This window comes from Bradyrhizobium sp. USDA 4451 (assembly GCF_054822585.1).
Genome location: NZ_JBTRCH010000001.1, coordinates 7,016,564 through 7,074,234 on the forward strand (window position 1 = coordinate 7,016,564; position 57,671 = coordinate 7,074,234).

Genomic DNA, 57,671 nt, shown 5'->3' on the forward strand with positions numbered 1-57,671 from the left:
GTCGGATCGGAGATGACCTTGTCGACCGCGCCCGGGCCCAGCGCCTCGGTCGGCTACGACAAGGTCGTCGCGCTCTCCGGCGGCGGCTTCGCGCTGGTGCGGGACTACACGAACTCGATCATCGCTGCCCTCAACCCCGTGATCGATGTGCAGGTGTTTGACGCGACGGGCACGGCGGTCGCGCCGGCCCTGCAGATCGACGGCGTCGGCACCGGCTATTTCATCAATTCAATCGACGCAGCCGCGGCGAGCGACGGCGGCGTGACGGTGACCTACAGCGCCAACGACGCGATCGTTGGGGTCACGGCGGTCAGCCGCTACCACATCGCAAGCAACGGATCGCTTGGTGACGCCAGCACGGTGACGACCGCCTCGAACAGCACGTCGGCAATCGGCGCGGCCGCGATCGCCATGTATGGCGACGGACGCGAGCAGATCGTCTGGGAGCAGCACCAGCCCGGCTTCGCCGACACCTTGCAGGAATCGATCTACGACGATCGCAACACCACGACGTTTTACGCGACCGCCACGCAGCCGACCGCGGTCGGCAGCATCTCGAACGACCTGATCTACGGTCACGCCGGCGCGGACACGCTGTATGGCTACAGTGGCAACGATGTTCTTGTCGGCCAGGGCGGTGACGACATCGGCTATGGCGGCGACGGCAATGATTATTTCTATGCCGGCGCCGGCAACGATACGCTGTTCGGCGATGCAGGGCTCGACGTGCTGCTCGGCGAAGACGGCAACGACGTGCTCTACGGCGGCACCGGCTTCAACTATCTCTATGGCGGCAACGGCAACGATATTCTGAACGGCTCGGGCGGCGCGGCTCCCAGCGACGTCAACGTGATGTACGGCGGCGATGGTGCCGATCTGCTGTATGGCGGCGCCGGCACCAACTATTTTTACGGCGGCGCCGGCGTCGACACCATGTACGGCGGATCCGGTCTCAACATCTTCATCTCGTCGGGCGAGAGCGTCGGCAATGTCATCTATGGCGGCACCGGCCAGAACTATGTCTATGGCTCGAACGGCGGCGACACCGTCACCGGCGGCACCGGCGTTGACGTTTTCCTGATGGGTTCCGGCAACGACAGCATCACGGGCGGCGGCGGCGTTGACTATGCCTGGGGCGGCGGCGGCAGCGATACCTTCACCCTCAACGATTCGACGTCCGAGGTGATGGTGATCCAGGACTTGAATGCCGGCGGCGTCAACGACCTGATCAATTTCGCTGGCACGTCGCTGCACTCCTTCGCCGATGTCCAGGCGGCGTCATTCTACGTGGCCGGTACCAACACCACCATCATCACCGACGCCGCAGGCAACGCGGTCTGGCTGACCGGCGTCGCTCCGGAACAACTGGACGGCAGCATGTTCAAGTTCAGCTGAATGCTTCGGGCCCAGACGGCATCTGCAACGCCCGGCTTGATCCGCGCCGGAGCCGCTAGTAAATGTTACCGCTCGTTGTTGAGCCTTGCGAGTGCCCCGCACTAGGCCCCCAACACCGGAACCGTCACGGCCGCGAACCTCTCGATCGTGAGCTAAAGATTTTTTAGGCGGGCTTTCCGCGCCGAACGCCCCCCCCCCCCGAAAATTCCGCGGGCCGAGCGAGTTTTTTCGCCTCGGATCAACTAAAAGTGGTATCAAGCGTCGATAAAGCGAAATTATTCAAATGCATCTTGCAACGGGCGGTTGGATCGGGCGGACGATTTTACTGAGGGGTAGGAAATGGCTTGGACTTATACTGTTCAGCTCAGCGGTAGCGCTGGAGCGGCGACGGATTCGGCCCTGGTTTACGACCTGCAACAGGCGCTAAGCGTCTGGCAGGACTATATCGGCGGCATCGGCAATCTTGTTGTCGACCTCAATATTACGACCACCGCCGTGGGGCGGGCAGATGGCGGGCCGACGTCGTCCTATTATGTCGGAACCAACGGCGGCTTCGACGTCTATGAGCCTTCGAGCCAGTACGAACTGACGACGGGACAACACCTCAGCGGCACGACGAGCGACATCACCATCGATGTCGACACCTCCTATCTGCAATATCTCGATCTGGACTACGGTCTGAGTCCGAGTAGTCAGGTCCCGTACAACAAGCTCAACCCGATCGACGTGTTCCTGCACGAGGTGATGCACGGGTTCGGGATGACGGGCTGGTACAGCCAGAGCGGTCAACTCCCCAGCAACTATGAATCGACCTTTGACACTTTTATCCAGAAGTCCGGATCGCTGGCCTATTTCATCGGTGCGCATGCGGAGGCCGCGTATGGCGGCCCGGTACCGCTGACGACGGACAGCAACGACGGGGAAAACTACTATCACTTCGGCAATCAGCAATCCGACTTCAACGCCTCGCCATCAACAGTCACGGACCCGCTCACGCTGGATCTGATGAATGGGATCGTGTTCTTCGACGACTACCAATACGTCGTTTCATCGCTCGATCTCGGAGTGCTGAAGGACCTCGGATACAGCGTCCGCGGCTACGCCGACGACACCATGTACGGCACGGCTGGTGCGGACTCGCTCTATGGAACGGCATCAAACGACCTGATCTCCAGCGGCGCAGGCAACGACATCATCGTTGCGGGCGCCGGCTTCGATACCATCGACGGCGGCGACGGTAACGACTACATCTACGCTGGCGCCGACGCTGACGTTTTGAGCGGCGGCAACGGCAACGACGTATTGCTCGGCGAAGACGGCGATGACGTGATCTATGGCGGCACCGGCTTCAACTATCTGTTCGGCGGCAGCGGCAATGACACACTGGTTGGCGCGGGCGGCACGTCGGCCAGCGACGTCAATGTGATGTATGGCGGCGACGGCGCCGATTATCTGTTCGGCGGCGCCGGCACCAACTACTTCTATGGCGGCGCGGGCGTCGACACGATGTATGGCGGCTCGGGTCTGAACATTTTCATCTCGTCGGGCGAAACCGACGGCAATCTGATCTACGGCGGCTCCGGCCAGAACTACGTTTACGGCTCGAACGGCGGGGACACCGTCACCGGCGGCACCGGCGTCGACGTCTTTCTGATGGGCTCGGGTGCGGACGATATCACCGGCGGTGGCGGCGTCGACTACGCCTGGGGCGGCGGCGGCAGCGACACCTTCAACCTCAACGACAAGGCGTCCGATACCGAAGTGATGGTCGTCGAGGACTTCAACGCCGGCGGCGTCAACGACTTCGTCGATTTCGCAGGTACCTCACTGCATTCGTTCGCAGACGTCCAGGCTGCCGAATTCTACGCGGCCGGCATCAACACCACCATCATTACCGACGCCGCAGGCAACGCGGTGTGGCTGATCGGCGAGGCACCCGCACAACTGAACGCGGGCATGTTCAAGTTCAGCTGAGAGTGTTGGCTTCACGCCGTGGGCGATAAACGCGCCCGCAGCAAAAAGCCCCGGACGATGCCGGGGCTTTTCACGTGATCGATCGCAATGACCGCAGCTCAATAGCGGTAGTGATCCGACTTGTAGGGACCTTCCTGCTTGACGCCGATATAATCGGCCTGGTCCTTGCGCAGCTCGGTCAGCTTGACGCCGATCTTGGCGAGGTGCAGGCGGGCGACCTTCTCGTCGAGCGTCTTCGGCAGCACGTAAACCTTCTTGGCGTACTTGCCGTCCTTGTTGTTGGCGAACAGCTCGATCTGCGCCAGCGTCTGGTTGGTGAACGATGCCGACATCACGAAGGACGGGTGGCCCATCGCATTGCCGAGGTTCACGAGGCGGCCCTCCGACAAGAGGATGATGCGGTGCTTGTCGGGGAATTCGATCTCGTCGACCTGCGGCTTGATGTTGGTCCACTTCAGATTGCGGAGCGAAGCGATCTGAATCTCGTTGTCGAAGTGGCCGATGTTGCAGACGATGGCGCGATCCTTCATCGCGCGCATGTGCTCGATGGTGATGATGTCCTTGTTGCCGGTGGCGGTGACGAAGATGTCGGCGCGCGGCGCGGCATCTTCCATGGTCACGACCTCATAGCCTTCCATCGCCGCCTGCAACGCGCAGATCGGATCGACTTCGGAGACCATGACGCGGCAGCCGGCCTGGCGCAGCGAGGCCGCCGAACCCTTGCCGACATCGCCGAAGCCCGCGACCATCGCGACCTTGCCCGACAGCATCACATCGGTACCGCGGCGGATGCCGTCGACCAGCGACTCGCGGCAACCATAGAGGTTGTCGAACTTCGACTTGGTGACGCTGTCGTTGACGTTGATCGCCGGGAACAGCAGCGTGCCCTTGTTGGCCATCTCGTACAGGCGATGCACGCCCGTGGTGGTCTCTTCCGACACGCCCTTGATGTTCTTGGCGATCTCGGCGAAGTAGCCCTTCGGCTTCTCCTTCAGCAGGCGCTTCACCAGCGCGTAGAAGATCTCCTCTTCTTCCGAGCCCGGCTTGTCGAGGAAGGCGGTATCGCCCTGCTCGGCGCGCACGCCGGCATGCACCAGCATGGTGGCGTCGCCGCCGTCATCGAGGATCATGTTCGGCGTGCCGCCGCCGTGCCAGTCGAACAGCTTGGCGGTGTAGTCCCAGTACTCGGTCAGCGTCTCGCCTTTGATCGCGAACACCGGAATGCCGGCAGCCGCAATCGCGGCGGCGGCATGATCCTGGGTCGAATAGATGTTGCAGGAAACCCAGCGGATATCGGCGCCGAGCGCGGCCAGCGTCTCGATCAGCACGGCGGTCTGGATCGTCATGTGCAGCGAGCCCGCGATGCGCGCGCCCTTCAGCGGCTGCTTGGGGCCGAATTCTTCGCGGGTGGCCATCAGGCCGGGCATCTCGGTCTCGGCCAGCGAGATCTCCTTGCGGCCGAAATCGGCGAGCGCAATGTCCTTGACGATGTAGTCGGTGAAGCCGGGCTTCGTGGGGGCGTTCATGTGAGCGTCCTGTTGTTGAATTGGTCATTCCGGGACCCCTCAAAGAGGCGAACCCGGAAGCTCGAGGTGACGGATAAGGATTCCGGGTTCGCTCGCTCCCGCGAGCGCCCCGGAATGACGCAAGTCAGAGCGCGCGCTTGAGCTGTTCGACGAGATCGGTCTTCTCCCAGGAGAAGCCGCCCTCATTGTCGGGCGTGCGGCCGAAATGACCATAGGCCGAGGTGCGCGCGTAGATCGGGCGGTTGAGGTCGAGATGGGTGCGGATGCCGCGCGGCGTCAGATCCATCGCCTTGGCTGCCGCCTTCTCGAGCTGATCCTCCGACACCTTACCGGTGCCGTGGGTGTCGATGTAGATCGACAGCGGGCGCGCCACGCCGATTGCGTAGGCGAGCTGCAGCGTGCAGCGGTCGGCGAGACCGGCCGCGACGATGTTCTTGGCGACGTAGCGCGCGGCATAGGCGGCCGAGCGGTCGACCTTGGTCGGATCCTTGCCGGAGAACGCGCCGCCGCCATGCGGAGCCGCGCCGCCATAGGTGTCGACGATGATCTTGCGACCGGTCAGCCCGGAATCGCCGTCGGGACCGCCGATGAAGAACTTGCCGGTCGGATTGATGTGCCAGATCGTCTTGTTGCTGATCCACTCCTGCGGCAGCGCCTCGCGCACATAGGGCTCGACGATGTCACGGATCTGCTTCGAGGTGAGGTCCTCGACCAGATGCTGGTGCGAGACCACGATCTCGCGGACGCCGACCGGCTTGCCGTTTTCATACTGCACGGTGACCTGGCTCTTGGAGTCCGGACCGAGCACCTTCTCCTTGCCGGAGTGGCGCGCTTCGGAGATCAGGCGCAGGATCTTGTGGGCATAGAAGATCGGCGCCGGCATCAGGTCCGGCGTCTCGTTGGTGGCATAACCGAACATGATGCCCTGGTCGCCAGCGCCCTCTTCCTTGACCTCGCCCGGCTGCAGCGCGTCGACGCCCTGCGCGATGTCGGCCGACTGCGGATGCAGCAGGATCTCGATGTCGCAGTTCTTCCAGTGGAAGCCGTCCTGCTCGTAGCCGATGTCCTTGATCGCGTTGCGAACGACGCTCTCGATCTGCTCATTGGTGACCGAGCTCGGGCCGCGCGTTTCGCCGGCGATCACCACCTTGTTGGTGGTCGCGAGCGTTTCGCAGGCAGCGCGGATCTGCCACGGGTCGATGCCCGCTTTCGGTCCCTCGCGGTAGAACAGGTCGACGATCTCATCGGAGATACGATCGCAGACCTTGTCCGGATGGCCTTCGGAGACCGACTCGCTGGTGAAGAGATAAGACGCGCGCATCAACTAAACCCCTTGTTTCGTCGAAGTCCGACGTTGGTTGGTGAATATGTCCCCGGAATGTCAGTCTCGTCGCCGTGAGATGACGTAGGATTCGTCGTAGAACCACAGCCCGTTGTGTTTGCGGAGAACCTCGCGTGTGGCCTCGAGAGCTCGTCCGTTTTCGGTCGTTTCGGTCAACCGCTCGTCTTCGATCTGCGCGACATACACCGCCGCATTCCACGCCGCAAAGGCCGTCGAGGTTCCGATCGAGCCGGTCACCTCATTGGGCAGCGCTTCCATATCATATCGAAAGATCGAACGGTTATCGGCGTAGGCGTTGAAGTTCAGCTCGCGGCCGGCGGAGCCCAACTCGTATTTCACGGCGCGCAGTATCTCATGGCGGCTGACGGCGAAAGGATTTTCTCCGGGCCACACCGCTTGAATCATTTCAAGCCCGGGATCGCCGCCGTGGGAGTGGATTCCTATCAACCGTCCGCCGCCGCGCAGCGCGCGGGCGAGCGGCGCGATGATCCGCTTGGCGCGGAAGTTCACCGAGGATTTGGCGCGGTAGGGCTGCGAGGCGATCACGAGATCGAAATTAGCCTCGGTGCGGCCGGCCCGCGGAATGATGGAATCGAGCAAAAAGCGGTGATCATCCCGATACAGCACCAGCGCCACCGGCCGCTCATAGATCGGCATCGCATTGCCGGGGCTCAGATTCGCTCGCCAGTTCTGCTCAAGGAATGGGCCGAGTTCGGCGATCTGGGCCTCGAATTCCCCAGAGGACGCACCCCGCAAGGCCACCTCATGCCAGATCATGCTGGCAGCGGCCGCGGAGTTCTTCGGCGTCAGCCAGGGCGCCTCGGCGTAATACATGTTGGTGAAGACGAAGACGCTGGCCGGATGCTCGAACAGGCGGTCGGGGACCTTGTCGAGGGTGAGACGGACGTCCTCGAGGCTCAGTTCCTTGCCGGCGACATAGAACGGCATATGTGGGAAGCGGCCATGCATGGCACGCAGGACCCGCGCCAGCACGGTGCCGTCGCCCATCCCGGCATCGAATACCCGCAGCGCCGGCGGCCGGGGGTGGATCGCGGCCAGCTCCAGCGCTACCCGATCGGCGATCACCCGCTTCTCGCTGCAGGTGTGCACGAACAGCAAATAGCGCTGGCGATTCTCGAAGAACCGGAAATTGCCCCGCGGATCGCGCTTTTCCGGTGGAACCACGAGGCCGCGCGGCGGCGCCACACCGCCCGGCGTGGACGTCGCGATGAAGCCGTTGATGCGGTCGAGCGTGTCGATGGTGATGCGCTTGCCCTCGCGCAACCGGTGCACCAGCTTGCCGTCGTTGACGGCACGGCGGCCGAACGTCGTCTCCGCCATGTCGGAACGGCGGCAGAAATCCGTGATCTGACTGAGGATTTCGTCGTTCTTCATGGGGCCAAGGGCGGACGGCGGAGTGGGCAGCGGTGAGTGGGACGAAAGTGGGCAGAGATCGTGTGTGACGGCGTGTTACCACCATTTTCCCACCAATTGAACCCCCTCCGCGGCTCCATCACCAAACAGTCATGGATTGCACCTGGACCGCCGTTTCAACCGCCTCGCCGTCGCCGATCACCATGACCGCTCACCCCCGGGATGACCGATGCGCCGCCTGCCCCTGATTCCCTGCCTGCTTGCCGCCCTGCTGTGGGCGGCGCCCAATTTCGCCCAGACGCGCGCCCAGCTCGGCCCTCTCTGCACGACCGAGACCACGCCCGCCGACCAGATGATCGACGCCTGCACCAAGATCATCGCGTTGAAGGTATTTTCCGGCGAGAAGCTCGCCACCATCCATTTCTGGCGCGCGGTCGGCTGGAACAAGAAGGGCAACTATGCGCAGGTGATCGCTGACGCCACCGAGGCGTTGCGCCTCAAGCCAAGCACCGCCGTCTACAATTTGCGCGGGTCGGCCTATTACGACAAGGGCGAGTACGACATCGCGATCGCCGACTTCAACGACGCGCTGCGCATGGGGCCGCCAAGCGGCATCATCTTTCACAACCGCGGCAACGCCTATCGCGGCAAGGGCGACTATGCCAAGGCGATCGCCGACTACGACGCCGCGATCAAGGCGGGCCCGAAGTCGGCGTTTTCCTACCAGAACCGCGGCTCATCGAAGCAGGCGCTCGGCGATCTCGACGGCGCGCTTGCCGACATCAACGAGGCCGTGCGGATCGACCCGTCGCTGCCGCAACCGCTCATCAGCCGCGCCGTCATCTGGCGGGCCAAAGGCGACATCGCACGCGCGATCGCGGACACCACGGAAGCGATTCGATTGGCGAAGGCGAAGGCGCCAGCCAACATCATGACGCCGCCAGGCAGCGTGCTGATCTCAGCCTATACCCAGCGCGGCCTCGCCTATGAGGCCAACGGCGACGCCGCGCATGCCAAGGAGGATTACGCCGCGGTTCTCGAGGGCGCCTCCTCCGATGCCGGCAGCAAGGCCAACCAGGCCACCGCCAAGGTTCGGCTCGCGCTGCTCAAGGAGGCCGACGCGGCGCCGCGCAAGACGGCATCGTCACCTGCCGCCGAGAGCAGCCCAGCTCCCGCACCGCCAGCGCCCACCGCTGCACCAGCCGCCCCCGCAGCGCGCATGCAGGCCGCCACAACCGGCCGGCGCGTCGCGCTGGTGATCGGCAACGGCGGCTATGCGCATGTGAAGGCGCTGCCCAATCCGCCGAACGACGCGCGCGCCATCGCCAGGAGCCTGCGTGAGATCGGCTTCACCGTCACCGAAGGGCTCGACCTCGATCGCAATGCGATGCAGACGACGATCCACGATTTCCTGCGCGAGGCGGCGCGGGCGCAAATCGCGGTGGTCTACTACGCAGGTCACGGCGTGCAGGTCGACGGCCGCAACTACCTCGTGCCGGTCGATATCGAGTTCAAGGCAGGAAGCCGCATGACGGACGCGATGGTCGACATGGACACCATCATGGCCGGCCTCGACGATCAGATCCGCACCAACATCCTGATCCTCGATGCCTGCCGCAACAATCCGATGGCGCCGCAGCTGGCCTCCGCAGGCCCGAGCCGCGGCATCGAGGCCGGCTCCGGCCTTGCCGCGCCCGCGACGCTCGGATCCGGCTCGACGCTCGGCGCCGGCACGCTAATCGCGTTCGCGACCGCGCCGGGCCAGATCGCGCTCGATGGCGAAGGCGCCAACAGCCCGTTCTCGGCAGCGCTGTCGCGCCATGTCGGCACGCCCGGCCTCGAGGTGCAGCAGATGCTGACGCGGGTCCGCGCCGAGGTCGTCGCCGCGACCAAGGGCAAGCAGGTACCTTGGTCGAACTCCTCGCTGCTCGGCGAGGTGTATCTGGCGGAGCAGTGACGGTACAAGAGACAGCGTCATTCCGGGGCGATGCGAAGCATCGAACCCGGAATCTCGAGATCACGGGTTCGCGCTTTGCGTGCCCCGGGATGACGCTAGCGCGTCACTTGCCCCACACCTCGTTCGCGACTTCGACGGCGAGCCGCAGCTTGGCCCACTGCTCTTCCTCGGAGAGGATGTTGCCTTCCTCGGTCGAGGCGAAGCCGCATTGTGGCGACACCGCGAGCTGCTCGAGCGGGGCGAACTTCGATGCCTCCTCCAGCCGCCGCTTGATGTCGTCCTTCTTCTCGAGCTCGCCGAACTTGGAGGTGATGACGCCGACCACCACGACCTTGTTGCCCTTGGGCAGGAAGCGCAGCGGCTCGAAGCCGCCGGCGCGATCGGAATCATATTCGAGGAAATACCCGTCGTAATTGGTGCCTCCGAGCATAGTCTCGGCGACCGGCTCGTAACCACCGGAGGAGATCCAGGTCGAGCGGAAGTTGCCGCGGCAGACATGCGTGGTGATCACCATGTCGGACGGCCGATCGGCGATCGCGTAGTTGATGACACGCGCGTAGATCTCCTGCAGGCCGTCGGGATTGTCGCCGCGGTCGCGCGACTTCTGCAGTTCCTCCGGCGAGCACAGATAGGCCCACACCGTGTCGTCGAATTGCAGATAGCGGCAGCCTGCATCGTAGAACGCCTTCACCGCTTTGCGGTAGGTCTTGCCGAGATCCTGATAGAATTCCTCGAGGTCCGGATAGACCTCCTTCGAGATCAACTTGCGGCCGCCGCGGAAGTGCAGCACGGCCGGCGAAGGGATCGTCATCTTCGGCGTGACATGGGCCTGGTCGGCGTATTTCTTCAGGAACCTGAAATGATCGAGCATCGGGTGCTGATCGGAGAAATCGAGCTTGCCGATCACCCTGATGGCGTCGTGCCGGGTCTGCACGCCTGCGAACTGGATGCCCATGTCGGGATGAAACAGTTCACAGCCGGTCAGATGGCTGAGGAAGTCGAAGTGCCACCAGGAGCGGCGGAACTCGCCGTCAGTCGCAAGCTTGAGGCCGACCGAGGCCTGCTTGTGCACGACCTTCTCGATCTCCATGTCCTCGATCTTGCGCAGCTCGTCGGCCGAAATCTCGCCCTTCTCCAGTTTGGCGCGGGCCTCCTTGATCTTCGGCGGCCGCAACAGGCTGCCGACCTCGTCGGCGCGGAACGGAGGCTTGGTTCGCTGCATGATCAACTCCCGAACGTTTCTAATGTGCTTTGGCCCCGGAGACGCCGAGATGGCGCTCGAGGATGGACGGATCGGCCTTCAACGCGGTGCTCGCGGCATCGTGCACGATGGTGCCGCGTTCCAATATCACAACGCGGTCGGCGAGCCCTAGAATCTTTTGCGCGTTCTGTTCCACAATGATCGAGCAGATTCCGCCAGAGCGCGTGATGGTTCCGATCGCCTTTAACAATTCCTCAACGATGATCGGCGCGAGGCCTTCGGTCGGCTCGTCGAGCAGCAGCACTTTCGGGTTCAGCGTCAGCGCGCGGCCGATCGCCAGCATCTGCTGCTCGCCGCCGGACAGCTGGTTGCCGAAATTGCCGCGCCGCTCCTTCAGCCGCGGAAACATCTCGTACACCCGCTCCACCGTCCACGGCCCGGGCTGCGCCACCGCGGTCATGTTCTCTTCCACCGTCAGCGAGCGGAAGATGTTGCGCTCCTGCGGCACCCAGCCGATCCCGGCCCGGGCGCGCTGGTCCGGCCGCATCGCCGTGATGTCATGGCCTGCGAGCGCGACGCTGCCGCTGAAGCGTTTGACGATGCCGACGATCGCATTGATCAGCGTGGTCTTGCCGGTGCCGTTGCGGCCGAGCACCGCGAGCACCTGGCCCTCTGCAAGCGTTAGCGACATGTCGGGCAGCACCATGGCCTCACCGTACCCGGCGCGCAGGCCCTGGATGGAGAGGAGATCAGGCATCGGCGGCCTCGCCGAGATAGACCGCCCGCACCTGCGGATCGCGCGCGACCTCGTCGGGTGCGCCCTCGGTGAGCAGGCCGCCATTGACCAGCACCGAGATGCGGTCGGCGAAGGAGAACACGAGATCCATGTCGTGCTCGATCAGCAGCACGGTGACATCGCGCGGCAGTGCCGCGACCGCCGTCAGGATATCGTGGCGCTCGCTTTCGGGCACGCCGGCGGCGGGCTCATCGAGCAGCAGCACCCGTGGCTTGGCGGCGATCGCAACCGCGATCTCGAGCAGGCGCTGCTTGCCGTAAGGCAGCGTCGAGGTGAGCTCGGTCATCACGTCGAGCAGATGAAAGCGCGACAGGATTTCGGCGATCTCGGCGTTGACATCGCTCCGCGTCCCCATTCGCCGCCACCAGTCGCCGCCGCGGCCCATTCGCTCGGACACCGCAAGCCCGATGGTCTCGAGCGGGGTCAGGTCGGCATAGAGCTGGTTGATCTGGAAGGTGCGCGACAGCCCGCGCAGCACCCGTCTGTGCACGGAGAGGCCCGTAATGTCGTGTCCTTCGAGCAGGATCTGCCCGCTGTTTGGCGTCAGCACGCCGGTGAGCTGGTTAATGACGGTGGTCTTGCCCGCACCGTTCGGCCCAATCAGCGCGTGGCGGGCGCCCTGCATCACCTTCAGCGACAGGTCGCGGGTGACGCGAAGACCGCCGAAGGATTTTTCGAGATTGCGGGTCTCGAGCGCCACCGTCATGACGCATCACCCTCGGGCACCGCGACAGCCGACTTGCGGCCCGCGAACTGGCGGATGATCAGGTTCGGCACGAACAGCACCCAGCGATGGATCCGCGCGCGGCCGACAAGCACGATCACGACCAGCACGAGGCCGATCCAGAACAGCCAGTATTGCGGGGTGATGCTCTGAAACAGCTCCTGCAGCATCTTGAACACGACGGCGCCGATCAGGCCGCCATAGAGATAGCCGGTGCCGCCGATCACCAGCACCAGCATCAGATCGGCCGAGCGCTCGAACGAAAACACGTCGAGCGAGGCGAGTGCCGTGGTCTGGGTGAACAGCGCGCCGGCGATCCCGGCATAGAACGCGGCGAGCGTATAGACCGAGATCAGGCGGCGGCTGACCGGCACGCCGATCGCGGCCGCGCGCAGCGGATTGTTTTTGATCGCGCGCAGCGACAGGCCGAACGGCGAATGCACGACGCGGCGGGCGAGCAGGAACAGGATGAACAGCACGATCAGCGAGTAGAACAACCCGGTCTTGCCGAACATGTCGAAGGCGAACAGCCCGAGGATCGGCTGCATCTCGATGCCCTGCAGACCGTCGGTGCCGCCGGTGATGTTGGAAAACCGTTCGGCGAGCGCTTCCAGCAGCAGCGCGATGCCGAGCGTCACCATCAGGCGTGTCAGATCGACGCCGCGGATGACCAGGAAGCTGGTCAGGAAGCCGAGCACCGCCGCGACGAGGCCAGCGGCGACCAGCGCGATGACCGGCTCGTTGATGATGCCATGCAGCGCCAGCAGCCCGGCCGAATAGGCGCCGACGCCGAAGAACGCTGCATGGCCGAGCGAAACGATGCCGGCATAGCCGAGGATCAGGTCGAGCGACAGCGCGAACAGGCCGAGCCGCACGATGTCGGTCATGATCAGGTAGCGCGACGGGAACATGAAGGCGCAGGCCAGCGCCAGCACCCAGAACGCGATCTCGCTGACCCGCCAGCGCGCGGTGGCCATCGCATGAGTGGAGACGTCGGACAGCGCGGTCATGACGGCCTCACCGCGCCACGGTGCGGCCGAACAGGCCGTTCGGGCGCCAGAGCAGGATCACGATCATGACGGTGTAGATCACGAAGGGGCCGACCTTCGGCACGTAGTATTTGCCGGCGACGTCGGCAATCCCGAGCAGCAGTGAGGCCAGGAACGGCCCGGTGATCGAGGACGATCCGCCGACGGTCACCACGATCAGGAAGTAGATCATGAACTTCAGCGGGAAGTACGGATCGAGCCCGAGGATCTCCGCACTCAGCGCGCCGCCGAGACCAGCGAGGCCGCAACCGAACGCAAAGGTGAAGGCGAACACCTGCGGCACGTTGATGCCGAGCCCGATCGCGGCACGCGGATCGTCGACCGCGGCGCGCAGGCGGCTGCCGAACCGGGTTTTCGCCAGGACCAGTTGCAGCGCCAGCGTGAGCAGGCCACAGATCACGACGATCATCAGCCGGTACCGGCCGATGCCGACGCCGAACAGGTCGATCTGGCCCTCCAGCGCCGCCGGCAGCTTGATGAAGACCCGCGACGATCCCATGATGTAATCGACCGCCGCGACCGACATGAACACCAGACCGATCGAGAACAGCACCTGATCGAGATGGCTGCGGCTATAGAGATGGCGGTAAAGCGTGCGCTCCAGCGCGATGCCAATCACGGCGCTGCCGACAAAGGCGAGCGGCAGCGCGGCGAAGAACGGCCAACCAGAATTGTTGACCAGCACGGCGCAGATATAGCCGCCGGCCATCGCGAAGGCGCCGTGCGCGAGATTGACGAAGTTCATCAGCCCGAGCGTCACCGCAAGCCCGCAGGCCAGCACGAACAGCAGCATGCCGTAAGCGACGCCGTCGAACAAATTGGTGAAGATTGAGGCCATCAAGTCAGCTCAGCCGAGAGGACGCAAAGGACACCACGTCGCGTGGAACGTCATGGCCGGCTTGTCCGGCCATGACGTGGAGGCAGGCGGAGCTTCGCGCGTCACTTCTTGGTCTTGCCGGAATCCTTGACGGCCTCGAAGGTCGCGAACTCGACATTGTAAAGCTCGCCATCGACCTTCTCGACCTTGCGGATGTAGATGTTCTGGACGATGTCGCGGGTTTCCGGGTCGATCGAGATCGGGCCGCGCGGGCTTTCCCACTTCATGCCCTTCATCGCCTCGATCAGCTTGTCGCCGTCGGTCGCGCCACCCGTCTTCTTCAGCGCCTCGTAGATCAAATGGATGCCGTCATAGCCGCTGACCGCCATGAAGCCCGGACGGTTGCCGAACGCCTTCTTGTAGGCGGCGACGAAATCCTTGTTCATTGCGGACGGATGCGCCGCAGAATAAAGATGCGCCGTCACTGCGCCAAGCGCGGCATCGCCCATGTTGTTGAGCAGGTCGTCGTCCATCACGTCGCCGGGGCCGATCACCTTGATGCCGCTCTTGTCGAGCCCGCGCTCGGCATATTGCTTCATGAAGTTGCCGCCCTGCCCCGCCGGCACGAACACGAACATCGCGTCGGGCTTGGCATCCTTCATGCGCTGCAGGAACGGCGCGAAATCGGGATTGGCGAGCGGGACCTTGACCTCTTCCACGATCTCGCCGCCGCCGGCGGTGAAGTGCTGCTTGAAGAAGGTCAGCGCGTCGTTGCCGGGCGCGTAATCGGAGGTCAGCGTCGCGACCTTCTTGATGCCGTTCTTGACCGCCCAGTCGCCGATGATGGTGGAGGACTGCGCCAGCGTGAAGCTGGTGCGCACGATATAGGGCGAGCGCTCGGTGATGATCGAAGTGCCGGCCGCCATCACGACTTCCGGGATCTTGGCCTGCGTCGCCAGCGGCGCCGCGGCAAGCGCCGCGGGCGTCACGCCGAAGCCGGCGATGAAATTGACCTTGTCGTTGACGATCAGTTCCTGTGCGAGCCGCTTGGTGTTGTCGGGCACCGCGGCGTCGTCCTTCAAGATGATCTCGATCTTCTTGCCGGCGACGGTGTCGCCCTTCTGCTGCATATAGAGCTTGATGGCGTTATCGATCTGCTTGCCGGTCGAGGCCTGGCCGCCGGTCATCGGCAGGATCAGGCCAATCTTGACGGCGTCGTCCGCCTGCGCGGGCACGCTGGCGCACACCGGAAGCACCGCCGAGGCGGCGGCCCACAGCAACATTTTGCGACGATTGAACATCGACATCCCTCCCCCTTCCATTCTTCTGTATCGAGCCCTGGTCCCCGGCTCGTGCCTTCCTTAACCCAAGCATGTCGCGCGACAAGGCGTCTCCCCGCGCCCTCTGTCAATCGGACGATGGACGTGTGTCGCGCGCGACGAGGTCCGACCCGGTGACGAGCGAAAGTATCATGATACCAAAGCGGTCTCGCAAAACTCAATGCCTCCACGAAACCGGTCACGCGCTCGCAACGCCTCCCGGCTCGATTCATTTGTACGATCGTACAAACAACGTCGCAGTGTCAACAAACAAGCACAATTGCAGCCGAACGGTCGCTGCCGCGATCATCATCCATAAAGACCAGGGCTGTATCCTGCCGCCAATGCCGATCCTCATCCGCCCGATCCCTGTCCTGACTGCCCTCGCGCTCGTGGCCTGCGCGCTCGGAGGATGCAGCACCATGAACCAGAAGCTCTCGGCCGGGATGGCCGACTACATTCCGACCTGGGCCGGCGGTCTGCCCGCAGACGCGCCGCCGCGGGCGGGCACGCCGGAATACGACAAGTTCATGCAGGAGCGCGAACGCAAGCGCCTGATGCCGGCGGCCGAGCGGGGCGACGACACGTCCAAGCCGGCAGCGCCGGCGCAGGACGCTGCCCACTGAGCGTCGGATCGGGCCTCGAAGTCTGCACCGCGTTGTGGCTGCGGCTTGAACCGCGAATCAGTCCACGAACACCACGGTCTTGCGCCCGTTGAGGATGACGCGGTCGGCGAGGTGGTAGCGGATCGCGCGCGCCAGCACGCGGCGCTCGATATCGCGGCCCTTGCGCACGAGATCTTCGGGCGTGTCGCGATGGCTGATGCGCTCGACGTCCTGGTCGATGATCGGCCCCTCGTCGAGATCGCTGGTGACGTAATGCGCGGTGGCGCCGATCAGCTTGACGCCGCGCTCATGGGCCTGGTGGTAGGGCTTGGCGCCCTTGAAGCCCGGCAGGAAGGAATGATGGATGTTGATGCAACGGCCCGACAGCCGCGCCGACATCTCGTCGGACAGGATCTGCATGTAGCGGGCCAGCACCACGAGGTCGGTCTGGGTGTCCTGGGCGAGCTTCCACACCGCGTCTTCCTGCTGGCGCTTGGTCTCTTTGGTCACCGGCAGATGATGGAACGGGATATCGCCGAAATCGAGCGAGCCATAGGTCTCGCGCGGGTGATTGGAAACGATCGCGGTGGGGATCATCTCGAGCTCGCCGGTGCGCCAGCGATAGAGGATGTCGACCAGGCAGTGATCGGACTTCGACACCAGCAGCATCACCCGGCGGCGGCTGGCGCGATCGCGCATCTGCCAGTCCATGCCGAAGCGTTCGGCGATCGCGGCAAAACCGGTTTGCAGCGCCGACAGCCCGACCGCGAGGTCGGCGGCGGTGAACACCACGCGCATGAAGAACTTGCCGGTCTCCATATCGTCGAACTGCTGGGCGTCCAGGATGTTCTGGCCGTTATGCGCGAGGAAGGTCGAGACCGCGGAAACGATCCCGGGCCGGTCGGGACAGGACAGGGTCAGAACAAATTGATGGTCGGGCATGCCAATTGACCAAAGCTTGAGCAGATGTGTGGAACAGTCATTTTCGGCCCTCGTCTATCACCGCGGGCGGCCTTGCGCCAATCCCGCCGCAGGGTTCAAATCGAACAAATGACGGCAATGTTAGTTTAAGGACCATCATGGCTGACCGGCTGAACGGCTACCGCATCCTGATCCTCGAGACGCGCGAGGAAGCGCAGTTTTCCCGCCTGCTCGCCGAGCAGGGCGCCGACGTGCTGCAATGCCCGATGTTCACCATCCACGACGCGCCGGATTCGGCCCCGATCGAGGCCTGGATCCGCCGCGTCGTCGAGCGGCCGTTCGACGACGTCGTGCTGATGACGGGGGAAGGCCTGCGCCGGCTGATGAAGGTTGTGCGCCGGATCGGGGTCGAGGCGGAGTTTGTCGGCAGCCTTGGCAACGCGCGCAAATTCGCCCGCGGCCCCAAGCCTGGCCGGGCGCTGCGCGAGATCGGACTGGAGCCGCAGATGACGACCGAGAAGCCGACCTCGGAAGGCGTCGCCGAGATGCTGTCGAAGCTCGACCTGAGAGGACATCGGCTCGGCTTGCAGCTCTATCCGGACAAGGACCACGCCACCCTGATCGGCGCGATCGAGGCGCAGGGCGCCGAGGTCGATCCGGTGCTGCCCTATGTCTATGACGCGCAAGCCGCCGACGCCAACATCGTCACCGCGATCGAGCAGATGGCGCAGGGCCGCATCGACGCCATCGCGCTGACAAGTTCGGGCCAGGTTCGCCGCCTGATCGAGGTGGCGCAGGCACACAAATGCGAGGCGCAATTGCGCGAGGGGCTGAAGCAGACGCCGATCGCGTCCGTCGGACCGGTGGTATCGGACGAGTTGAAGGCCTACGGTCTGCCCACCGATATTTATCCGGCGAACGATGCGTTCTTCATGAAGCCGCTGATCTCGGCGATGGCGGTGGCGTTGGCAAAGGCGCCGCCACGCGCTGCCAAGTAGCCGCAACAGGCGTCATTGCGAGGAGCGAAGCAATCCACGTCTACGCGGCGCAATGGATTGCTTCGCTCCGCTCGCAATGACGGCGTGGAGGCAGTCGAAACTACTCAGCCGCCTGCTTGGTTTCGCTCAGATAGGCTTGGTACGCGCGCTTGATACCATCCTCGAGCGAGGTCGAGGCGCGCCAGCCGAGCTTGGTGAGCCGGCCGACGTCAAGCAGCTTGCGCGGCGTGCCGTCCGGGCGCGAGGTGTCGAAGCTGATCTCGCCGCGATAGCCGACCGTGGCGGCAACCACGCGGGCGAATTCGGCAATGGTGATGTCCTCGCCAGTACCGATGTTGACCAGTTCCGGCGAGGAGTAGGTCTTCATCAGATGGATGCAGGCGTCGGCGAGATCGTCGACATAGAGGAATTCGCGGCGAGGCGTGCCGGTGCCCCACACCACGACATTGCCGGCGCCGGAGACCTTGGCCTCATGGAAACGGCGGATCAGCGCCGCGACGACGTGGCTGTATTCAGGATGGTAATTGTCGCCGGGACCGTAGAGATTGGTCGGCATCACGCTGATGAAGTCCGAGCCATACTGGCTGCGATAGGCCTCGGCCATCTTGATGCCGGCGATCTTGGCGATCGCATAGGGCTCGTTGGTCGGCTCCAGCGGGCCGGTCAGCATCGAATCCTCGCGCAGCGGCTGCGCCGCCAGGCGCGGATAGATGCAGGACGAGCCGAAGAACATCAGCTTCTCGCAGCCATTGGCGTGAGCCGCCTGGATCACGTTGGTTGCGATCGCCAGATTGTCGTAGAGGAATTCGGCCCGCAGCGTGTTGTTGGCAACGATGCCGCCGACCTTGGCGGCGGCAAGAAACACCGCCTGCGGCCGCTTGGCGGCAAACCAGCCATGGACCGCAGCCTGGTCGCGCAGATCGACCTCGCTGCGCGATATCGTCAGCAGATCGGTGTCTTCGCGCGCCAGCCGACGCATCAGCGCCGAGCCGACCATGCCGCGATGGCCGGCAACGAAAACCGTCTTGCCCTTGAGTTCAAACGCCGTGCTTGGCATTGGCCGCATCCTGCCTGGCCTCGACGAGATCGCCGGCGACCATTTCCTTCACCAGTTGCACGAACGACGTCTTCGGCGCCCAGCCGAGCGTGGCGCGCGCCTTGCTGGCGTCGCCGATCAAGAGATCGACCTCGGTCGGACGGAAGTAGGTCGGATCGATCTGCACCAGCGTGTTGCCGGTGGCCTTGTCGAGACCGACCTCCTCGATGCCCTTGCCGCGCCATTCGATGCTGCGGCCGACCTCCGCAAACGCCAGCTCGACGAATTCGCGGACCGACCGCGTCTCGCCGGTCGCGAGCACGAAATCGCCGGGCTCGTCGACCTGCAGGATCCGGTGCATGCCCTCGACATAGTCGCGGGCGTGGCCCCAGTCGCGCTTGGCATCGAGATTGCCGAGATAGAGCTTGCTGTCCAGTCCGAGCTCGATCCGGGCGACGCCGCGCGTGATCTTCCGCGTCACGAAGGTCTCGCCGCGGATCGGGCTCTCGTGGTTGAACAGGATGCCGTTGCTGGCGAACATGCCATAGGCCTCACGGTAGTTCACCGTGATCCAGTAGCCGTAGAGCTTGGCGACGCCGTAGGGCGAGCGCGGATAGAACGGCGTGGTCTCCTTCTGCGGCACTTCCTGCACGAGGCCGTAAAGCTCCGAGGTCGAGGCCTGGTAGAACCGGGTCTCCTTTTCCATGCCGAGGATGCGGATCGCCTCGAGCAGCCGCAGCACGCCGATCGCGTCCGCGTTGGCAGTGTATTCCGGGCTCTCGAAACTGACCTGGACGTGGCTTTGGGCCGCGAGATTGTAGATCTCGGTCGGCCGGATCTGCTGCACCAGGCGGATCAGATTGGTCGAATCGGTCATGTCGCCGTAGTGCATCAGGAACGGCACATTGCCGATATGCGGGTCCTGGTAGAGATGATCGACCCGTGCGGTGTTGAACGAGGACGAACGACGCTTGATGCCGTGCACGGTGTAGCCGAGCCCGAGCAGATATTCGGCGAGATACGCGCCGTCCTGCCCGGTCACGCCGGTGATCAGCGCAACGCGCCGCCTTGAGTCCTGAGCCGCCGAACCTTGAACCGCCATGTCATCTCCAGAGAGCGCGAAACCCGCGCGGTCCCGACGAGGCCGGTCTGTAGCATCCGGCCCGCTCCAAGTCTAATGGCTTAATCATTTGAAAGATCAGGACTTTAGAGCATCCGAAAACGGCTCGGTCCGGCCCCGGCGCCGGTCACTCCCCATAGTGGCGCAGCCGGTCGAGCTCGATGATCGTCACCCCGCCATATTCGAGCCGCAGCAGCCCCTCGCGCTCGAGCCGCTTCAGGCACTGGTTGGCGTTCTGGCGGGAGATTCCCGACAGCGCCCCGATCTCCTCCTGGGTGATCTCGAGGTGCAGCGTGAGTTCGGGGTAGAGAATCGGATTGAACAGCGAGGCGATCGAGCGCGCCAGCCGCGCGGTTGCGTCCAGCGTGCGGCCATATTCGAGCAGCGCGATGAACTGGCCGAGCCGTTCGTTGAGCTGTCCCACCAGGAAGCGGTTGAAGCCGACGCTGTTCTCGAACAGCCAGACGAAGGTCCGACGGTCCATCATCGCCAGCCGCGTGTCGCGCAGCGCGACCACGTCGTAGCGCCGCGTCTCGTTCTTGAGGACGGTGCCCTCGCCGAACCACGCGCCGGCGGTGAGGCCCGCGAAGCTCGCGGCCTTGCCGCCGCGAGAGACGATGCCCATGCGCGCCAGCCCGGTGACGATGCCGGTCCAATACTGGAAGTTGTCGCCGCGCATGAAGATGAATTCGTTGGCGCGGTAGGATTTCTCGGAAATGCCGGCGCGCGCGATTTCGATTTCGTGCTCGCTCAGCTCGCGGGACCAGGCCGCGATGCGCTTCAGGTAATCAGCAGCGATCATTCTAGCGACGGCACCCCACTCCAAGACCAGACACGATATTGCACCGCAGCAATGCCGTGGGCCAAGTCGTGCGCAAAGTCAGGAACCCGCCTCCTGGAATGCCAGCGAAAATTCCTGACCAATTGTCGGGCACATGACAATTCAACCTATCGCTTTCTCGTATTCAGAGCCACCTCGCGTAACGCCGCGCGCCGCTCCTCGATGGATCGCGGACAGCGGACGACGCGAGAGACGGGCTTGCAGGCAGGGTGCGGCGTTACCGCGCATGATGCAGGCGATCGGGGCAAGCGATGCTCCCGAACGCCGGCATCATTAGTCGGATGGTCTCCCTTCGGCGGCCCGTATAAGATCGAGGCAAGATCGAAGCGAAAGATAAAGAGCGCACCAAAGCGCCCGTATCTGGAGGGAACAGGGTGGCCAACAGTCTCGAGGTGCGCGGAGTCTCATTGCGCTTTGGCGGCGTCCGCGCGTTGACCGAGGTGAGCTTCGGCGTCAACGAGGGCGAGCTGTTCTCCATCATCGGCCCGAACGGCGCCGGCAAGACCTCGATCGTCAACTGCATCTCCGGCCGCTACCGCCCCACCGAAGGCCAGCTGTTCTACCGTGGCCAGGACATCACCGGCCTCACCCCGAACGCACGGCCCCGGCTCGGCATCGGCCGGACCTTTCAGAACCTCGCGTTGTTCCACCACATGAGCGTGCTCGACAACGTCATGGTCGGCCGCCATCACCTCCTGAAGAACAATTTCATCACGGGCTCGCTGTACTGGCTGACCGGCGCCCGCCGCGAGGAGCTGGAGCACCGCCGCAAGGTCGAGGAAATCATCGACTTCCTCGACCTGCAGTCGGTCCGCAAGGCGACCGCCGGCACCCTGCCCTACGGCCTGCGCAAGCGCGTCGAGCTCGCCCGCGCGATGGCGCTCGAGCCGCAACTGATCCTGCTCGACGAGCCGATGGCCGGAATGAACTTCGAAGAGAAGGAAGACATGGCGCGCTACATCGTCGATCTCAACGAAGAGTTCGGCATGACGGTGATGATGATCGAGCACGACATGGGCGTCGTGATGGACATTTCCCACCGCGTCATGGTGCTCGATTTCGGCCGCAAGATCGCCGAGGGCGATCCGGCCACCGTGCTCGCCGACCCCCACGTCAAGCGCGCCTATCTCGGCGAAGAGGACGAGGCACTGGTCGATCCGGACGACAAGCCGGCGGTGCGGGAGAGCGCGGCATGATGGACTATGCCGGTCGGGCCGCGCAGGCCGACACCTTCCCCAAGATGCTGCGCCTCAACGCCGGGAAGTACGGCAACGAAATCGCGCTGCGCGAGAAGGATTTCGGGCTGTGGCGTGAATTCACCTGGAACGACTACCAGACGCGCACCCGTGATTTCGCGCTCGGCATGGTCGAACTCGGCCTCGGCCGCGGCGACGTGATCGGCATCATCGGCGACAACCGGCCGGATTGGGTCGCCGCCGAGATCGCTAGCCACGCCATCGGCGCGTTGAGCCTCGGCCTTTACCGCGACGTGCTGGACGAGGAAGCCGCCTACCTCCTGACCTATGGCGAGGCCAAGCTGGTGTTCGCGGAGGACGAGGAGCAGGTCGACAAGCTGCTCGGCCTTGCCGACCGGGTGCCGCATCTCAAGCACATCATCTATTCCGACCCGCGCGGCATGCGCAAATACGACGATCCGCGCCTGATGGAGGCGAACAAGCTCGTCGAACTCGGCCGCGACCGCGCCGCGCGCGAGCCTGGCCTGTACGACCGGCTGGTCGACGCCACTGATGGCGAGGACGTTGCGATCCTCTGCACGACCTCGGGCACGACGGCCAACCCGAAGCTCGCGATGCTTTCGGCCGGACGCGTGCTGCGGCACTGCGCGACCTATCTCGCCTTCGATCCGAAAGGGCCGGACGACGAATATGTCTCGGTGCTGCCGCTGCCCTGGATCATGGAGCAGATCTACGCACTGGGCAAAGCGCTGCTCTCCCGGATGAAGGTCAATTTCGTCGAAGAGCCCGACACCATGATGCACGACTTCCGCGAGATCGCACCGACCTTCGTGCTGTTCGCGCCGCGGGTCTGGGAATCGATCGCGGCCGACGTCCGTGCCGGCGTAATGGATGCCTCGCCGTTCAAGCAGCGCCTCTACGAGCTCGGCATGAAGACCGGGCTTGCGGCGCTCGCCGAGGGCAAGCGCTCTGTTTTCGCCGACCAGCTCCTGTTCCGCGCGCTGCGCGACCGGCTTGGCTTCACCCGGCTGCGCTCGGCGGCGACCGGCGGCGCGGCGCTCGGGCCGGATACCTTCAAGTTCTTCCAGGCGATGGGCGTGCCGCTGCGGACACTGTATGGCCAGACCGAGCTGCTCGGCGCCTACACGCTGCATCCCGCGGGCAAAGTCGACCCCGACACGACAGGCGTGCCGATGGCCGACAACATCGAGATCCGCATCGACAATCCCGACGTCAACGGCGTCGGCGAGATCGTGGTGCGGCACCCCAACATGTTCCACGGCTATTACAAGAACCCGGACGCCTCGGCCGCCGACATCAAGGACGGCTGGATGCATTCGGGCGACGCCGGCTACTACAACGACAACCGGCAGCTCGTGGTGATCGACCGCATCAAGGATCTCGCCGAGACCTCGCGCGGCGAGCGTTTCTCGCCGCAATATATCGAGAACAAGCTGAAGTTCTCGCCCTATGTCGCCGAGGCGGTCGTGCTCGGCGCCGGCCGCGACGCGCTCGCCGCGATGATCTGCATCCGCTACTCGATCATCTCGAAATGGGCCGAGAAGAACCGGATCTCGTTCACGACCTACACCGACCTGTCCTCGCGCCCCGAGGTCTATGCGCTACTGAAGAAAGAGGTCGAGACGGTCAACGCCACCCTGCCGCCGGCGCAACGCATCTCGCGCTTCCTGCTGCTGTACAAGGAGCTCGACGCCGACGACGGCGAGCTGACGCGCACCCGGAAAGTCCGCCGCGGCGTGATCAACGAGAAATACGCCGACATCATCGAGGCGATCTACCGTGGCAAGGCCAAAATCCCGGTCGACACCGTGATCCGCTTTCAGGACGGCTCCACGCAGCGCGTCCGCACCACGCTCGAGGTCGTCGATCTCGGCCGCGCGGCCATCGCGGAGGCCGCGGAATGAGACAGCCTCAAGCGATGGCAGTTGATGCGCCCTCTCCCCTTGTGGAAGAGGGCTGCACTGCCGGTAGACACGAACTCGCTTCGGTGAGAGGTCCTCTCTCCACAATCCCGATGCGGAGACAACCCCTCACCCGGCTTCGCTTTGCGAAGCCACCCTCTCCCACAAGGGGAGAGGGTGCTGCCGCAGTCCGGAGCTACCACACCCCATGAACACCCAGTTCCTGATCCAGCTGATCGTCAACGGCCTCGTGGTCGGCACGCTTTATGGCGTGGTCGCCATGTCGTTCGTGCTGATCTACAAGGCGACGCAGGTCGTGAATTTCGCGCAAGGAGAGCTGCTGCTGGTCGGCGCCTGGGTGTGCTGGGCATTGCTGACCAAATACCAGCTACCGTTCTGGATCGGCATGCCGATCACGCTGGTGTTCATGTTCATCTTCGGCATCGCGATCCAGGTCGTGATCCTGCGTCCGATGATCGGCGAGCCGATCATCTCGGTCATCATGGTGACGATCGGCCTCTCGACGGTGTTCCAGGCCGCGCTGAAGTGGATCTTCGGCGTCAACCCGCAGCCGTTCCCGCATATCTTCCAGAGCCAGTCAGTCAGCCTGTTCGCGCTGCAGATCCAGACCGTCTATGTCATGAGCCTCGTGGTCTCGCTCGCCATGATGGTCGGCATGGCCTGGTTCTTCCGCGCCTCCAAATACGGCCTTGCGATGCGCGCCACCGCCTTCAACCAGCAGGTCGCGCAGTCGCTCGGCATCTCCGTGAAGAGCGTGTTCGCGATGGCCTGGGCGATTTCGGCCACGGTCTCGGCAGTCGCCGGCGTCGTGGTCGCGGTGGTCAACGGCGTATCGTCCGGCCTCTCCGCCTACGGCATCAAGGTGTTTCCGGCCGCCATCCTCGGCGGGCTCGACTCGGTCGGCGGCGCCGTGCTCGGCGGCATCATCATCGGACTGTTGGAAAACGTCGCCCAATATGTCGACAGCCAGTATCTGCACTGGGGCAATCTCTACGAGATTGCGCCGTTCTACGTCCTGATCATCATCCTGATGATCAAGCCGTACGGCCTGTTCGGCACCAAGGACATCGAGCGGGTCTAGGCATGGTCGCCGAAAAGTGGAAACCGGTTTTCGGAAACGACCATGCCCAGACAAAAAGGGGCGTGACGATGACTTCACTCCGGCAGGGAGCACAATAGAGCCCCATGGCAACCAGCACCCTCATTCCGTCAGGCGATTTCCGCACCAGCTATGCGGCCGACACCACCATCTTCCCGACCGCGACCAGCCGCAATTTCGCGATTCTCGGCATCGTGCTCGCCTGCTTCGCGCCGATGCTGCTGTCCAATTACCTGCTCTCGATCGCGATCCAGATCGGCATCTTCGCGATCGCGGCCCTCGGTCTCAACGTCCTGGTCGGCTTCACCGGCCAGATCTCGATCGGCCATGCCGCGTTCTTCCTGTTCGGCGCCTTCACCTCGGCCTACATCTCCAACAACGCGCCAATCCCTGTGTTCTTCGCCATCCCCCTCGCCGGCGTGATCACGGCGCTGGTCGGCCTGATCTTCGGCGTGCCGGCCGCGCGGCTGAAGGGGCTCTACCTCGTCATCGCGACGCTAGCCGCGCAGTACATCCTGCTCGACTTCTTCTCGCGCGCCGAGTGGTTCTCGGGCGGCTCGGTGCCGGCGAGCGCCAACCCGTTCTCGATCTTCGGCTATACCCTGCGCGGCGACCGTCAGTATTTCTACGTCGTGCTCGCCTACATGGTGGTCAGCTATCTGCTCGTCACCAACCTGATGCGCACCCGCGACGGCCGCGCGCTGGTCGCGATCCGCGACCACTATCTCTCCGCCGAGATCATGGGCATCAACCTGACCAAGTACCGGACGCTGTCGTTCGGGCTGGCCGCGTTCTTTGCCGGCATCGCGGGCGCGCTCTATGCGCACTACCAGCTCGTCGTGTCCCAGGAAGGCTTTGGTATCGAGCGCTCGGTGCTGTTCCTCGCCATGGTCATCATCGGCGGCACCGGCTCGGTGATGGGCACGCTGATGGGCACGGCCTTCGTGGTGCTGCTGCCGGAATCGATGGAGTGGCTGAGCGCCTGGCTGAAGGGCGGCGCCATCGACAAGGCGCTGCAGCTCAACAACAACATCACCTTCCTGCGCGAGATCGCGATCGGCCTGATCATCATCGGCTTCCTGATGTTCGAGCCTGATGGCCTCGCGCATCGCTGGCGGCAGATCAAGGCCTACTGGAAGCTTTACCCGTTCTCGCACTGACGCATCGAGCAACTCAAATTCGGTTCAACGAATAAGCAGGAGGAAACAACAATGACGATTAGATCCCTTTTGAGCTCGGTCTCCCTCGCGCTGCTGATCAGCAGCGCAGCCGCCACCGCACAGGCGCAGATCGCCATCGGCCATCTGCAGGACCTCTCCGGCGGCACCTCCGACGTCGGCACGCCCTATGGCCAGGGCGTCGCCGATACGTTTGCCTGGGTCAACAAGAACGGCGGCATCGGCGGCAAACAGCTCAATGTCGACAGCAACGACTACGGCTACCAGGTGCCGCGCGCGATCGCGCTGTACAAGAAGTGGTCGGCGCCCGACGGCAAGGTCGCCGCGATCATGGGCTGGGGCACGGCAGACACCGAAGCCCTCACCGGCTTTCTCGCGCAGGACAAGATCCCGGACATCTCCGGCTCCTATGCCGCCGCGCTGACCGATCCGGAAGGCACCAGCGGCAAGGCCAAGCCCGCACCGTATAATTTCTTCTATGGTCCGAGCTATTCGGACTCGATGCGCGCAATGCTGACCTGGGCCGCCGAGGACTGGAAGGTAAAGGGCAAGCCGGGCAAGCCGAAATTCGTTCATATGGGCGCCAACCATCCCTATCCGAACGCCCCCAAGGCGGCCGGCGAAGCGCTTGCGACCGAGCTCGGCTTCGAAGTGCTGCCGCCGCTGGTGTTCGCGCTCTCGCCCGGCGACTACTCGGCACAATGCCTCAGCCTGAAGAGCTCCGGCGCGAACTATGCCTATCTCGGCAACACGGCGGCCTCGAACATCTCGGTGCTGAAGGCCTGCAAGACCGCCGGCGTCGACGTTCAGTTCCTCGGCAATGTCTGGGGCATGGATGAGAATGCGGCGAAGACCGCCGGCGATGCAGCCGACGGCGTCATCTTCCCGTTGCGCACGGCGGTGAGCTGGGGCGGCAACGCGCCCGGCATGAAGACGGTGATGGAGATCTCCAAGATGTCCGACCCGTCGGGCAAGGTCTATCGGCCCGTGCACTACATCGCCGCGGTCTGCAGCGCGCTCTATCTGAAGGAAGCGCTCGACTGGGCCGTCAAGAATGGCGGCGCTACCGGCGAGAACGTCGCCAAGGGCTTTTACCAGAAGAAGGACTGGGTGCCGGCAGGCATGGACGGCGTCTGCAATCCCTCGACCTGGACGGAGAAAGATCACCGCCCGACCACGAAGGTCGACCTCTATCGCTCGAAGGTCTCGGGCGCGACCGATGGCGACATCAACGACCTGATGGCCAAGGGCACGATCAAGCTCGAGAAGGTGAAGACCGTCGAACTGCCGCGCAAGCCGGAATGGTTTGGCTGGTGAGGTCGTGAGGCTGGCACCAACGCAGCCTCGACAACAATCGTCATCCCCCGAAAGCGGGGGATCCAGTACGCCGCGGCCTCTCGTTTGGTCTCTGGCGCCTCTGGAATACTGGGTCACCCGCTCTACTGCGCAGTTGCGCACGAGGCGCGGGTGACGACAGCGGAGAATAATCGAGATGAACGAAACCCTCGAAGCCACCCGCCCGGTGCCGACGGCCGTCCCGCCGCCGCCGCTGCTCAGCGTCAACAACATCGAGGTCGTCTATGACGACGTCATCCTGGTGCTGCGCGGCCTCAGCCTCGAGGTGCCGAAGGGCGCGATCGTGGCGCTGCTCGGCGCCAACGGCGCCGGCAAGTCGACCACGCTGAAGGCGATCTCCGGCCTGCTCAAGACCGAGGACGGCGAGGTCACCCGCGGCGAGATCCTGTTTGAGGGCCAGCGCATCAACGGCATCGATCCGGACAAGATCGTCCGCCGCGGCATCTTCCAGGTGATGGAGGGCCGCCGCATCGTCGCCGACATGACGTCGCTGGAGAATCTGCGGCTCGGCGCCTTCACCCGGCGCGACGGCGAGGTCTCTGATGATATCGACATGGTGTTCAAATATTTCCCGCGCCTGAAGGAGCGCACCGGGCTCGCCGGCTATCTCTCCGGCGGCGAGCAGCAGATGCTTGCGATCGGTCGTGCGCTGATGGCACGCCCGAAGATGATCCTGATGGACGAGCCGTCGATGGGGCTGTCGCCGCTGCTGGTCAAGGAAGTATTCGCGATCATCAAGGAGATCAACCGCGATCTCGGCGTCACGATCCTCTTGGTCGAGCAGAACGCGCGCGCCGCGCTGTCGGTCGCGAGCCATGGCTACATCATGGAACAGGGCAAGGTGGTGCTCGACGGCTCCGCCGACGAGCTGCGCGACAATGAGGACGTCAAGGAGTTCTACCTCGGCGGCGCCGGCGACCAGCGCAAGAGCTTCAAGAATTTGAAGAGCTTCAAGCGGCGCAAGCGCTGGCTGTGAGGATATTGAGCGTTTTCGGGCGGAGTTGCGTGTGCAGAAAGCGCGCCAGACCAGGAAGGCGGTTCTATCCGAGCACCTGCTCGGCTTCGGTGACCGCGCAGAGCACATGGTAGAACGACGACGCCGGGATCGTGGCGACCAGCGAATTGCCGTCGCGGTCGAACTGGTCGTACCAGCCGCCGGCCACCGGATGGCTGAGATAATGCCGCTCCAGCAGCACCAGCGCCGCGCGCGCCTCGTCCGCGGCGCCGGCTTCGCCCGACTCCGCCTGCGCCGTCCAGGCTTTCGCCAGCTCGCTCTGCGGCCAAAGCCGCCTGGTGTGGCGGCGAATGTTGCCCTCGGCATCGCCCTCGTCGACAAGGCAGCCGGTGGCGGCGTCGCGATAGCGCAACGCCGAGGCCAGCAGTTCGCCGCGCGGACGCCCGGTGGGGCAGCCGGTGATGCGCTCAAATCCCTTCAGCAGCCAGACCCACTCCGCGAGGTGCCCCGGCTCGACACTGACCGGCGGGATCTTCGACCAGTCCTCCTCGAAATATTCGCCGAGGGTGCGCGTCTGCTTGTCGTAGAGATTGGCCAGGAACAGCGCGAAGAAATCGCCGGCGCGGTTCTGGAACGACAGATCGTGGGTCGCGTCGAAGCAGGCGATCATCGCCTCGAACAGATGCATCTGCGGGTTCTGCCGGCGCGGCATCGACGGCGGCAAGCCCTCGTGGAAACCGCCATGGGACGAGCGCAGCTGCGTATCGAGGAACGCCAGCAGCGCATCGATCTCGGCGCGGACATGCGCGTCCTGGTCGAGGCCATAGACGGTCGCCAGCGCGAGCAGGATGAAGGCATGGCCATAGGTGTCGCGCAGCGGGTCGAGCACGCTGCCTTCCGCGGTCAGGCTGTAGACGAAGCCCGGCCGGCCGTCGGGCGCCTTGGCCTTGGCCAGCAGGTAGTCCAGCCCCTTCAGCGCGATCGCGCGCCCGTCCGGATACCAGCCCAGCTGGGCCGCCTTGGCGTAGCAATAAATCTGGCGCGCCTGCACCATGACCCGGCGCGGCGCCGCGTGATCAGCTGTCCCATCCTGACGCAACCGGTCGACGAAGCCGCCGGCGGTGTCGTCCCAGCCGGTGGTCGACCACAGCGGCAGCGCCTGGTCGATGATGCGGCGCTTCAATCTCGCGACGACATCGGCGGCCCCGTCCGCCGCAACGCTCTCTGCCTCAGCCATCGTGCTTCCTGGAACCGTCCCACTGTCAGCGGTCACCGTCTGATAGCACGGGCGGACCGGCACGCAACCTGCGCACATCCTCTCAAGGACCTGACATGACCGACCATTACGATGCCCTTGAAACGCGCGATCCGGCCGCGCGCGAGGCCGCGCTGTTCGCCCGCCTGCCGGAGGTGCTGGGCAAGGCGATGGCGGCGCCTGCCTACGCCAACCTGCTCAGGGGCATCGACCCTGCCTCCATCACCGGCCGCGAAGCGCTGGCGGGGCTGCCGGTGCTGCGCAAGTCGGAACTGCCGGCCCTGCACAAGGCGGCGCCGCCATTCGGCGGATTCGTGGCCGACAAGCCCGGCTCGTTCGCCCGGCTGTTCACCTCGCCCGGACCGATCTTTGAACCCGAAGGCCGCCAGGCGGACCCCTGGCGCGGCGCGCGGGCGCTGTTTGCGGCCGGCTTTCGCAAGGGAGATGTGGTGCTGAACACCTTCAGCTATCACCTGACCCCCGGCGGCTTCATCTTCGACGCGTCGGCACGGGCACTCGGCTGCGCGGTGATCCCGGCGGGCCCGGGGAATACCGAGCAGCAATTCGAGCTGATCGAGGCCTATCGCCCGATCGGCTATAGCGGCACGCCGGATTTCCTGAAAATCCTGCTCGACGCCGCGGCCAGCGCCGGCCGCGACGTCTCCTCGATCAAGCGCGCTCTGGTCTCGGGCGCCGCATTTCCGAAATCGCTGCAGGAGGAGATGAAGTCGCGCGGCGTCGAGGCCTATCAGGCGTTCGGCACGGCCGACCTCGGCCTGATCGCGTTCGAGACGCCGGCGCGCGAGGGAATGACGGTCAATGAGGATTTGATCCTGGAGATCGTCAAGCCCGGCACCGGCGATCCCGTCGCGTCCGGCGACGTCGGCGAGATCGTGGTGACCTCGCTCGATCCGCACCATCCCTGGATCCGCCTCGCGCTCGGCGATCTGACGGCCGCCCTGCCCGGCGCGAGCCCGTGCGGACGCACCAACATGCGGATCAAGGGCTGGATGGGCCGCGCCGACCAGACCACCAAGGTGAAGGGCATGTTCGTACGACCCGAGCAGATCGCCGAGATCGGCAAGCGCCATCCCGAGCTCGGACGGCTGCGTCTCGTGGTCACGCGCGCCGGCGAGGCTGATGCGATGACGCTGCGGGCCGAATGTGCCTCAGCGCCGGCGGCCCTGTTGAATGAGGTTGCGGCAACACTGCGTGCCGTGACGAAACTCGGCGGGGCTGTCGAGCTGGTCGGTAGCGGCTCGCTGCCGAACGACGGCAAGGTGATCGCAGACGAGCGATAACCGTCGAAATCACCCGAAGCGTGGTCGATCCGCATTTGTCGCGCGCGGCATTGTGAACTATTGAGCAGGCTCATGCCGCGTGGAGACGAACGGATCATCAGCTCATGAGCAGCGCTTCAACGAATCAGCCGCGACGACCGGCGGTTTTCTTCGATCGGGACGGCGTCTTGAACAGGGACATCGGCTTCCTGTTCGAGAGTCACAGATTGATCTGGATCGACGGCGCGCGCGAGGCAGTGAAGGCTGTCAACGACCTGGGCTACTATGCATTTGTCGTGACCAATCAGTCCGGCGTTGCACGAGGTCTCTATGAGGAAGCACACGTCCAGCAGCTCCACGACTGGATGGCGGCTGAGCTCGGCAAGATCGGCGCCCATATCGACGCCTTCGAGTACTGCCCGTTCCATCCTGAGGGGACCGTTGAGCAGTATCGGCAGGACAGCCATCGCCGCAAACCCTCGCCGGGCATGATCAATGATCTGCTGGAGCGTTTCCCGGTCGATGTCGGACGCAGCTTCCTGGTCGGCGACCAGCCGAGGGATCTCGAGGCGGCGCGCGCCGCCGGTCTGAAGGGATACCTGTTCGCAGGCCCCAATCTGGAGCTGTTCCTGAAGCCTCTGTTGCAACGCAGCTGAGCGCCGCGCGAGGCGCGAGGCCAGGATCGAGATCAGAACCTTCGGACCAGCTCGATCACCTCGTCCTGCTGCTCGCGCGTGATCTCGGCGAACATCGGCAGCGAGAGAATCCGGCCCTGATCGCGATGCGCGTTGGGGAATTGCTCCGGCCGGTGGTCGAAGCGCGCATAGGCCGGCAGGAACGGCAACGCGGTGGGATAGTTGATCGCGGTCTGCACGCCGTTGGCGTTGAGATGGGCGGCGAGCGCGTCGCGGCGTGGATGCCTGATCGTGTAGAGATGATAGACGTGGCTGCGCCCCGGCGCGACCTCAGGCACCACGACGTCCTCGATCTGGTTGAGGCCGGCATCATAGACTTCGGCAGCGGCCTGCCGGGCTTCGGTCCAGGCGGCGAGATGCGGCAGCTTGGCCGACAAGATCGCGGCCTGCATGCCGTCGAGCCGGCTGTTGATGCCCTCGATGTTGTGCTGGTGCTTCACCAGCCCGCCATGGCGCGCCAGCATGGCCATCTGCTCGGCCAGCGCCTTGTCATTGGTGACGACCGCGCCGGCGTCGCCCATCGCGCCGAGATTCTTGCCGGGATAGAACGAATAGGTTGCGGCCTCGCCGAAGGTGCCGACCATGCGGCCCTTGTAGCGCGCGAGATGGGCCTGGGCGCAATCCTCGATCACCCAGAGCTTGTGCTTCTGCGCGATCGCCATGATCGCGTCCATGTCCGCGGGCTGGCCGTAGAGATGCACCGGGATGATGCCGACCGTGCGCGGCGTGATCGCCGCCTCGATCGCTGCGGGATCGATCGTGAACGTCGCATCATCAGTGTCGCAGAACACGACGGTGGCGCCGGAATGGGTGATCATCGCCGCGGTCGAGATCCAGGAATGCGCCGTCGTGATCACCTCGTCGCCCGGCTTCACCTTGAGCGCCCGCATCGCGAGATAGAGCGCGTCGGTGCCGTTGGCGCAGGATACGCAATGCGCGACCTCCGCGGCCGCGGCGAATTCGCGCTCGAAGGCGTCGACATAGCCGCCGCGGATGAAGGCGTTGTCGCGGATCACGCCGGCGATCGCCGCATCGATCTCGCCCTTGATGGACTGGTACTGCAATTGCAAGTCGGCATACGGCACAGCCATCGATATTCCCCTATTGCCCTATTGGCTCGCCAGCAGCCGGCGCGCCGGATTGCCGGCATAGGTGCCCGGCGTCGTGATGTCCTTGGTCACAACCGATCCCGCGCCGATGACGACGTCGTCGGCGATCCTGACCGGCATGATCGTGGCGTTGGAGCCGATCGACACGCGGTTGCCGATCACGGTCTCGCGCCACAGCTCCTTGCGTCCGCGCGCCGGGCCGCCCGTGGAGAACGTGTCGTTGACGAACATCACACCGTGGCCGACGAAGCAGTCCTCGCCGATGGTGACCAGTTCGCAGACGAAGGCATGCGACTGCACGCGGGTGCGCGCCCCCACCACCACGCCCTTCTGGATCTCGGTGAACGGCCCGACGAAGCAATCGTCGCCGAGCGTGCAGCCATAGAGATTGCAGGGCTCGACAATCTTGACGCGTTCGCCGAACGCGACGTCACGGACGCTGGCCTGATGCACGTCCGGCCGATTCACGAAACGACACCCAGCCGGCTCAGCCGCGGCGTGAAGCGCAGCGCGACCTCCTCGCCGGTCTCGATCGATTCATAGAGCGCCGAAATCAGCTCCAGGCTCTTGCGGCCCTCGAGCCCGTCGACCAGCGCCGCGCGCTGGTTCTCCAGGCAATCGACCACGTGATGATAGTAGGCCTGATGGCCGAAGCCGTAGACGTTGGGCGGGTTGACCGAGAACTTCTCCACCACGTCCTTGTCCGACGGCAGCTCATTGACGAAGCGCCAGTGCCGGATCTGGTTGACGGCGAAGCCGGAAATCTCGACCGTGCCCTTTTCGCCGAGGATCGACAGCGAGCCCTCGAGATCGGTCGGACGCGCCGCGGTGGTCGCCTCGATGATGCCGAGCGCGCCGTTGCGGAACTTGAGCGTCGCGACCGCCGTGTCCTCGGTTTCGATGTGGGCGAGCGCCGTCGCCGCGCGTGCATGCACGCTGACGACGTCGCCGAAGAACCACTCCAGCATGTCGACATGGTGGCTGGCCTGATTGGTCAGCACGCCGCCGTCATAGGCCCAGGTGCCGCGCCAATCGTCCTGGTCGTAATAGGCCTGATCGCGGCACCAGCGAACCCGCACCGTGCCCAGGATGAGCTTGCCGAAGCGGCCGGCATCGAGCGCCTCGCGCGCCTTGACCACCGGCACGTTGAAGCGGTTCTGCTTGACGATGAACATTTTGACGCCGGCCTCGTCGCAGGCCCGGATCATGTCGTCGGCGTCCTGCAGCCGCAGCGCCATCGGCTTCTCGACCACGACGTGCTTGCCGGCTTTGGCGCAGGCGATCACATGCGCGGGATGCAGCCCGCTCGGCGTCAAGACGGCAACCGCATCGATATCCTTGCGCGCCAGGAACTCGTCCATGTCGCAATGGGCCGGGACGCCGAACTTGCCGGCAACCGCATCGGCGCGCGCGCGAATCGGATCGCAGACCGCGACCAGGCTCGCCCCGGCGATGTGATTGCCACCCAGGAGATCGGAATGACGCTTGGCGATACGCCCGCATCCGAGCAGGCCAAATCTGATCATGCACAGGCCCTGTCTTGTCTCGTGGCCGACCGTTGCGGCCGGCCGAAGAGCCGAGGGAACAAGCGGCCTTGCGGCCACGCGGTAAGGTCCATTACCCGGAAAACTCGGGATTAGGCAAGGCCATGCGCCAAGCCCGCCGCTAGGCTGGCGCCATCATCGCGTCCTAGCCTGCGCAACCGACCAGTCTCGAAATTTGCGGCCTCAAACCAGGACATTTGGCTCAGGCGCCGACTTGTTGCAGCTCCAATAGATGTCGAGTCCGCAGTACCGCGGAATTGGCGAGGCAAGCAGCTGAGGACGCTTCCATCGTGTGAATGGGCGCTCCTGATCGGCGTTCTCGGGAGTGGCCTGAAAATTCGAAAATCCCGCACAGAGCGTCCGCAGAGACCTGGCCGAGATGAACTCGGTCGCCGGCGCGAGCGAACCGTCCTGCGTTTTATCATAGGCGCCCGTTTCGCCGTCGCGGAAGGTCCCCCGATAGCCTCCGAGTTCACGCATCATATAGCGGAGCGCTCGCTTCGGCTCGAGCACGAACTGCCGATAGGAGTAGGCGTAATAAACCATGCCGATGAGGCGTCCGCCCGGCACCAACAGCCGGCGGCAGGCCGCGATCGCGGCAGCAAGGTTGCCAGTATGATGCAGGCAGCCGATCGCGACGACCGCATCAAACGAATTGTCGGGAAGCGAGTTGCTGAGGATGCTGCCTTGAACGGCCCTGCCCTTCAGCCCGCTCTGCGCGATCCGGTGATTGACCATCGTGCACGGATTCGCAGCGATATCGAGGCCGGTGAAGTCCGCGCCGCTCTCCGCGATCTTCTGCGAGACGCTGCCGTAACCAAGCCCGATCTCGAGCACGCGCTTGCCGCGCATCGACTTCCAATCGATGTATTTCTCGAGATACGGATAGAACTGGAAATAATTCTCGTCGTAGCGACGCAGCGACTCCATCGAGGAATCGGTGATCCCCCACGCCCGCGCGGCCGCGGAGCCGCACAATTCGTCCCAGAACGCCGCATTGGCCGCGTCGATCGCCTGTTGAGTTTCAGTCATTGCGGCCCCTACCTGCTTCAGCCAAGGAATGTGTCCCGACGCATCCGACGCCGAATATCCGGTATTGCTCGTTCTGCCAACAACCAAAGCCCCGCGAGCCCCGAAGCGCGTCTGCTATCCCAACCGCTGGGACTGGTAGCCTCGCCGCAGAATCTCGTCCCACCAAGGCCTATTATTAAGGTACCAATATACCGTCTTCCTGATGCCAGTTTCGAAACTCTCTTGCGGGTTCCAACCGAGGTCCCGCTCGATCTTGGATGGATCGATGGCATAGCGGCGATCATGACCCGGACGGTCCCTGACGAACGAGATCAGGCGCTTGTGCGCGCCCGCCTCGGCTCCCTTGGCCTGATCGAGCAGTGCACAGAGCAGTTCCACGACCTCGAGATTCGTTCGCTCGCTCCTGCCGCCAATATTGTAGGTGTCCCCCACTCTCCCGTGCTGAAGAACGCGGATCAACGCGTCCGCATGATCCTCGACATACAGCCAGTCACGGACGTGCTGACCGTCGCCGTAAACAGGCAGCGCCTCGTCGGCCAATCCCCGGATGATCATGTGAGGGATCAGCTTCTCGGGAAACTGAAAGGGTCCATAGTTGTTGGAGCAATTTGTCACTAGGGTCGGTAGTTCGTAGGTCTCGTGCCACGCACGTACGAGATGATCGGAAGCGGCCTTGCTGGCCGAATAAGGCGAATTCGGCGCGTAGGGGCTCGTCTCCACGAAATGGCCATCGATCCCCAGCGTGCCGAACACCTCGTCCGTCGAGACATGAACGAGCCGGAATGCGTCGCGCTCGGCAGGGTCCGACGCGCGCCAGTAGCGGAGGGACTCCTGCAGCAGCGTGAAGGTACCCACAACATTGGTCTGAATGAAATCGCTGGGAGCGTCGATCGAGCGATCGACATGGCTTTCCGCAGCAAGATGGATGACCGCCTGAGGCCGGTAATGATCGAACAACCTGCGCAAGTCCGGGCCGTTGCAGATATCCGTTTGCGAGATAACGTAGCGTTCGCTGCCGGCTGCCGACGGTACCGAGTGAAGGCTGGACGCGTAGGTCATCTTGTCGATATTGACAATCGAAGCGTCGGTGCAGGCCAGTAAACGGCGTATGACGGCAGAGCCAATGAAGCCGGCTCCCCCGGTGACAAAGATAGTTGCTTTGCTAGGCAGCACTGGCCCCGACCTCAGTTCGACGGCCTGGAATTCGCGAACAGATCATAGATCGACAGAAGATACTCGCCATAGCTGCTCTTCGCATTACGAAGTGCGGCGCTACGAAATGCCTCGAGCGAGATGTAGCCGAGCCTCAGCGCGATCTCTTCCGGACACGCAATCCGCAGGCCCTGGCGCTGCTCGAGAATTTGGACAAAATGACTGGCTTCGACCAGCGAGGCGTGCGTCCCGGTGTCCAGCCACGCGAAGCCGCGTCCCAAAACCTCGACATGCAGATCGCCGCGATTCATGTAGGCGCGATTGACGTCCGTGATTTCCAGTTCGCCTCTGGACGAGGGCCTGATCGAGGACGCAATCTTCAGGACGTCGTTGTCGTAGAAGTACAGACCCGTCACCGCGAGATTGGATTTTGGCCGCCGCGGCTTCTCCTCGATCGAAATCGTCTTTCCATCCGCGTCGAGCTCGACGACACCGTAGTCCTGAGCCCGCTTGGCGACATAGCCGAAAATCGTGGCCCCCGAGACTCTCGCGGCGGCGCGCGCCAGCATTTCAGGGAGTCCATGACCGAAGAAGAGATTGTCGCCGAGGATCAAGGCGACGTTGTCGTCAGCGACGAAATCGCGCCCGACAATGAAGGCATCGGCAAGCCCGCGCGGATGATCCTGGCTGGCATACTCCAGCTTGAGGCCGAAGTCCGAGCCGTCGCCCAACAATCGGCGAAACAATGGCTGATCCTGTGGCGTGGAGATAATCAGAATCTGGCGGATGCCACTCAGCATCAAGGTCGACAGCGGATAATAGATCATCGGCTTGTCGAATATCGGCAGGAGCTGCTTCGAAACCACGGTCGTCACCGGGTAGAGGCGCGACCCGGTACCACCAGCAAGAATGATGCCCTTCATCCAATCCCGCCTGTGCAATTATCCCGATAGTCTATCAGAGGCCCGCGGTTCGGCAAACGCGCCGCCCGGTAACGGGCGCGTGGTGCCCCCGAAGGAGCAAGCCGCATTTGCGCTCTTGGGCAGGAATAATGGAATGAAATACAAGCATAATTCTTGTCGTCTTACCCGTGTCGTGCCATGTCCTGACCCAAGAGGGATATCGGTTGGCGATCGTGTAGGGTTGGTCTGCCCAATACGAAACCACCAGCGAACCAGTCCAAACGCACAGCCGATACGGCGGTAGATGAGAATGAACGATCGCGCTATTGAGCTGGAGCCTGGTTTCGGTTGGCGCCAGGCCAAACTTGCCCTGCTCGCCTATGCCCACATCGTGGTGTGCTGCATCTCGCTCTACTGCATCACGGTCACCGAATCCTTTCCAGGCATCATCGGCTTCGACAAGTCGCATCTTGCGGCTGCAATCGTGAACGTCCTGGCGTTCAGCCCGGTCGTGATCGTGTTCGCAATCGGTCGCTTCAGCTTCGGATACCTGGTCGGCTTCTACTTCTACGTCATGGTGCTTGGATATCTCTGGCTGATCGAATTTTCACTGCTTGATTACGATCACCGCCTGGCGCTCGTCTCGATCGTGCTGTCGGCATTTGCGTTCCTCGCCCCTGCGCTGCTCATCACCGCGCCCACGCGGCAAGTTGTCGTGATGCCGGAACGCGCCTTTCACATGATGCCGTCCGTTATCTTGCTCGTCTCAGCGGTCATCATCGGCGTCGGTTCTCTGTACAATCTCAAGCTTGTCGACCTCTCGGAGATGTACAAATACCGCGCGGAGGTGGCGCTACCGGGCGCCTTGCGATACGCGACCTGGATCGCCTCAAATGCGCTGCTGCCGCTCGCCTTTGCCTGCTTCGTTACCAGCAAGCGGTTCTGGCAGGCCGGCATCGCGCTGCTTCTGATGCTTCTGTTCTACCCGATCATGCTGACCAAGATGGCGCTGTTCGCGCCGGTCTGGCTGCTGTTTCTCGCGCTCATCTGCAAGCTGGCCGAGGCCAGGGTCGCTACGATCCTTTCGTTCTTCGTGCCCGTCCTGATTGGCGCGATCCTGTTCGGCCTGGTCAAGATTGGCCTGGTTCCTTTCAAGCCCGGGATGGTCTATTTCGGCACCGTCAACAACAGGATGATCGCCATCCCCTCGCTCGCCCTCGAGGTTTACAACAACTACTTCTCCGCGCACCCGCTGACCCATTTCTGCCAGATCAACGTGGTGAAGCTCGTAGTCCCGTGCGCCTACGACGAGCCGATATGGGCTGTCATGGCCAAGGCCTACGATCTCGGCGCCTTCAATGCTTCGCTGTTCGCCACCGAAGGAATCGCTTCGGTCGGACTTGTGCTCGCCCCGCTGTCCGCGCTGGGCTGCGGCCTGATCATCGCACTCGGAAATCGCGTGTCGTCCGGCTTGCCGTCGCAATTCGTGCTGCTATCCGCCGGGCTCCTGCCTCAGGTTCTCCTCAACGTACCGCTTTCGACCGCGCTGCTGACCAACGGCACCGTGCTGCTCTTCCTGCTCTGGTACGTTGCGCCGCGGTCAACCTTCGATCGGAAGGCCGCATCGACCGCCACCGTAGCCGAACATCTGCAACAGGCCCACGCCGGCTAGCGCTCCAAACGCGGCGACCACCGCTCTTCAACAGACCATTCCGGCTGCGACGGCAGCCGGAACGCCTAGGCACGAATGATGTTGTCTGCCGGCTGCGGGAACTTGCCACGGCAGTCGACCAGCAGCGGAGCATGCGCGCCGAGCAGTTGATAGTCGAACTTGTCGTGATCGGTCGCGAGCAGGACACAGTCGAAGCGTCGCAGATTGTCCTCGGTGAGCGCGACACTCGACAGGTCGAACGAATGCGCTCGCATTTTCGGGAAGGCGGGGACGTGCGGATCGCTGTAGGCGATCTTGGCGCCGAGATCGCGAAGCCTTTCCATCAGGAGGACCGAAGGCGATTCGCGAACGTCATCGACGTTCTTCTTGTAGGCGATCCCGAGAACCAGGATCGAGCTGCCGCTGATCGACTTGTGTCGCTGATTGAGGGCCAGCGAGATCTTCGACACGACGTAGTCCGGCATCGAGGAATTGATCTCACCGGCGAGCTCGATGAAACGCGTATGCATGCCGTATTCCCGCGCCTTCCAGGTCAGGTAGAACGGGTCGATCGGAATGCAGTGGCCGCCGATGCCGGGACCGGGATAGTAAGGAACAAACCCGAACGGCTTGGTCGCCGCGGCGCGGATCACCTCGTGAATATCGATCCCCATCTTGTCCGCGACCATCTTCATTTCGTTGACGAGGCCGATGTTCACCGAACGATGGATGTTCTCCAGCAGCTTGGTCAACTCGGCGGCCTGCGTCGAGCTGACGGGAACGACCTTGTCGATCACCTGGCGATAGAGGGCGATACCGGCCTCGAGGCAGGCGGGGGTGCAACCGCCGCAAACCTTCGGGATCGACCGGGTCGAAAAATTCTGGTTGCCGGGGTCTTCGCGTTCCGGCGAGAAGACGAGAAAGATGTCGCGGCCGACGGTGAAGCCGCACTTCTCGATCCGCGGCTTCAGTTCCTCCTCGGTCGTGCCCGGATAGGTCGTGCTTTCGAGCGACAGCACCATCCCCCGGTGGAGATATGGCAGCAGCGACTCCGTCGTATTCAGCACGAAGCTGAGATCCGGCTCGCGATATTTGTTGAGCGGGGTCGGGACGCAGAGGATCAACGCGTCGACCTCTTTCGCACGCGAGAAATCCGTGGTCGGCTCGAAGCCGAGCTCGGTTGCTCCCTTGATGCTGTCGCTCGAAATATGTTCGATGTAGGAACGCCCGGCCCGAAGTGCATCGACCTTGGCCTTGTCGATATCAAAGCCAACAACCTTGTAACCGACCTCGCTGTAGCGAAGCATGAGCGGCAGGCCGACATAGCCCAAGCCCACGATGCCAATCTTGGCGGTCTTGCGGTCCAGCCTATCGATGAGTTCGGTATTCATGTCTAACGCTCATAGGTGTGGTGTGTTGTGTGTTCAAATCAGCGTGCCGAAAAATCCGCAAGGTCGAGCGCCTTTGGCGACGGTTGCATAGACGCCCCGCCCCCCTCCGACAAGCCCCAAAAGCAGGGCCAGTCGTGGCCCTTGCCCCTGGCAGGAGCGGCTCTCAAGCCCATCCACCCGCCGTCGCCGGCCCCCCCTCCCACATCAGATAGTCGATCACGGAAAGGCCCGGAATGAACGCCTCGTCCGGACCGTAAGGAAGGGGCACGAAACCCTGGTTTACCAGACGGATGCCATGTTCCTGGAACAGTTCGTCCTGCTGATAGCCTCCAGCGCCGCCGCCGGCAAGGTAAGCATCCCCGCCGACCGACTTGACGAGCGATATCAGCAGCTCCGTGGCCTTGCCTGCATGCGGCAGCTCGGACTGCCGCTGAAATTGCGTCGCAAGACCGAGGTGCTCCGCGATCGCCTTAATGGCCGCGATGTTGAATGCGGCGAGGTTCGTTTCATGCTGCTCGATCAGGGGCTGCAGCAGCGCCATCGCCTCGCCAAAGTGAGGCGCCTTGCCGTAACTTGCCCGCAGCGTCGCAATCATCTTGCGACGCCAGGGCCGGCCGTCGTCGATCTCCGCGGCATTGATGGGTGCTCCGAAGGGCAGCCGACGGACCGGACAGGTGGCCCAGCGCGCCTCGCCCTGGATCGCAATTCGTACCCTGTTCGACCACGAACCCATGCCGCCCGATCCCGAGCGCGGATAATCGACGGCATCGAGCAGCACGAACACATCTGCTCGCCGGATCTTGTCAAAGTATCCGAGCCACGGAAAGAAGTTGGGTTGATGGATCGCAACGAGGCACCCCATCGCATGACACTCGCTACAGCCGCGTATCGAAGAACGATTTGAGCCGGCGGAACCACCACAGCCCGGCCCAGAAGACCGCCGCGCCAACCACTGCGAGATAACAGATCATCCAAAGGCTCGGCATCGCCCCGTCCACGACAGCCATGCGGTAGCACTCCGCGATGACATAGAACGGGTTGAATTGCAGAACCGGCCGAATGAAATCCGGATAGGACGACAGTGGGTAGAAGATCGGAGAGGCGAACAGCAGGACGGTGAGCACATTCGGCAGCGCCAGGGCGGTATCCCGCACAAAGACGTTCAGCGCGCCCAGGAATAATCCCAGCCCCGACACGAACAGGATGTGCAGGGCCACGATCAGCGGCAGCGCCAGATAACCCGGACCCGGCATCTCGCCTGAAACGACCTGCAAGGTGAATATGATGGCGAACGCGACGATGAGCGGCACGATCCCCATCAGGGCGCCCACCATCGGCAGCAACTCCGACTTGAAGGCAATGTTCTTCACGACACCGGCATTTCCGACCACGGACGTCGTTGCCGCCGACAAGCCCTCACTGATCGCGAGCCATGGCCCGTAACCGCTGAGCAGCCAGATCACGTACGGCAAGGCGCCGGTACGCCCTGGCAACCGTCCTGGAAAAACCACCGTGAACACGAACGTGAAAATGCACATCAGCATCAGCGGCGACAGCACCGCCCACACCAGGCCCAGCGCCGACCCCAGATAACGGTCGCCCAGCGTCATGCGGAACAAATTGTTCAGCATGCCGAGGTCTCGCCGATCAAAACCCGCCAGCATCATGTCTTGACATCCTCAAGGCGTCGCGCGGCGATCCGCGGAGGATAGAAGATCAGCGGACGCCCACCGACTTGCCCTTCCTCGTCGATGACCTCCAGCACGCGCGACGTGACTTCCCCGTCGCATCCCTGACCGAGAAGCGCAACATCGAAGCGATACAGATCGGCTCCCAGCACGAAGGGATCCATATTGATGGTGACCGTGAAGGGTCCCGACGCCGGCAGCGCCTTGCCCACCTCCCCAAGACGCCGCCGCCAGACCAGTCGTCCGTCGACCCGTGTCAGAACAAGCTCGAGATCATGCGTTGGCCGGGCCGGATCGATCCGGCCCAGCACCACGATCGCCAACGGCACCATCGCAAGCGCGGTCGCCTTGCATGCGTCTCCGCGTTGAATGATTTCGACGGCATCGAGCTGAAGCGGATGAAGCGGTGCGGCCCTACTCACCAAACGCCCTTCAAACTTGCGCATCAGCTCCGCTTCATCCGCCTCGCGCACGGCGGCCTCATAGGCCTTGGTGACGACCTGGGGCGAGCCGTCCATGACGAGCCTGCCGCCGTCGAGCCAGAGGCATCGTGAGCACATTTCCACGATCGAACCCAAGCCGTGACTCACGACGATGACAATACGGCCACTGGCCGCGACTTCCTGCATGCGCCGCGTCGCCTTGGCCGCGAAGAAGGCATCGCCGACCGAGAGCGTCTCGTCGATGACGAGAATGTCGGGGTTGATGAACGCGCCCATCGAGAACGCGAGACGGGCCTTCATTCCCGAAGAATAGGTTCGCACCGGGCGATCGATGAATTCACCGAGTTCGGCGAACGCGATGATTTCATCGGCGACTTGATCGATCTGCTGACGGCTGCGGCCATGCACGGCAGCGTCGAGGAAAATGTTGTCGCGGCCGCTCATGTCCTCGCGCAACACTGCGCCCACGGTAAGCATCGCGTGCAGGTCGCCGTCGACCTCGACGGAGCCCGAGGTCGGCTCTGTCAGCCCCGCAATGATTGAAAGCAGCGTCGTCTTGCCGGCACCGTTGCGGCCGATGATGCCGACGCGTTCGCCCTCAGCCACCTCAAAGCTGATCTGGTCGAGCGCCTGCACATGACGCGTCGTGATTTCGCGCCTGCCGGTGCGCAGCGCTTCGATCAGCGACACGGGGCCGCCGCCATGGTCGGCAAGCGCAAACACCTTGCTGACGTCCTTCACCCGAATTGCCGCGCGCATCAACCGACCACTTTCCACTCGGCCGGCAGACTGAAACCGCGCCCGTCCACCCCCTCGACGCCGAGCTCGAGCCCGTTGCCGTCGAGCCAGCTGAAGCCGTCGAGGACAATCTTGACCGTCGAATTGTGTGGGTCCGGCATCACAAGGTGCATACTGATCTGATAGCTGCCTGGCGGCAGCGGTAGCGCCGGAATATCGACGCTGAACGCGTAGCGCCCCGGCTCTTCGCCGACAGGCGTGGTCCGGCGCGACATCAGCCCGGTCTCCCAGCCGTAGGCCGGCTGGAGGCGCTCGACCGCCACCACCACACCTACCTCCGCCCGGGCGAGGATCTCGACCTTGGCCTCAAGGCTGAAATCCGTTCCCGTCATGATCGTGCGCGGATAGACCGGCGCGCTCGCGAAGCGCGCGATGCCGTCCCGGTAGGTCGATTTAGCCTGCTCGCCGTAGAGATAGCGCCGCACGGCACGCTCTGCCGGCCCGGAAAAAACCACCTTGCCGCGGTCCAGCACGTGCGCCGTTTCGCACAGGCGCACAATCGCCGACCAATCGTGCGTCACGAGGACACCCGATGCCCCGCCTGAGACCCGTTCGCGCAATCGCCGCCAGCACTTCGACTGAAAATGCTGATCGCCGACCGCAAGCACCTCGTCGAGCAGATAGACTTCGTATTGCCCGGCGGTCGCGGTCGAGAAATAGAGCCGCGCGCTCATCCCGGCCGAATATGTCAGCACCGGATCCTCGAACCGATCTCCAAGTTCGGAGAAGTCGTGAATATCCAAGATCATTGCCGCGCGCTCGCCGGGCGAAAACCCATGCACAGTCAACAGCCGATCGGCGTATTGTCGCCCCGTGAGCTCCGGATTGCCAACGAGGCCGAGCTCATAGAGGCCCGACATGGCCCCGTGCACTGCGACCCGGCCGGAATCCGGCGCGTAAACGCCGCCGATGACCCGAAGCAGTGTCGACTTGCCGGCCCCGTTGCGGCCGAGCACCCCGAGGAACTGGCCTTTGGGCACATCGAAGCTGACGTCCTCCAGCGCCGTGAAATGAGGGACATCACCACGCAGTCCAAATGCCAGTCGCCAGGCGCTGCCGCCGTCGACAAGTGCAAAGCTCTTCGAGACACCCTGACAGGTAATCGCAACGGCCCGCGACATCATGCCTTCGTGCGCCGCCGGTGCCGACAATCAGCTGTAAAGTCAGTGAACGGGTGTTCAAACATTTTCGAGATCGAAGTACGCATTCATTTCTGTAGGCGGAGACCGCCTGCCGATTCGCTGTCCGATACACGTCCATTGGGGACGCCAAACGGCCGGCTCGTCGTCTAGCTCAAGGCGCAACCGAATCCAACGGCTATTGCGCAGGTCCGGGATGGTTCTCACCGGCTCAACAGTTGCGGCCTTTCTTCTTGTCGATGCGAAAAGTCCAGCCTTGAATTTCCACGGTTAGATTGTCGTACATCTCGCCGTCGAACGCCCGGAACCGGCGTGCGAACTCGGCCTCCGAGATATCGGCTGGAATGCGACACGCGGCCAGGAAATCGGCGCGGGTATGTTTGGGCTGCCCCCAGACCATGTCGGCCAAAGGTGGCATCGGTTGCTCGGCACAGATCAAGCGTGCGTTCGCCTCGATCAACCGAACTCCCGCGGCGTTTGCCAACCGGAGCAGCTCACCAGGCTTGATGGCTTCCGGCACGTCGAACAGCTCCGTCGCAACGATTGGACCCGCATCGACGCTCGCTGTCATCACATGCAGCGTCGCCCCGTAGCGGGTCGCCCCGGCGTAAACAGCAAAATGGTGCGGATCCCGTCCAGGAAACGCCGGCGACGCCGCGTGGAGATTATACGCCGGCCGCGACATGGATTTGAGCAGCGCCGCCGGAACAATCACGCCGGTGCCGAACGCCAGCATCGTGGTGCGTTGATCGAACTCCACCTTTTCCAGATCGGCCAAGGCGCGAGCCACGACGACTTCGCAGCCGACCTCGGCCAGTATCGCATTCAGGCGAGCAAGATCATCTCCCTCGAAGACAGTTAGCAGAACAACCCGGTGCAGCACAGAAAATCCTTACTCAACCAGCAAGCGACACGATGAATGTTCGTCCAGCCCCGCCGATCACCGGATGTTCGGACGATCATGCGTGGCTGTGATCTCGTCGTACCAGCGACCCATCGCGCTCGCGTAGCCGTCAATGGCTCTTTGCAACCTCTCCCGCGGCGGCATGACTTCGGGGGTCCACCACTCCGGATGCGTAAGCACCTGCAGCCGCTCATCCGTCGCCTGCTCGAGCACGGTCTTGAGGCGCCGGTGGCGCCAGACGCCATTGCTATCCGATACATAGCCATAGCTTGCCCTCAGCGAGCGGCCATACGCGTTGACCATGCCGGCGATGATATCGTCCTCGAGTTCGGACGGATCGAGAATGCCGAACAGATGGAAACTGATCGCCAGGGGCTGCGAACCGAATTCACCGGCGATCAAATCGCGCTCACGGGTTATTGCCTGCAGCAAGGCCCGCCCTCGCAGCGTCTGTCCGTAATATGTCGGATCGAAATGCAGCGCGATGTCGTGCCCCAGCGACCTTATCCTGCGTACACACTGAGCCACGTCTGCCGACATCAGATTATAGTAGAGACACCTCGGAAACAGGAAATATGTCGCCTTGACGCCCTCCTCAGCTTCGATCTCCGCAAGTTTCAAGGCGCGATGCATCGAGGCGTCACAGTCGTGGCGCCAAAGGATCGTGCGGCTGGCACCGGCCGTCGAAAAATCAACGAACCGATAGGATGCCTTGGCGAGCCGAAGCAAATCCCGATAGCTTGCCTCGGTGAAGTCCACGAATTCCAGTTCATGCTGACGATCGGACAACATCGATAGTCAATCCTATCTGGTTCAGATCAGCCGGTTACGAAGAGAGCTCAAAACGAACTGCTTCGCGCTCTTCGTTGTGACGGTGCCGTCCAGCTCCAGATCCGTCAGCCTCAATAGCCCGTCGCCGGTCGCAATGACGGGATCGCCGGCCGCGGCATGGACGACCTGTCCGGGCACCGCAACAAATGGCTCGCGATGCGCCTCTACGCGCGCGCCCCAGACCAGAACTTTCGTATCGCCTTCGAGCATGGTGAAGGCGCCCTCAAATGGCCGTCCGGAAGCGCGAACAAGCCGCGAGATGGTCTGGGCAGACTGCGCCCAATCGATCCGCCCATCCGACGCGCGTCTCGGATAACATCGCAGACCAAGTTCCGGGCTGGTCGGCTGCGGTGCGAGGCTGAGATTACCTTGTGCCACGGTCTCGATCAGGTTCGAGAACTGAACCGGCACTTCAAGTCGCAGCCAGTCGTAGACATCGGCGATCGTGGTCTCGGCATCGATCGGAAGAAAGGACTTTGCAGCGACCGGTCCGGCATCCAGTCCGTCCGACATTTGATGGATCGTCAAACCGATACGTTCCTCACCGAGCAATATCGCCCAATTCGGACACGCATTGCCCTTGAAGCGAGGCAGATCACCCGGATGAGAATTGAAAATTCCATGGGTGAACTGGGCTCGGACAACCGGCGGTATCAGACCGACCCAATTCATCGAAATCGCGGCATCGCAGCGCGCATCCTGCAGCGCCGCGATTGTGTCTGGCTGGTCAAGTCGCGAACCAAGCAGGAAGCGGGCGCCGATGTCCGCAGCCCATCTCTCGTAGTCGGCTTCCTTCTTCAATTCATGGCCCGATGCCCGGCACGTGGCTACGATCGGAATGTCATGCCCAGCATCGTGGATTCGTCGCGCCGCCTCGAACAGCATCTCGGTTCGACCGATCACGCCGATCCTGAGCTTGCGGGTCACGACGCACCTCCGATCTCGGTGTCGCCGGACGATTGATCCCACGGGGCGGCAACTTCCGAGATTGTGAACGACTGGGCGCAGCGCAGACGGGCCAGGCACTGGTCGAGGAACCAGCCAGTTCCGGGTTGTGTTCTGTTGGCAGGACTCAGATCGCTTCGCCGCCACTGCGGAAGCGGCCTGCTCGACTTGAGCGCCTCATAGACCGCCACACCGTTCGAGTTCAGCCACGCATGCACCGGGTGAAAATTCAGGACCTTGAGACCCGGCGAGCGCAGCCATCCCGGCTCTGCCGACCACTTGTGTCCGGCGATCATGAACATGTTGTCCTGGAAGACATGCGGGATGCGGACGAGTTCGGCTCCGCCGGGGCTGTAGCGAAGCTTGTGCGGCCTGACGTCGCGCGTCAGAGGCAAATAGATCGAACAATCCACTTTGAAGCCGTAGGTATCAGCCATCAACTGAAGCAGCCGCTCCGACTGATGGAGCGAATGCGTCCGCACGACAGTTGCCGCGTCGAACCATCTCCGCATGGTCTGGAGCACTTCATCCGGAGTTGCCCCCTGCGTGCTGCCGGCGAGAAAATTTGGATGCACTCCGACTTCAAACAAAGGATTGCCCAGCAGCCGGGAAACCGCCGCGCTCTGATGGGTTGCAAACCAGGTTGCGCGGACGTTCGCCTCGATCACGCGCTCGGCAATGTCGTCGATCATCCAGTCCGGCGCCCAGTCGATATCGAATGTCAGAACCATCAGAGACTCTGAAAGCATCGAACAGCCTTGCATGTCGTCGCAGGTCTACTGTTTGGTCGCTTCGAGATAGATGCCGAAGCGATGCGGATCACCCTTCCAGCCATATCTCTTAATGCGAGCAACTGAAAATCCTCTCAAGGCACCTTGAATCTCATAGTCGCGGAAGTGATGAAAATGGATCGAGTCTCGATAGAGCTCGGCGCGTTCCGTCCAGATCAGGGTTGCCAGATAAAGCTTTCCCCCCGGCCTCAGCACGCGCGCCGCTTCGGTTATGGCCGTGTGGTGGTCGAGAACGTGATCGAGGCTGGTCAGGAACGCGACACAATCGAAAGTATCGCTGGCGAACGGAAGGAATTCGGCCATCCCGACGACCCGAAAGTGGTCGCGCCTGCCGAGCGACGGTTCGATCCCAAGATATTCGCAAGAGGCCGGAAACAAGCGGCGGCTCAAGTCCGGGTTGTCGCAACCGACGTCGAGTACAAGGCCCTGGGCTGTTGCGACGAGGCTTCGGGAGCGGAACAGATGGCGCCTATACCAATGGTCCTGCAGCGGCGTATTTGGCTCGCCGACCGCGTTTTTGATCGCGCACAAGTATAGATACTGGTCAAAGGCGTTCTTTATCGATCCGATCGACAAGGTCTCGATCGGCAGATCGCAGAAATGTCGCGCAGCCTGCGGCAACAGGACCGGCAACTTGTCCTCGATCGGAAACGATTCGCCTGCCCCCGTCGTTAGAGCCAATCCATTGAAATGAAGTGGCAGGCCGGAGTCGGGCGAAATGAGCATTTCATTGATTCGACCGAATTCGACGGCGCTGGCATGCCCTTCGGGGTAGTCAAACGTGGGATCGAAAAGATCTTCATTTTCGTCGATGACGACATCGCGCCAAGGCGCTCTCAGCCAATCCATGAGTGTTCAAGCTTTCCAGAACTGGCCCGCGCGCGATAGCCCGTCTCTGAGTCCGGTCGCCGGCGGCCCGAGCAATTGCACCATTCGGTCGATCGCGCCGACATAATCTTCAGGCTGCTTGTCGACGGTTTCGATCGTGAAACGATGATTCGACGCGCTCGCAATCATCTCTGCAATTTCCTGAAGCGATGCGACCTCGGGGCCGGCGATATTGATGGCATGAGACTGCTTGACCTCCAACGCCGCGATAGTCGCCTGTGCTGCATCGTCGAGAAAGATCGGGTTGAGGCGTGGGCCGCAGGACTTGGCAAGGCGGATCGGCTCTCCGCGCGCAATGGCCCCCCTGATCCGGGCAATGAGAAATTCCCCACTTTGTCCTGGACCGTAGACAAAGAAATATCTGAGGCGTGAGACGACAAAATGCGGCTCAAAACAGCGCAGCAGCGTTTCAGCGGACACCTTCGCCTGAAGATAGAAACCCAGCTCATTAGTCGGTCGAATGGGCGCATCCTCGTTCAATGCATGCGCGGATGGTCCATAGATTCCGCCGGAAGAGGCCAGGACGAATTGGCGAGCGCCATGACCGACCCCGTATTCCGCCAAGCGTGCGGCAGCGGCGATCGAAACCGCGGCTATCGCGCCTGTCTGCCGGGGAAACTCCTTCCAGCCGCCTGCTTGCGCAAGGTGAATGATTGCATCGATCCGACCGACCTGTTGCAGGTCAGATGAAAAATTACCCGACAGATCGGCTTCCACAATGCGCACATTGCTGGAACGCGCCAGCTGCGTTCCCGGCCTGATCAACGCCGTTACGGACGCTCCCCTGCCCTGCAGCAGGCTCAGCAGGCGGGAGCCAACGAACCCGGTTGCGCCCGTCAGCAGGACGTGGCGATCCGCCAGATCCAATCCGGAATGCCCGATATTCTGCGAAGCCATTCGCTCTTACTCTAGCGTCGCGGGAGGCCGGCCATGCCGATGCAGGTGGTCGTAAACCCGTTCATAGCGTTCGGCCAATACGTCCCTGGACCACCAGCGCTCCGCGTGCGCGCGGCTCGTGGCGCCGATGCGGGCGCGTTCGCCCGGATCGGCCACCAGGCCCCGCAGCACCTCGTAGATGGTTTCCTCCGACGCGTCGACGATCGGACACTCGGCAATGGCCTGGACGGCGGGCAGACCGCGTGCCTCGACCTTGTTGACCCGACCAACGACGGGACGCCCGAGCATCATGCCTTCGCGCGCAGTGGCGCCATAGCGGCCATAGTTGAGCTGATCGACGATGATGTCGGCTTGTGCGAGCATCCAACGATTGTCGGCGCTCGGCACGTCCTTGCGGAATAGCAACCGGACCGGATGCCCCTCCGCCTTCAGCCGATCGATCGCAGCAACGACCGCGCCGGTCCCCTTGACGTTGACGCCCTGGCGGGTGCGCATCTCATAATTGCCGACCGAGTGATAGATCAGGATTTCACCGTCGGCCTTGGGCTCGCGCCACAATTCGGGCACGGGAATTGTCCGCCCAAGTTCCGGGTCCCAGAACTCGGGATCGACAGCAAAGGTGAGCGGCTCGCGAAAAACAGCGGCCGCATCCCGAAAATCGAGCGGGGGGTCGGTCTCGATGCAGATCAGATCGGCCAGTTGCCGGACCTTCCAGCCCCAGGCAGACATGCGATGATCGGAACAGATCTCGGGCCGCTCGCGCCAGGCGCATTTCGGGCACATTCCGGGGCTCCAGGCCTCGAAGCCCGTTTGCGTGATCAAGTCATGGCATCCCGTGATGCTGTAGGCGATCTTCGCGCCGCGTCGCTTCAGTTCCAGCACATCCCAAGGGATGCTGTCGTGATTTTTCGAGATGTCGTCATAGTTGTAGGGAAAGAACGACAGCGTCCCTACGCCGGCGAAATGAAACGTGTCAAATCGCTCGGCCGCTTCCCGGAATCGCTCACGCAAGACCTGCTGCTGTTTGTTGGCGTCCGCTTCGAACAGGTTCCAATCGTGGCCGTGGAAATGCTGGGCGTAGTCGGAGTTCGGATCAATGATCGCCATCGACACGGCATCCCAGCCGCGCTTGCGCAACGAGCCGGCCAGAAAGTGAAAGTTGTAATAGCTCGGATTGACGAAGAGAACCGAACGGCGGCGGGGAACGGCAGGATCCCTCTCAGGCCGGGGAACGTCTCGAATCGGCTCCTCGCCATAAGGCGGATTGAGGGTGGGCGGCTGCCCCGCGGCTTCGATATGGTGCAGCGCCATCAGGCTTTTAGGGAAAGCAAGACCAAGCGCGATCATCAGCCGACGGCGGCGAACGTCAGGATTGGCCTGCTCCGGCCGAAATCCGAGGGGCCAGGCCGTTAAACTCCCTGCGCCACCGGTTGCTTGATCAGAGGTGATCAAGGTCCTCCACACCAATTCGTTGTCGCGCGTCGACGAAGCGATCAACGCGCGCACAGCGAGACAGCTCTTCTCCGACCAACGATCGTCGCGAGACTGGGGATCGCCGGATATGCACTCGGCCAGCTTCCACTCGAGGGCCGTATCCCGGGCCCACTCCCGTAATTCGGATTTGTTCGGTACAAGTGCAACCAGATCTGCCGGAAGGTCCGCTCTAACCTGGAGCAACGTAACCGAAGTCGACGCGCGGATCGGCAATAGCCGCAAGCGGCGAGACCTGGTGCCCACCATTCGGAACAGGACGGAAGCGTAAGTCCCACCAAACGGCTTCATACCCGTGATCACGGCATCTTTGGCGCGAAGGACGCGCATCGCGTCAACCTCTGCCTTCGACTCCGAACGTGCGGTCCGTAGGGTATCCTTCCACTTCTTCGCGCGGCGTACCACGTTGAACGGAATGGTAGTCATCAACGACTTCAAAACTGGCGACCTTTCGTGGGGCCGAGCGACCCTGCAAACATCTGGATTACAGATGGCCAGCCGGCTACTCCGGATCAAGGAGCTGATGTCCTCGGCCGGCACTTTAGGTGAGGCAAGTCGGTCGGCTCCGAGATCGGAAGATCAACTCGGCATCGGCGGTACAGCATCCGGGCGTTGGCGACGACTCAGCTCTACACACATCGATCCGACAATTTGTCTTTGTTGAGATCGCGCGGGAAATTGCTCGCGGCTCTGCTGGGATATCACCCGCGGTTCTCAACATGTGCACGCAACGCGTATTCAACGTTGATCAGCGACCAAATCAGCAGTCTGCGGTTCTCCCGGCCGTTGAGGTGATCATCGACCAGCTCCCTAATCGGCTTGGGATCGAGATAGCTATAGATCTTCGCCTGATCATCGAACAGGACGCTGCGGACGAAGTCGATGCTCTGACCCTTGAACCAGCTTGCGTCAGGACCAGAGAAGCCTTGCTTCTCGCGTTCCACGACTTCCTGGGGGATGTGCTGCTGCATCACGTTTCGCAACAGCATCTTGCCATCACGGGCCTTCTGAAAGTACCTGGCCGTTTTCCTGCCCAGCTCGTTTTCGTCCAAGGCCACGACTTCATCGAGCTTGCCGAGCTTCATCCGGACCGGAAGCTTCATGGCAAAGTCGACGAGATCGTTATCGAGGAACGGCACGCGCGTCTCGAGCGAATGCGCCATCGACAGCTTGTCTTCCATGGTCAACAAGCCATGGAGAAACGTGTTGGCTTCCAGATAGAGCGAATGATTGACGTAATCCTCCGGACGGGTCAGACGCTCGGCGTGCTGATTGAACATGTCCCTGAAGATATCGCGGGTCGATACGCCCTGCACGTCGCTCCAGACCGGAGCGAAGACACGCTTCAGCACATCATTGGGCATCAGCCGTTGCCAGTACTCGTAGTACTTGTCGATGTACTCCTCGAAGCTCTGGTTGACGACCGCCCGGTAATAACGCCAGGGATAGCCGCCGAAGATCTCATCGCCGCCGGTTCCTGCAAGGACGACCTTGTTGAACTTGCTGGCGAGCTGAGCGACGTAGTAGTTCGGATAGCTCTGTCCAACGCGCGGCTCTTCCAGATGCCATGCCAGCTTCGGCAGCACGCGCTCCATGTCACCGGACTTGAGCACCATTTCGTAGTGTTCGGTACGAAACAGATACGACATTCGCTCCGACGCCGCGCGCTCGTCGTAGTAAAGCTCGATACCGGACACGGAGCTCAGGTCGAAGCCGCAGGTGAACGTGCGCATGTAGCTCAGTGACTGCGCCGCGATCGCTGTGACCGTGCCTGAGTCCATTCCGCCCGACAGATACGCGCCGATGTCCACGTCGGACACCAGTTGCCGCTTCACCGCCTGCTGAATCAGATGGTCGAGCTCATCCTGATAGTCCGCCTCCGACCGGGCGGTTTCCGGCTCCTGAAAATTGTAATCCCAGTATCGCGTCAGTCGTGGCTGCGTTCCGGGCGCATCCTCAGACGATATGCTTAGATAGCAGCCTGCCGGAAGAATGCGGACACCCTTGAGCAGGGTCCGGTCCGTGAAGAAATTCTGGAATGTGAAGTATTCCAGCAAGCCCTCGGAATCGAGCTGCGCGTCGAAGTTTGGAGCGGCACGAAACGCCTTCGATTCCGATGCAAACAGCAACTGGTTGCCGCCGAACCAATAGTACAGCGGCTTGATCCCGTAGCGATCCCGGGCAAGCGTAAGCCTGCGTTCCTTGCGGTCCCACAGCGCGAAGGCGAACATGCCGTTGAAGCGCTGCAGGGCACCAAGCCCCCAAGTCGCGATCGCCTGCAGCAGGACTTCGGTATCGCTGGTCGACCTGAAGACATGTCCCTGCGCTTCGAGCTCGGCGCGGAGCTCCCGATAATTGTAGATCTCGCCATTGTACGAAATCACATACCGGCCGTCGGCGGTATGCATCGGCTGCGCGCCGGTCGGGCTCAGATCGATGATCGCCAGCCGGCGATGCCCGAGACCGATCGAACCGTCGATCCAATGGCCTTCGCCGTCAGGGCCACGATGCGCGATCGCCTGCGTCATTGCACGCAGCACATCCGGCGACACCGGCCGCCCATCGAGGTTAAGAATGCCCGCGACGCCGCACATGTCTAAATCCGCTTGACCTCGGACCGCAGGGGTTTACTCAATGCCAGCCTTGGCGCGGCGCCGCTCGACTCCCGCGCGATGCCTCGACCGCCATTCGATCAGCATCTGCAGGCCTTCGCGCAAATCGATCTCGGCGGTGAAGCCGATTTCGTCTGCTGCACGCTTGGTGGAGCCGACCCGATTGCGCACGAACGTCGCATTGCTGCGCGGCGCATATTGGATCGGCTGGTTCGACCCGGTCAGCTGCAGCAGCATTTCCGCGAGTTCCTTGAGCGAGGTGCGCTCGCCCGTTCCGACATTGTAATAGCGCGCAACCGTATCGGCCGACATCGCGCAGATATTTGCGCGCGCGCAATCAAGCACCGACACAAAGTCGAACGCTTCCGAGCCATCTCCCAGGATCGTCGGCCCTTCGCCGCGATCGATCGCGTCGAGCATCTTCATGATAACCGCGATATAAGCGCCCTGATAGTCCTGCCTCGGCCCGTAGACGTTCATGTAGCGCAGGCCGACCGCGGGCAGGCCGTAGCGATGACAGAATGCGGTGGCCATCGCCTCACCGGCGATCTTGGTCGCTCCGTAGAAGTTCTTGTTGTTGAACGGATGATCCTCGGACATCGGTTCTTCGATGGCGTCACCATAGACCGATGCCGACGACGAATAGACCAGACGTTTGATCCGGTTCGCGACGCAGGCTTCGAGCACGTTGAACGTGCCACGGATGTTGGTGTCGAAGGCCGCTCGCGGAAATTCATGACATTGCAGCAGCCACAGCGCGGCAAAGTGGAACACGCCATCCTTGCCCTTCATCGCGGCATCGAGGATGTCGGATTGGCAGACATCGCCGCCCGCCTCGAATATCTTGACCCGTGGATCGCTGAGAATCCGGTCGAGATTCTCGAGGGAGCCGCGCGCGAAATTGTCGTAGATCACGATCTCGCCGACGTCGTGCTTCGCGAGCTGCTCGACTGCATGCGAGCCGATCAATCCGGCTCCGCCGATGACGAGGAACTTCTTGCCATTGACTTCCAAGGCTGACCTCTTGGACTGGAGTTTTACGCTTCACCGCGAGCGGACAATGTCGAGCTCGCGGCAAGGTTAAGATGAGTGTCGGACGCCGGGACGACCGCCGTGCTGCCCACAGGTGCGAACCCCGTCGGCTATGGTCTCAGCCTGCTGCATGCAGTGGGGCCTGGGCCCGCAGCAGCTCCGCGATCGCGAAAGCCGCCTGGCCCTCCCCGTAGTCTGTGATGTCGTTCCGCGCCAGATGCGCCGGTCCTTTCCAGAGCCGGTTCCAGCCGTTTTCGACCGTCTCGGTCCACTCGGTTTCATCACGCAGCGTCACGCACGGCACCCGATGAAAATAGGCTTCCTTCTGCAGGCCGCCGGAGTCCGTGTAGACGTCAGTGGCGTGATGCAGCAGCTTTGCCATGTCGAGATAGCCGACCGGGTCGATGATGCGCAGCCCGTCAAGGCTCACGCCCAGCCGCGAGGCCGCGGCGCGGGTGCGCGGATGCAACGGCAGCACCACGGTGCGCCCGCGCGACTGCTCCAGCAGGAATTGAACGACCTCGCGGAGCCGCTCCGGATCATCCGTATTCTCCGCGCGGTGCACGGTTGCGAGCGCGTATCGCTTCGTCTGCAACTGCAACTCGGTCAGGATCGTGGAGCTGCCCTCGGCCTTCTCCAGCGCGAACAGCGTAGCGTCGTACATCACGTCGCCGACGTGATGTACGCCCTTGACCACGCCCTCTGCTGCCAGATTCGCGATCGCCGTCGCCGTCGGGCAGAGGTGAAGCGTCGAGAGATGATCCGTCACGATGCGGTTCAGCTCTTCCGGCATCCGCCGGTTGAAGGAACGCAGCCCGGCTTCGACATGGGCAACCGGAATGTGGATCTTGGCCGCGGCGAGCGAACCGGCCAGCGTCGAATTGGTGTCGCCGTACACCACCACCCAATCCGGCTTTTCGGCAAGCAGGATTGGCTCGATTTCCATCAGCATCCGCCCGGTCATGTCGCCGTGACCACCGCCATTGATGTCCAGATGATGCTTCGGCTTCGGGATCGCCAGTTCCTCGAAGAACAGATCGGACATGTTGGCGTCGAAATGCTGCCCGGTGTGAATCATCACCTCCGCCAAGCCATCCGTTTCACGGATCGCCCGGCTGACCGCAGCGGCCTTGATGAACTGCGGTCGCGCGCCGACCACAGTGAGGATCTTGATCGACATCAGGAATACTTCGCGACGTCGGGCACGTGGGTCACGTGATTGCGCATGCAGCCGAGGATGCGGCGGCGGTTTTCCTGCGTCCAGGCGATGGTCCGCCTAAGGCCATCCTCATGCGCCACGCTTGCAACGAAGCCGAGCTTCTCGCGCGCCTTCGCCGGATCGCCGAAACGCTGGCCCGACCGGTCCCAGTCGCGTGCCGGCGTGAGCGCGATCGGGGTCTTGTTGCCGGTGATCGAATTCACCCGCTTCGCCAGTTCAAGAATGCTGGTCTCGACGCCCGAGGCGAGATTGTAGATCTCGCCGGGATCACCCGACAGGGCACAAGCCATCAAGCCGCGCGCCATGTCCTCGACGAAGATGAAGTCGCGAGACGCGATTCCGCCATTCTCGACCGGCAGCGCTTCGTCGTGCAGCGCCTTCCAGATGAAGGTCGGGGTGACGTTCCGCCAAACCGTGTGAACGGTGCCGCGCCAGCGACCGGCACCCAGAATTTCGCCCGGTCCGTAGACGTTCTGGAACCGTGCTTTCACGAACGGCAGCCTGTAGCGGGTGAAATAGTAGTTGCCGTACATCTCGCCGATCAGCTTGGAGATCGAATAAGGACTGTCGTGATACAGCGAGACCGGAGCATCCTCCTTTGTCGCCGAAGCGCCTTCGAAGGTCTTCTCGGCCACCGCACAGCCGGCTGCGGCATACACCACCTTCTGCAGCGAGCGGATGTCCTTGAGCCTTTCGAACAGCTTCAGGCTGGTCAGCGTGTTGTTGTCGTGATCCGCCATTGGATCTGCGATCGACGACTGGTTGCCGTGGAAGCACGCAAGATGGAAGGCAAAGTCGAGATCGTCGGGCAGTGCGGCAAGCACGGCATCGTCGGTGATCGGACGCGAGACGAACTGAATCCGCGGATCGGGCGGCACGTTCGAGGCGTCGGCCGACAGCAGATTGTCGACAACGATGACCTTGGCCGGCGCCTGCTCGAGCAACAGCCGCACGAGATTTGAGCCGACGAATCCGGCCCCGCCGACGACGAGAATGGTCGATCCATTAAAAGACTTCATGATCAGCTCTTGGGTGCTGCCAGGTGACTGTAAACGTCGCTCACGCCATGGGCGTCGTACCACGCAAGCAGACGACGAATGGTCTCATCGAAGGGCACCTTGGCCTGCCATCCGAGGCGCTCGCGGGTCCGGCTTGGGTCCGGAACGACCGACGGTACGTCGTCGTCGCCCACCGGCACCACCTTCACGTCGGGATCGGCCGGCAGCCCAAGGTGGGCCCGCACGAGGTCGTAGATTTCCT

The 57,671-nt window shown here is 63.0% G+C and carries 51 protein-coding genes (2 of these 51 running past the window's edge); 14 read left to right on the forward strand and 37 right to left on the reverse strand.

What is annotated here, in order from left to right; translation table 11 throughout:
- Nucleotides 1–1,395: the 3' portion of a hypothetical protein gene (locus ACVMB0_RS32880; RefSeq protein WP_461348850.1), read on the forward strand. The gene continues 741 nt to the left of window position 1, outside the view; 1,395 of the gene's 2,136 nt are visible here — the last part of the coding sequence; its start codon lies off the left edge, out of view; it ends in the stop codon at nt 1,393–1,395.
- Nucleotides 1,396–1,734: 339 nt separating this feature from the next.
- Entirely contained in the window at nt 1,735–3,369 is a 1,635-nt protein-coding gene (locus ACVMB0_RS32885; protein WP_461348851.1) for a calcium-binding protein, read from the forward strand.
- 98 nt (nt 3,370–3,467) lie between these two features.
- Here ACVMB0_RS32885 and ahcY read toward each other — a convergent pair whose 3' ends face one another.
- The 3 genes from ahcY to ACVMB0_RS32900 form a co-directional block, all read right to left on the reverse strand.
- Nucleotides 3,468–4,895 (reverse strand): adenosylhomocysteinase, encoded by a 1,428-nt coding sequence (gene ahcY / locus ACVMB0_RS32890; protein WP_456753732.1) that lies wholly within the window; start codon nt 4,893–4,895, stop codon nt 3,468–3,470.
- Between the two features lie 124 nt (nt 4,896–5,019).
- Nucleotides 5,020–6,216 (reverse strand): methionine adenosyltransferase, encoded by a 1,197-nt coding sequence (metK, locus tag ACVMB0_RS32895; protein WP_456753731.1) that lies wholly within the window; start codon nt 6,214–6,216, stop codon nt 5,020–5,022.
- 60 nt (nt 6,217–6,276) lie between these two features.
- Nucleotides 6,277–7,632 (reverse strand): hypothetical protein, encoded by a 1,356-nt coding sequence (locus ACVMB0_RS32900; RefSeq protein WP_456753730.1) that lies wholly within the window; start codon nt 7,630–7,632, stop codon nt 6,277–6,279.
- Nucleotides 7,633–7,840: 208 nt separating this feature from the next.
- On the opposite strand from ACVMB0_RS32900, the gene ACVMB0_RS32905 reads away from it, so the two are divergent.
- Nucleotides 7,841–9,568, forward strand: coding sequence for a caspase family protein (locus ACVMB0_RS32905; protein WP_461348852.1), 1,728 nt, complete (start codon nt 7,841–7,843; stop codon nt 9,566–9,568).
- Nucleotides 9,569–9,671: 103 nt separating this feature from the next.
- Here the strand turns inward: ACVMB0_RS32905 and ACVMB0_RS32910 are convergent, their stop codons facing one another.
- From ACVMB0_RS32910 to ACVMB0_RS32935, 6 genes are all read right to left on the reverse strand, one after another.
- Nucleotides 9,672–10,790: a cobalamin-independent methionine synthase II family protein gene (locus ACVMB0_RS32910; RefSeq protein ID WP_456753728.1), complete on the reverse strand. Its 1,119-nt coding sequence runs from the start codon at nt 10,788–10,790 to the stop codon at nt 9,672–9,674.
- A gap of 19 nt (nt 10,791–10,809) precedes the next feature.
- A complete protein-coding gene (locus ACVMB0_RS32915; RefSeq protein ID WP_461348853.1) occupies nt 10,810–11,526 on the reverse strand; it encodes an ABC transporter ATP-binding protein in 717 nt (238 codons plus the stop codon).
- Nucleotides 11,519–12,271, reverse strand: coding sequence for an ABC transporter ATP-binding protein (locus tag ACVMB0_RS32920; protein ID WP_461348854.1), 753 nt, complete (start codon nt 12,269–12,271; stop codon nt 11,519–11,521). The genes ACVMB0_RS32915 and ACVMB0_RS32920 overlap by 8 nt, the downstream gene beginning before the upstream one ends.
- Nucleotides 12,268–13,299, reverse strand: a complete 1,032-nt coding sequence (locus tag ACVMB0_RS32925) for a branched-chain amino acid ABC transporter permease (protein ID WP_461348855.1) — start codon at nt 13,297–13,299, stop codon at nt 12,268–12,270. The genes ACVMB0_RS32920 and ACVMB0_RS32925 overlap by 4 nt, the downstream gene beginning before the upstream one ends.
- A gap of 7 nt (nt 13,300–13,306) precedes the next feature.
- On the reverse strand, nt 13,307–14,176 hold the full coding sequence (locus ACVMB0_RS32930) for a branched-chain amino acid ABC transporter permease (protein ID WP_461348856.1): 870 nt from the start codon (nt 14,174–14,176) through the stop codon (nt 13,307–13,309).
- 101 nt (nt 14,177–14,277) lie between these two features.
- Nucleotides 14,278–15,456, reverse strand: a complete 1,179-nt coding sequence (locus tag ACVMB0_RS32935; RefSeq protein ID WP_456753723.1) for an ABC transporter substrate-binding protein — start codon at nt 15,454–15,456, stop codon at nt 14,278–14,280.
- Between the two features lie 362 nt (nt 15,457–15,818).
- On the opposite strand from ACVMB0_RS32935, the gene ACVMB0_RS32940 reads away from it, so the two are divergent.
- Nucleotides 15,819–16,100 (forward strand): hypothetical protein, encoded by a 282-nt coding sequence (locus ACVMB0_RS32940; protein WP_461349753.1) that lies wholly within the window; start codon nt 15,819–15,821, stop codon nt 16,098–16,100.
- A 57-nt stretch (nt 16,101–16,157) separates the two neighbouring features.
- Here the strand turns inward: ACVMB0_RS32940 and purU are convergent, their stop codons facing one another.
- Complete coding sequence (gene purU / locus ACVMB0_RS32945; RefSeq protein WP_456753721.1) at nt 16,158–17,021, reverse strand: formyltetrahydrofolate deformylase; 864 nt, start codon at nt 17,019–17,021, stop codon at nt 16,158–16,160.
- A 137-nt stretch (nt 17,022–17,158) separates the two neighbouring features.
- On the opposite strand from purU, the gene ACVMB0_RS32950 reads away from it, so the two are divergent.
- Entirely contained in the window at nt 17,159–17,998 is an 840-nt protein-coding gene (locus tag ACVMB0_RS32950; protein WP_461348857.1) for a uroporphyrinogen-III synthase, read from the forward strand.
- Between the two features lie 100 nt (nt 17,999–18,098).
- Here the strand turns inward: ACVMB0_RS32950 and fcl are convergent, their stop codons facing one another.
- The 3 genes from fcl to ACVMB0_RS32965 form a co-directional block, all read right to left on the reverse strand.
- The gene (fcl, locus tag ACVMB0_RS32955; RefSeq protein WP_461348858.1) at nt 18,099–19,055 is read right to left on the reverse strand and encodes a GDP-L-fucose synthase; all 957 of its coding nucleotides are present in this window, start codon (nt 19,053–19,055) and stop codon (nt 18,099–18,101) included.
- Nucleotides 19,036–20,136 carry a GDP-mannose 4,6-dehydratase gene (gmd, locus tag ACVMB0_RS32960; RefSeq protein WP_456753718.1) on the reverse strand — a complete coding sequence of 367 codons (1,101 nt, stop codon included), beginning with the start codon at nt 20,134–20,136 and terminating at the stop codon, nt 19,036–19,038. Before gmd ends, fcl begins: the two co-directional genes overlap by 20 nt.
- A 145-nt stretch (nt 20,137–20,281) precedes the next feature.
- Nucleotides 20,282–20,956, reverse strand: a complete 675-nt coding sequence (locus ACVMB0_RS32965; protein WP_456753717.1) for a Crp/Fnr family transcriptional regulator — start codon at nt 20,954–20,956, stop codon at nt 20,282–20,284.
- A 413-nt stretch (nt 20,957–21,369) separates the two neighbouring features.
- Here ACVMB0_RS32965 and ACVMB0_RS32970 point away from each other — a divergent pair, with 413 nt between their 5' ends.
- From ACVMB0_RS32970 to ACVMB0_RS32995, 6 genes are all read left to right on the forward strand, one after another.
- Nucleotides 21,370–22,191: an ABC transporter ATP-binding protein gene (locus tag ACVMB0_RS32970; protein ID WP_461348859.1), complete on the forward strand. Its 822-nt coding sequence runs from the start codon at nt 21,370–21,372 to the stop codon at nt 22,189–22,191.
- Entirely contained in the window at nt 22,188–24,116 is a 1,929-nt protein-coding gene (locus ACVMB0_RS32975; protein ID WP_461348860.1) for an AMP-binding protein, read from the forward strand. The genes ACVMB0_RS32970 and ACVMB0_RS32975 overlap by 4 nt, the downstream gene beginning before the upstream one ends.
- A gap of 205 nt (nt 24,117–24,321) precedes the next feature.
- Nucleotides 24,322–25,215: a branched-chain amino acid ABC transporter permease gene (locus ACVMB0_RS32980; protein ID WP_461348861.1), complete on the forward strand. Its 894-nt coding sequence runs from the start codon at nt 24,322–24,324 to the stop codon at nt 25,213–25,215.
- 104 nt (nt 25,216–25,319) lie between these two features.
- Nucleotides 25,320–26,393 (forward strand): branched-chain amino acid ABC transporter permease, encoded by a 1,074-nt coding sequence (locus ACVMB0_RS32985; protein ID WP_456753714.1) that lies wholly within the window; start codon nt 25,320–25,322, stop codon nt 26,391–26,393.
- A 51-nt stretch (nt 26,394–26,444) separates the two neighbouring features.
- Nucleotides 26,445–27,728, forward strand: coding sequence for an ABC transporter substrate-binding protein (locus ACVMB0_RS32990; protein ID WP_461348862.1), 1,284 nt, complete (start codon nt 26,445–26,447; stop codon nt 27,726–27,728).
- A 175-nt stretch (nt 27,729–27,903) separates the two neighbouring features.
- The gene (locus tag ACVMB0_RS32995) at nt 27,904–28,743 is read left to right on the forward strand and encodes an ABC transporter ATP-binding protein (protein ID WP_461348863.1); all 840 of its coding nucleotides are present in this window, start codon (nt 27,904–27,906) and stop codon (nt 28,741–28,743) included.
- A 64-nt stretch (nt 28,744–28,807) separates the two neighbouring features.
- Here ACVMB0_RS32995 and ACVMB0_RS33000 read toward each other — a convergent pair whose 3' ends face one another.
- Complete coding sequence (locus ACVMB0_RS33000) at nt 28,808–29,959, reverse strand: AGE family epimerase/isomerase (protein ID WP_461348864.1); 1,152 nt, start codon at nt 29,957–29,959, stop codon at nt 28,808–28,810.
- A 95-nt stretch (nt 29,960–30,054) separates the two neighbouring features.
- Here ACVMB0_RS33000 and ACVMB0_RS33005 point away from each other — a divergent pair, with 95 nt between their 5' ends.
- Together ACVMB0_RS33005 and ACVMB0_RS33010 are read left to right on the forward strand one after the other, a co-directional pair.
- On the forward strand, nt 30,055–31,278 hold the full coding sequence (locus tag ACVMB0_RS33005) for a phenylacetate--CoA ligase family protein (RefSeq protein WP_461348865.1): 1,224 nt from the start codon (nt 30,055–30,057) through the stop codon (nt 31,276–31,278).
- A gap of 104 nt (nt 31,279–31,382) precedes the next feature.
- Entirely contained in the window at nt 31,383–31,913 is a 531-nt protein-coding gene (locus tag ACVMB0_RS33010) for an HAD-IIIA family hydrolase (protein ID WP_461348866.1), read from the forward strand.
- Nucleotides 31,914–31,945: 32 nt separating this feature from the next.
- On the opposite strand, the gene ACVMB0_RS33015 is transcribed toward ACVMB0_RS33010, so the two are convergent.
- The 6 genes from ACVMB0_RS33015 to rfbA all read right to left on the reverse strand — a co-directional run bounded on the left by ACVMB0_RS33015 (nt 31,946) and on the right by rfbA (nt 37,712).
- The gene (locus ACVMB0_RS33015; protein ID WP_461348867.1) at nt 31,946–33,043 is read right to left on the reverse strand and encodes a DegT/DnrJ/EryC1/StrS family aminotransferase; all 1,098 of its coding nucleotides are present in this window, start codon (nt 33,041–33,043) and stop codon (nt 31,946–31,948) included.
- An 18-nt stretch (nt 33,044–33,061) separates the two neighbouring features.
- Nucleotides 33,062–33,529 carry an acyltransferase gene (locus ACVMB0_RS33020; RefSeq protein WP_461348868.1) on the reverse strand — a complete coding sequence of 156 codons (468 nt, stop codon included), beginning with the start codon at nt 33,527–33,529 and terminating at the stop codon, nt 33,062–33,064.
- Nucleotides 33,526–34,587: a Gfo/Idh/MocA family protein gene (locus ACVMB0_RS33025; protein ID WP_456753706.1), complete on the reverse strand. Its 1,062-nt coding sequence runs from the start codon at nt 34,585–34,587 to the stop codon at nt 33,526–33,528. Before ACVMB0_RS33025 ends, ACVMB0_RS33020 begins: the two co-directional genes overlap by 4 nt.
- Before the next feature lie 201 nt (nt 34,588–34,788).
- A complete protein-coding gene (locus tag ACVMB0_RS33030) occupies nt 34,789–35,637 on the reverse strand; it encodes a class I SAM-dependent methyltransferase (RefSeq protein WP_461348869.1) in 849 nt (282 codons plus the stop codon).
- Between the two features lie 114 nt (nt 35,638–35,751).
- Complete coding sequence (gene rfbB, locus ACVMB0_RS33035; protein WP_461348870.1) at nt 35,752–36,810, reverse strand: dTDP-glucose 4,6-dehydratase; 1,059 nt, start codon at nt 36,808–36,810, stop codon at nt 35,752–35,754.
- An 11-nt stretch (nt 36,811–36,821) separates the two neighbouring features.
- Nucleotides 36,822–37,712 (reverse strand): glucose-1-phosphate thymidylyltransferase RfbA, encoded by an 891-nt coding sequence (gene rfbA / locus ACVMB0_RS33040; protein WP_461348871.1) that lies wholly within the window; start codon nt 37,710–37,712, stop codon nt 36,822–36,824.
- Nucleotides 37,713–38,001: 289 nt separating this feature from the next.
- On the opposite strand from rfbA, the gene ACVMB0_RS33045 reads away from it, so the two are divergent.
- Nucleotides 38,002–39,363 (forward strand): hypothetical protein, encoded by a 1,362-nt coding sequence (locus ACVMB0_RS33045; RefSeq protein ID WP_461348872.1) that lies wholly within the window; start codon nt 38,002–38,004, stop codon nt 39,361–39,363.
- Nucleotides 39,364–39,428: 65 nt separating this feature from the next.
- On the opposite strand, the gene ACVMB0_RS33050 is transcribed toward ACVMB0_RS33045, so the two are convergent.
- The 17 genes from ACVMB0_RS33050 to ACVMB0_RS33130 form a co-directional block, all read right to left on the reverse strand.
- A complete protein-coding gene (locus ACVMB0_RS33050) occupies nt 39,429–40,733 on the reverse strand; it encodes a nucleotide sugar dehydrogenase (RefSeq protein ID WP_461348873.1) in 1,305 nt (434 codons plus the stop codon).
- A 163-nt stretch (nt 40,734–40,896) separates the two neighbouring features.
- Nucleotides 40,897–41,595, reverse strand: coding sequence for a WbqC family protein (locus tag ACVMB0_RS33055; RefSeq protein ID WP_461348874.1), 699 nt, complete (start codon nt 41,593–41,595; stop codon nt 40,897–40,899).
- A 13-nt stretch (nt 41,596–41,608) separates the two neighbouring features.
- Entirely contained in the window at nt 41,609–42,400 is a 792-nt protein-coding gene (locus tag ACVMB0_RS33060; RefSeq protein ID WP_461348875.1) for an ABC transporter permease, read from the reverse strand.
- Nucleotides 42,397–43,623 (reverse strand): ABC transporter ATP-binding protein, encoded by a 1,227-nt coding sequence (locus ACVMB0_RS33065; RefSeq protein WP_461348876.1) that lies wholly within the window; start codon nt 43,621–43,623, stop codon nt 42,397–42,399. Before ACVMB0_RS33065 ends, ACVMB0_RS33060 begins: the two co-directional genes overlap by 4 nt.
- Nucleotides 43,623–44,783 (reverse strand): ABC transporter ATP-binding protein, encoded by a 1,161-nt coding sequence (locus ACVMB0_RS33070; protein WP_456753697.1) that lies wholly within the window; start codon nt 44,781–44,783, stop codon nt 43,623–43,625. Before ACVMB0_RS33070 ends, ACVMB0_RS33065 begins: the two co-directional genes overlap by 1 nt.
- Nucleotides 44,784–45,012: 229 nt before the next feature.
- Nucleotides 45,013–45,684 (reverse strand): formyltransferase family protein, encoded by a 672-nt coding sequence (locus ACVMB0_RS33075; protein WP_461348877.1) that lies wholly within the window; start codon nt 45,682–45,684, stop codon nt 45,013–45,015.
- A gap of 57 nt (nt 45,685–45,741) precedes the next feature.
- Nucleotides 45,742–46,497, reverse strand: coding sequence for a hypothetical protein (locus ACVMB0_RS33080; RefSeq protein WP_461348878.1), 756 nt, complete (start codon nt 46,495–46,497; stop codon nt 45,742–45,744).
- 21 nt (nt 46,498–46,518) lie between these two features.
- Entirely contained in the window at nt 46,519–47,463 is a 945-nt protein-coding gene (locus tag ACVMB0_RS33085) for a methionyl-tRNA formyltransferase (protein WP_461348879.1), read from the reverse strand.
- Nucleotides 47,460–48,212 (reverse strand): polysaccharide deacetylase WbmS family protein, encoded by a 753-nt coding sequence (locus ACVMB0_RS33090; RefSeq protein ID WP_461348880.1) that lies wholly within the window; start codon nt 48,210–48,212, stop codon nt 47,460–47,462. Before ACVMB0_RS33090 ends, ACVMB0_RS33085 begins: the two co-directional genes overlap by 4 nt.
- A 45-nt stretch (nt 48,213–48,257) precedes the next feature.
- Nucleotides 48,258–49,121: a methyltransferase domain-containing protein gene (locus tag ACVMB0_RS33095; RefSeq protein ID WP_456753691.1), complete on the reverse strand. Its 864-nt coding sequence runs from the start codon at nt 49,119–49,121 to the stop codon at nt 48,258–48,260.
- Between the two features lie 6 nt (nt 49,122–49,127).
- Complete coding sequence (locus ACVMB0_RS33100; RefSeq protein WP_461348881.1) at nt 49,128–50,057, reverse strand: NAD-dependent epimerase/dehydratase family protein; 930 nt, start codon at nt 50,055–50,057, stop codon at nt 49,128–49,130.
- Nucleotides 50,058–50,063: 6 nt separating this feature from the next.
- Complete coding sequence (locus tag ACVMB0_RS33105; protein ID WP_461348882.1) at nt 50,064–51,974, reverse strand: glycosyltransferase; 1,911 nt, start codon at nt 51,972–51,974, stop codon at nt 50,064–50,066.
- Nucleotides 51,975–52,249: 275 nt separating this feature from the next.
- Nucleotides 52,250–54,142: an asparagine synthase (glutamine-hydrolyzing) gene (gene asnB / locus ACVMB0_RS33110; RefSeq protein WP_461348883.1), complete on the reverse strand. Its 1,893-nt coding sequence runs from the start codon at nt 54,140–54,142 to the stop codon at nt 52,250–52,252.
- Nucleotides 54,143–54,175: 33 nt separating this feature from the next.
- The gene (locus ACVMB0_RS33115; RefSeq protein WP_461348884.1) at nt 54,176–55,174 is read right to left on the reverse strand and encodes an NAD-dependent epimerase/dehydratase family protein; all 999 of its coding nucleotides are present in this window, start codon (nt 55,172–55,174) and stop codon (nt 54,176–54,178) included.
- Nucleotides 55,175–55,310: 136 nt separating this feature from the next.
- Nucleotides 55,311–56,372 (reverse strand): non-hydrolyzing UDP-N-acetylglucosamine 2-epimerase, encoded by a 1,062-nt coding sequence (gene wecB / locus ACVMB0_RS33120; RefSeq protein ID WP_456753686.1) that lies wholly within the window; start codon nt 56,370–56,372, stop codon nt 55,311–55,313.
- Complete coding sequence (locus tag ACVMB0_RS33125; protein WP_461348885.1) at nt 56,372–57,430, reverse strand: NAD-dependent epimerase/dehydratase family protein; 1,059 nt, start codon at nt 57,428–57,430, stop codon at nt 56,372–56,374. Before ACVMB0_RS33125 ends, wecB begins: the two co-directional genes overlap by 1 nt.
- 2 nt (nt 57,431–57,432) lie before the next feature.
- A protein-coding gene (locus ACVMB0_RS33130) for an NAD-dependent epimerase/dehydratase family protein (RefSeq protein ID WP_461348886.1) crosses the window boundary here: on the reverse strand, nt 57,433–57,671 show its 3' end. Its footprint extends 694 nt past the window's final position; 239 of the gene's 933 nt are visible here — the last part of the coding sequence; its start codon lies beyond the right edge, outside the window; it ends in the stop codon at nt 57,433–57,435.

Bases quoted from the DNA above. Each gene is read 5' to 3' on its own strand.
- ACVMB0_RS32885 (WP_461348851.1), top strand. From the start codon at position 1,735: ATGGCTTGGACTTATACTGTTCAGCTCAGCGGTAGCGCTGGAGCGGCG.
- ahcY (WP_456753732.1), bottom strand. From the start codon at position 4,895: ATGAACGCCCCCACGAAGCCCGGCTTCACCGACTACATCGTCAAGGAC.
- metK (WP_456753731.1), bottom strand. From the start codon at position 6,216: ATGCGCGCGTCTTATCTCTTCACCAGCGAGTCGGTCTCCGAAGGCCAT.
- ACVMB0_RS32900 (WP_456753730.1), bottom strand. From the start codon at position 7,632: ATGAAGAACGACGAAATCCTCAGTCAGATCACGGATTTCTGCCGCCGT.
- ACVMB0_RS32905 (WP_461348852.1), top strand. From the start codon at position 7,841: ATGCGCCGCCTGCCCCTGATTCCCTGCCTGCTTGCCGCCCTGCTGTGG.
- ACVMB0_RS32910 (WP_456753728.1), bottom strand. From the start codon at position 10,790: ATGCAGCGAACCAAGCCTCCGTTCCGCGCCGACGAGGTCGGCAGCCTG.
- ACVMB0_RS32915 (WP_461348853.1), bottom strand. From the start codon at position 11,526: ATGCCTGATCTCCTCTCCATCCAGGGCCTGCGCGCCGGGTACGGTGAG.
- ACVMB0_RS32920 (WP_461348854.1), bottom strand. From the start codon at position 12,271: ATGACGGTGGCGCTCGAGACCCGCAATCTCGAAAAATCCTTCGGCGGT.
- ACVMB0_RS32925 (WP_461348855.1), bottom strand. From the start codon at position 13,299: ATGACCGCGCTGTCCGACGTCTCCACTCATGCGATGGCCACCGCGCGC.
- ACVMB0_RS32930 (WP_461348856.1), bottom strand. From the start codon at position 14,176: ATGGCCTCAATCTTCACCAATTTGTTCGACGGCGTCGCTTACGGCATG.
- ACVMB0_RS32935 (WP_456753723.1), bottom strand. From the start codon at position 15,456: ATGTTCAATCGTCGCAAAATGTTGCTGTGGGCCGCCGCCTCGGCGGTG.
- ACVMB0_RS32940 (WP_461349753.1), top strand. From the start codon at position 15,819: ATGCCGATCCTCATCCGCCCGATCCCTGTCCTGACTGCCCTCGCGCTC.
- purU (WP_456753721.1), bottom strand. From the start codon at position 17,021: ATGCCCGACCATCAATTTGTTCTGACCCTGTCCTGTCCCGACCGGCCC.
- ACVMB0_RS32950 (WP_461348857.1), top strand. From the start codon at position 17,159: ATGGCTGACCGGCTGAACGGCTACCGCATCCTGATCCTCGAGACGCGC.
- fcl (WP_461348858.1), bottom strand. From the start codon at position 19,055: ATGCCAAGCACGGCGTTTGAACTCAAGGGCAAGACGGTTTTCGTTGCC.
- gmd (WP_456753718.1), bottom strand. From the start codon at position 20,136: ATGGCGGTTCAAGGTTCGGCGGCTCAGGACTCAAGGCGGCGCGTTGCG.
- ACVMB0_RS32965 (WP_456753717.1), bottom strand. From the start codon at position 20,956: ATGATCGCTGCTGATTACCTGAAGCGCATCGCGGCCTGGTCCCGCGAG.
- ACVMB0_RS32975 (WP_461348860.1), top strand. From the start codon at position 22,188: ATGATGGACTATGCCGGTCGGGCCGCGCAGGCCGACACCTTCCCCAAG.
- ACVMB0_RS32980 (WP_461348861.1), top strand. From the start codon at position 24,322: ATGAACACCCAGTTCCTGATCCAGCTGATCGTCAACGGCCTCGTGGTC.
- ACVMB0_RS32985 (WP_456753714.1), top strand. From the start codon at position 25,320: ATGGCAACCAGCACCCTCATTCCGTCAGGCGATTTCCGCACCAGCTAT.
- ACVMB0_RS32990 (WP_461348862.1), top strand. From the start codon at position 26,445: ATGACGATTAGATCCCTTTTGAGCTCGGTCTCCCTCGCGCTGCTGATC.
- ACVMB0_RS32995 (WP_461348863.1), top strand. From the start codon at position 27,904: ATGAACGAAACCCTCGAAGCCACCCGCCCGGTGCCGACGGCCGTCCCG.
- ACVMB0_RS33000 (WP_461348864.1), bottom strand. From the start codon at position 29,959: ATGGCTGAGGCAGAGAGCGTTGCGGCGGACGGGGCCGCCGATGTCGTC.
- ACVMB0_RS33005 (WP_461348865.1), top strand. From the start codon at position 30,055: ATGACCGACCATTACGATGCCCTTGAAACGCGCGATCCGGCCGCGCGC.
- ACVMB0_RS33010 (WP_461348866.1), top strand. From the start codon at position 31,383: ATGAGCAGCGCTTCAACGAATCAGCCGCGACGACCGGCGGTTTTCTTC.
- ACVMB0_RS33015 (WP_461348867.1), bottom strand. From the start codon at position 33,043: ATGGCTGTGCCGTATGCCGACTTGCAATTGCAGTACCAGTCCATCAAG.
- ACVMB0_RS33025 (WP_456753706.1), bottom strand. From the start codon at position 34,587: ATGATCAGATTTGGCCTGCTCGGATGCGGGCGTATCGCCAAGCGTCAT.
- ACVMB0_RS33030 (WP_461348869.1), bottom strand. From the start codon at position 35,637: ATGACTGAAACTCAACAGGCGATCGACGCGGCCAATGCGGCGTTCTGG.
- rfbA (WP_461348871.1), bottom strand. From the start codon at position 37,712: ATGAAGGGCATCATTCTTGCTGGTGGTACCGGGTCGCGCCTCTACCCG.
- ACVMB0_RS33045 (WP_461348872.1), top strand. From the start codon at position 38,002: ATGAACGATCGCGCTATTGAGCTGGAGCCTGGTTTCGGTTGGCGCCAG.
- ACVMB0_RS33050 (WP_461348873.1), bottom strand. From the start codon at position 40,733: ATGAATACCGAACTCATCGATAGGCTGGACCGCAAGACCGCCAAGATT.
- ACVMB0_RS33055 (WP_461348874.1), bottom strand. From the start codon at position 41,595: ATGGGGTGCCTCGTTGCGATCCATCAACCCAACTTCTTTCCGTGGCTC.
- ACVMB0_RS33060 (WP_461348875.1), bottom strand. From the start codon at position 42,400: ATGATGCTGGCGGGTTTTGATCGGCGAGACCTCGGCATGCTGAACAAT.
- ACVMB0_RS33065 (WP_461348876.1), bottom strand. From the start codon at position 43,623: ATGCGCGCGGCAATTCGGGTGAAGGACGTCAGCAAGGTGTTTGCGCTT.
- ACVMB0_RS33070 (WP_456753697.1), bottom strand. From the start codon at position 44,783: ATGTCGCGGGCCGTTGCGATTACCTGTCAGGGTGTCTCGAAGAGCTTT.
- ACVMB0_RS33080 (WP_461348878.1), bottom strand. From the start codon at position 46,497: ATGTTGTCCGATCGTCAGCATGAACTGGAATTCGTGGACTTCACCGAG.
- ACVMB0_RS33090 (WP_461348880.1), bottom strand. From the start codon at position 48,212: ATGGTTCTGACATTCGATATCGACTGGGCGCCGGACTGGATGATCGAC.
- ACVMB0_RS33095 (WP_456753691.1), bottom strand. From the start codon at position 49,121: ATGGATTGGCTGAGAGCGCCTTGGCGCGATGTCGTCATCGACGAAAAT.
- ACVMB0_RS33100 (WP_461348881.1), bottom strand. From the start codon at position 50,057: ATGGCTTCGCAGAATATCGGGCATTCCGGATTGGATCTGGCGGATCGC.
- ACVMB0_RS33105 (WP_461348882.1), bottom strand. From the start codon at position 51,974: ATGACTACCATTCCGTTCAACGTGGTACGCCGCGCGAAGAAGTGGAAG.
- asnB (WP_461348883.1), bottom strand. From the start codon at position 54,142: ATGTGCGGCGTCGCGGGCATTCTTAACCTCGATGGGCGGCCGGTGTCG.
- wecB (WP_456753686.1), bottom strand. From the start codon at position 56,372: ATGTCGATCAAGATCCTCACTGTGGTCGGCGCGCGACCGCAGTTCATC.
- ACVMB0_RS33125 (WP_461348885.1), bottom strand. From the start codon at position 57,430: ATGAAGTCTTTTAATGGATCGACCATTCTCGTCGTCGGCGGGGCCGGA.